General features: G+C 73.2%; 57 protein-coding genes and 1 tRNA gene (2 of these 58 cut by a window edge). 29 read left to right on the top strand and 29 right to left on the bottom strand.

The annotated features are described in order from the left end of the window. Window positions 1-722 carry the 3' portion of a beta-keto acid cleavage family enzyme gene (locus D5H75_RS21295; protein WP_119928266.1) on the top strand. Its footprint begins 100 nt before the window's first position, so 722 of the gene's 822 nt are visible here — the last part of the coding sequence; its start codon lies beyond the left edge, outside the window; it ends in the stop codon at window positions 720-722. Window positions 723-853: 131 nt separating this feature from the next. After that, the gene (locus D5H75_RS21290) at window positions 854-1,801 is read left to right on the top strand and encodes an asparaginase (protein WP_119928265.1); all 948 of its coding nucleotides are present in this window, start codon (window positions 854-856) and stop codon (window positions 1,799-1,801) included. Between the two features lie 134 nt (window positions 1,802-1,935). On the opposite strand, the gene D5H75_RS21285 is transcribed toward D5H75_RS21290, so the two are convergent. Together D5H75_RS21285 and D5H75_RS21280 are read right to left on the bottom strand one after the other, a co-directional pair. After that, window positions 1,936-3,726 carry a DUF2207 domain-containing protein gene (locus tag D5H75_RS21285; RefSeq protein WP_119928264.1) on the bottom strand — a complete coding sequence of 597 codons (1,791 nt, stop codon included), beginning with the start codon at window positions 3,724-3,726 and terminating at the stop codon, window positions 1,936-1,938. 39 nt (window positions 3,727-3,765) lie between these two features. Beyond that, window positions 3,766-4,509, bottom strand: a complete 744-nt coding sequence (locus D5H75_RS21280; protein ID WP_119928263.1) for an alanyl-tRNA editing protein — start codon at window positions 4,507-4,509, stop codon at window positions 3,766-3,768. Between the two features lie 41 nt (window positions 4,510-4,550). Here D5H75_RS21280 and D5H75_RS21275 point away from each other — a divergent pair, with 41 nt between their 5' ends. After that, the gene (locus D5H75_RS21275) at window positions 4,551-5,441 is read left to right on the top strand and encodes an SGNH/GDSL hydrolase family protein (protein ID WP_119928262.1); all 891 of its coding nucleotides are present in this window, start codon (window positions 4,551-4,553) and stop codon (window positions 5,439-5,441) included. On the opposite strand, the gene D5H75_RS21270 is transcribed toward D5H75_RS21275, so the two are convergent. The 11 genes from D5H75_RS21270 to D5H75_RS21220 form a co-directional block, all read right to left on the bottom strand. Next, entirely contained in the window at window positions 5,426-5,752 is a 327-nt protein-coding gene (locus tag D5H75_RS21270) for a DUF2516 family protein (protein ID WP_119928261.1), read from the bottom strand. The genes D5H75_RS21275 and D5H75_RS21270 overlap by 16 nt on opposite strands. Window positions 5,753-5,849: 97 nt before the next feature. Beyond that, window positions 5,850-6,254: a hypothetical protein gene (locus tag D5H75_RS21265; RefSeq protein WP_119928260.1), complete on the bottom strand. Its 405-nt coding sequence runs from the start codon at window positions 6,252-6,254 to the stop codon at window positions 5,850-5,852. Between the two features lie 5 nt (window positions 6,255-6,259). Continuing rightward, window positions 6,260-6,706, bottom strand: a complete 447-nt coding sequence (locus D5H75_RS21260; protein WP_119928259.1) for a helix-turn-helix domain-containing protein — start codon at window positions 6,704-6,706, stop codon at window positions 6,260-6,262. 120 nt (window positions 6,707-6,826) lie between these two features. Further along, window positions 6,827-7,744, bottom strand: a complete 918-nt coding sequence (locus tag D5H75_RS21255) for a M56 family metallopeptidase (RefSeq protein ID WP_119928258.1) — start codon at window positions 7,742-7,744, stop codon at window positions 6,827-6,829. Beyond that, a complete protein-coding gene (locus D5H75_RS21250) occupies window positions 7,741-8,097 on the bottom strand; it encodes a BlaI/MecI/CopY family transcriptional regulator (protein WP_119928257.1) in 357 nt (118 codons plus the stop codon). Before D5H75_RS21250 ends, D5H75_RS21255 begins: the two co-directional genes overlap by 4 nt. A gap of 76 nt (window positions 8,098-8,173) precedes the next feature. Next, window positions 8,174-12,283, bottom strand: a complete 4,110-nt coding sequence (locus D5H75_RS21245; RefSeq protein ID WP_202638363.1) for a non-ribosomal peptide synthetase — start codon at window positions 12,281-12,283, stop codon at window positions 8,174-8,176. 100 nt (window positions 12,284-12,383) lie between these two features. Continuing rightward, complete coding sequence (locus D5H75_RS21240) at window positions 12,384-12,593, bottom strand: phosphopantetheine-binding protein (RefSeq protein ID WP_242454406.1); 210 nt, start codon at window positions 12,591-12,593, stop codon at window positions 12,384-12,386. Beyond that, window positions 12,590-13,231 (bottom strand): isochorismatase family protein, encoded by a 642-nt coding sequence (locus D5H75_RS21235; RefSeq protein WP_119928438.1) that lies wholly within the window; start codon window positions 13,229-13,231, stop codon window positions 12,590-12,592. The genes D5H75_RS21240 and D5H75_RS21235 overlap by 4 nt, the downstream gene beginning before the upstream one ends. Window positions 13,232-13,239: 8 nt before the next feature. Continuing rightward, window positions 13,240-14,964, bottom strand: a complete 1,725-nt coding sequence (locus D5H75_RS21230) for a (2,3-dihydroxybenzoyl)adenylate synthase (protein ID WP_119928256.1) — start codon at window positions 14,962-14,964, stop codon at window positions 13,240-13,242. Further along, window positions 14,954-16,168 carry an isochorismate synthase gene (locus tag D5H75_RS21225; protein ID WP_119928255.1) on the bottom strand — a complete coding sequence of 405 codons (1,215 nt, stop codon included), beginning with the start codon at window positions 16,166-16,168 and terminating at the stop codon, window positions 14,954-14,956. The genes D5H75_RS21230 and D5H75_RS21225 overlap by 11 nt, the downstream gene beginning before the upstream one ends. Before the next feature lie 27 nt (window positions 16,169-16,195). Beyond that, window positions 16,196-16,966, bottom strand: a complete 771-nt coding sequence (locus D5H75_RS21220; protein WP_119928254.1) for a 2,3-dihydro-2,3-dihydroxybenzoate dehydrogenase — start codon at window positions 16,964-16,966, stop codon at window positions 16,196-16,198. 184 nt (window positions 16,967-17,150) lie between these two features. Between D5H75_RS21220 and D5H75_RS21215 the strand changes: the two genes are divergently transcribed. After that, window positions 17,151-17,663: an O-acetyl-ADP-ribose deacetylase gene (locus D5H75_RS21215; protein WP_119928437.1), complete on the top strand. Its 513-nt coding sequence runs from the start codon at window positions 17,151-17,153 to the stop codon at window positions 17,661-17,663. A gap of 231 nt (window positions 17,664-17,894) precedes the next feature. Here D5H75_RS21215 and D5H75_RS21210 read toward each other — a convergent pair whose 3' ends face one another. Continuing rightward, window positions 17,895-18,680 (bottom strand): class I SAM-dependent methyltransferase, encoded by a 786-nt coding sequence (locus D5H75_RS21210; RefSeq protein ID WP_119928253.1) that lies wholly within the window; start codon window positions 18,678-18,680, stop codon window positions 17,895-17,897. A 24-nt stretch (window positions 18,681-18,704) separates the two neighbouring features. Further along, window positions 18,705-19,448: an SDR family NAD(P)-dependent oxidoreductase gene (locus D5H75_RS21205; RefSeq protein ID WP_119928252.1), complete on the bottom strand. Its 744-nt coding sequence runs from the start codon at window positions 19,446-19,448 to the stop codon at window positions 18,705-18,707. Window positions 19,449-19,584: 136 nt separating this feature from the next. Between D5H75_RS21205 and mshA the strand changes: the two genes are divergently transcribed. From mshA to D5H75_RS21190, 3 genes are all read left to right on the top strand, one after another. Then, window positions 19,585-20,862: a D-inositol-3-phosphate glycosyltransferase gene (gene mshA / locus D5H75_RS21200; RefSeq protein ID WP_119928251.1), complete on the top strand. Its 1,278-nt coding sequence runs from the start codon at window positions 19,585-19,587 to the stop codon at window positions 20,860-20,862. Continuing rightward, window positions 20,859-21,350, top strand: a complete 492-nt coding sequence (locus D5H75_RS21195; RefSeq protein ID WP_119928250.1) for a type III secretion system chaperone family protein — start codon at window positions 20,859-20,861, stop codon at window positions 21,348-21,350. The genes mshA and D5H75_RS21195 overlap by 4 nt, the downstream gene beginning before the upstream one ends. Window positions 21,351-21,513: 163 nt before the next feature. Beyond that, entirely contained in the window at window positions 21,514-22,257 is a 744-nt protein-coding gene (locus D5H75_RS21190; protein WP_119928249.1) for a phosphoglyceromutase, read from the top strand. Between the two features lie 27 nt (window positions 22,258-22,284). On the opposite strand, the gene phoU is transcribed toward D5H75_RS21190, so the two are convergent. Next, window positions 22,285-22,941: a phosphate signaling complex protein PhoU gene (gene phoU, locus D5H75_RS21185; RefSeq protein ID WP_119928248.1), complete on the bottom strand. Its 657-nt coding sequence runs from the start codon at window positions 22,939-22,941 to the stop codon at window positions 22,285-22,287. Between the two features lie 147 nt (window positions 22,942-23,088). Between phoU and D5H75_RS21180 the strand changes: the two genes are divergently transcribed. Continuing rightward, a complete protein-coding gene (locus D5H75_RS21180) occupies window positions 23,089-24,231 on the top strand; it encodes a sensor histidine kinase (protein WP_119928436.1) in 1,143 nt (380 codons plus the stop codon). Between the two features lie 5 nt (window positions 24,232-24,236). Then, window positions 24,237-24,917 (top strand): response regulator, encoded by a 681-nt coding sequence (locus D5H75_RS21175; RefSeq protein WP_479688598.1) that lies wholly within the window; start codon window positions 24,237-24,239, stop codon window positions 24,915-24,917. A 115-nt stretch (window positions 24,918-25,032) separates the two neighbouring features. Here D5H75_RS21175 and D5H75_RS21170 read toward each other — a convergent pair whose 3' ends face one another. Further along, entirely contained in the window at window positions 25,033-25,623 is a 591-nt protein-coding gene (locus tag D5H75_RS21170) for a copper chaperone PCu(A)C domain-containing protein (protein WP_202638362.1), read from the bottom strand. Window positions 25,624-25,842: 219 nt separating this feature from the next. After that, window positions 25,843-26,487, bottom strand: a complete 645-nt coding sequence (locus D5H75_RS41780; RefSeq protein ID WP_202638361.1) for a hypothetical protein — start codon at window positions 26,485-26,487, stop codon at window positions 25,843-25,845. 235 nt (window positions 26,488-26,722) lie between these two features. On the opposite strand from D5H75_RS41780, the gene D5H75_RS21155 reads away from it, so the two are divergent. The 3 genes from D5H75_RS21155 (at window position 26,723) to D5H75_RS21145 (ending at window position 28,346) form a co-directional block, all read left to right on the top strand. After that, complete coding sequence (locus D5H75_RS21155; protein WP_119928245.1) at window positions 26,723-27,205, top strand: CarD family transcriptional regulator; 483 nt, start codon at window positions 26,723-26,725, stop codon at window positions 27,203-27,205. 17 nt (window positions 27,206-27,222) lie between these two features. Beyond that, window positions 27,223-27,684, top strand: a complete 462-nt coding sequence (gene ispF / locus D5H75_RS21150; RefSeq protein WP_119928244.1) for a 2-C-methyl-D-erythritol 2,4-cyclodiphosphate synthase — start codon at window positions 27,223-27,225, stop codon at window positions 27,682-27,684. Between the two features lie 389 nt (window positions 27,685-28,073). Next, window positions 28,074-28,346: a GlsB/YeaQ/YmgE family stress response membrane protein gene (locus D5H75_RS21145; protein WP_119928243.1), complete on the top strand. Its 273-nt coding sequence runs from the start codon at window positions 28,074-28,076 to the stop codon at window positions 28,344-28,346. Window positions 28,347-28,582: 236 nt separating this feature from the next. On the opposite strand, the gene D5H75_RS21140 is transcribed toward D5H75_RS21145, so the two are convergent. Beyond that, window positions 28,583-29,413: a hypothetical protein gene (locus D5H75_RS21140; RefSeq protein WP_147425234.1), complete on the bottom strand. Its 831-nt coding sequence runs from the start codon at window positions 29,411-29,413 to the stop codon at window positions 28,583-28,585. A 91-nt stretch (window positions 29,414-29,504) separates the two neighbouring features. Here D5H75_RS21140 and D5H75_RS21135 point away from each other — a divergent pair, with 91 nt between their 5' ends. From D5H75_RS21135 to D5H75_RS21095, 9 genes are all read left to right on the top strand, one after another. Beyond that, window positions 29,505-29,897 (top strand): PPOX class F420-dependent oxidoreductase, encoded by a 393-nt coding sequence (locus D5H75_RS21135; RefSeq protein ID WP_119928241.1) that lies wholly within the window; start codon window positions 29,505-29,507, stop codon window positions 29,895-29,897. Window positions 29,898-29,920: 23 nt separating this feature from the next. Further along, on the top strand, window positions 29,921-30,334 hold the full coding sequence (locus tag D5H75_RS21130; RefSeq protein WP_119928240.1) for a PPOX class F420-dependent oxidoreductase: 414 nt from the start codon (window positions 29,921-29,923) through the stop codon (window positions 30,332-30,334). A 25-nt stretch (window positions 30,335-30,359) separates the two neighbouring features. Next, window positions 30,360-31,763 (top strand): cysteine--tRNA ligase, encoded by a 1,404-nt coding sequence (cysS, locus tag D5H75_RS21125; protein ID WP_119928239.1) that lies wholly within the window; start codon window positions 30,360-30,362, stop codon window positions 31,761-31,763. Window positions 31,764-31,971: 208 nt separating this feature from the next. Further along, window positions 31,972-32,943 (top strand): 23S rRNA (guanosine(2251)-2'-O)-methyltransferase RlmB, encoded by a 972-nt coding sequence (rlmB, locus tag D5H75_RS21120; RefSeq protein WP_119928238.1) that lies wholly within the window; start codon window positions 31,972-31,974, stop codon window positions 32,941-32,943. 14 nt (window positions 32,944-32,957) lie between these two features. Beyond that, window positions 32,958-33,030: transfer RNA gene (locus D5H75_RS21115), tRNA-Thr, on the top strand. Window positions 33,031-33,115: 85 nt separating this feature from the next. Then, the gene (locus D5H75_RS21110; protein ID WP_119928237.1) at window positions 33,116-34,759 is read left to right on the top strand and encodes a glycosyltransferase family 2 protein; all 1,644 of its coding nucleotides are present in this window, start codon (window positions 33,116-33,118) and stop codon (window positions 34,757-34,759) included. 21 nt (window positions 34,760-34,780) lie between these two features. Continuing rightward, window positions 34,781-36,652 carry a glycosyltransferase gene (locus D5H75_RS21105; protein ID WP_119928236.1) on the top strand — a complete coding sequence of 624 codons (1,872 nt, stop codon included), beginning with the start codon at window positions 34,781-34,783 and terminating at the stop codon, window positions 36,650-36,652. Between the two features lie 78 nt (window positions 36,653-36,730). Beyond that, window positions 36,731-38,698, top strand: a complete 1,968-nt coding sequence (locus D5H75_RS21100) for a glycosyltransferase family 2 protein (RefSeq protein ID WP_119928235.1) — start codon at window positions 36,731-36,733, stop codon at window positions 38,696-38,698. 46 nt (window positions 38,699-38,744) lie between these two features. Further along, window positions 38,745-40,628: a glycosyltransferase family 2 protein gene (locus tag D5H75_RS21095; RefSeq protein WP_119928234.1), complete on the top strand. Its 1,884-nt coding sequence runs from the start codon at window positions 38,745-38,747 to the stop codon at window positions 40,626-40,628. Between the two features lie 85 nt (window positions 40,629-40,713). On the opposite strand, the gene D5H75_RS21090 is transcribed toward D5H75_RS21095, so the two are convergent. The 7 genes from D5H75_RS21090 to D5H75_RS21065 form a co-directional block, all read right to left on the bottom strand. Continuing rightward, window positions 40,714-41,373 (bottom strand): hypothetical protein, encoded by a 660-nt coding sequence (locus D5H75_RS21090; protein ID WP_119928233.1) that lies wholly within the window; start codon window positions 41,371-41,373, stop codon window positions 40,714-40,716. A 167-nt stretch (window positions 41,374-41,540) separates the two neighbouring features. Continuing rightward, window positions 41,541-42,278: an energy-coupling factor ABC transporter ATP-binding protein gene (locus D5H75_RS21085; RefSeq protein ID WP_119928232.1), complete on the bottom strand. Its 738-nt coding sequence runs from the start codon at window positions 42,276-42,278 to the stop codon at window positions 41,541-41,543. After that, window positions 42,275-43,072 carry a cobalt ECF transporter T component CbiQ gene (gene cbiQ, locus D5H75_RS21080; RefSeq protein ID WP_119928231.1) on the bottom strand — a complete coding sequence of 266 codons (798 nt, stop codon included), beginning with the start codon at window positions 43,070-43,072 and terminating at the stop codon, window positions 42,275-42,277. Before cbiQ ends, D5H75_RS21085 begins: the two co-directional genes overlap by 4 nt. A gap of 6 nt (window positions 43,073-43,078) precedes the next feature. Beyond that, window positions 43,079-43,366 carry a PDGLE domain-containing protein gene (locus D5H75_RS43300; protein ID WP_242454404.1) on the bottom strand — a complete coding sequence of 96 codons (288 nt, stop codon included), beginning with the start codon at window positions 43,364-43,366 and terminating at the stop codon, window positions 43,079-43,081. A 3-nt stretch (window positions 43,367-43,369) separates the two neighbouring features. Next, window positions 43,370-44,104: an energy-coupling factor ABC transporter permease gene (locus D5H75_RS21075; protein ID WP_242454403.1), complete on the bottom strand. Its 735-nt coding sequence runs from the start codon at window positions 44,102-44,104 to the stop codon at window positions 43,370-43,372. Window positions 44,105-44,237: 133 nt separating this feature from the next. After that, complete coding sequence (locus tag D5H75_RS21070; protein WP_119928230.1) at window positions 44,238-45,026, bottom strand: hypothetical protein; 789 nt, start codon at window positions 45,024-45,026, stop codon at window positions 44,238-44,240. Window positions 45,027-45,123: 97 nt separating this feature from the next. After that, window positions 45,124-45,993 carry an NAD(P)-dependent oxidoreductase gene (locus D5H75_RS21065; protein ID WP_119928229.1) on the bottom strand — a complete coding sequence of 290 codons (870 nt, stop codon included), beginning with the start codon at window positions 45,991-45,993 and terminating at the stop codon, window positions 45,124-45,126. A gap of 313 nt (window positions 45,994-46,306) precedes the next feature. Between D5H75_RS21065 and D5H75_RS21060 the strand changes: the two genes are divergently transcribed. The 4 genes from D5H75_RS21060 (at window position 46,307) to D5H75_RS21045 (ending at window position 49,021) form a co-directional block, all read left to right on the top strand. Further along, a complete protein-coding gene (locus D5H75_RS21060; protein WP_119928228.1) occupies window positions 46,307-46,651 on the top strand; it encodes an STAS domain-containing protein in 345 nt (114 codons plus the stop codon). A 63-nt stretch (window positions 46,652-46,714) separates the two neighbouring features. Then, complete coding sequence (locus D5H75_RS21055) at window positions 46,715-47,488, top strand: SDR family NAD(P)-dependent oxidoreductase (RefSeq protein WP_119928227.1); 774 nt, start codon at window positions 46,715-46,717, stop codon at window positions 47,486-47,488. Window positions 47,489-47,513: 25 nt separating this feature from the next. Then, window positions 47,514-48,278 carry a crotonase/enoyl-CoA hydratase family protein gene (locus D5H75_RS21050; protein WP_119928226.1) on the top strand — a complete coding sequence of 255 codons (765 nt, stop codon included), beginning with the start codon at window positions 47,514-47,516 and terminating at the stop codon, window positions 48,276-48,278. A 95-nt stretch (window positions 48,279-48,373) separates the two neighbouring features. Further along, window positions 48,374-49,021: a rhomboid family intramembrane serine protease gene (locus D5H75_RS21045; RefSeq protein WP_119928225.1), complete on the top strand. Its 648-nt coding sequence runs from the start codon at window positions 48,374-48,376 to the stop codon at window positions 49,019-49,021. Window positions 49,022-49,160: 139 nt separating this feature from the next. On the opposite strand, the gene D5H75_RS21040 is transcribed toward D5H75_RS21045, so the two are convergent. Continuing rightward, window positions 49,161-49,781 carry a TIGR00645 family protein gene (locus tag D5H75_RS21040; RefSeq protein WP_119928224.1) on the bottom strand — a complete coding sequence of 207 codons (621 nt, stop codon included), beginning with the start codon at window positions 49,779-49,781 and terminating at the stop codon, window positions 49,161-49,163. A gap of 138 nt (window positions 49,782-49,919) precedes the next feature. On the opposite strand from D5H75_RS21040, the gene D5H75_RS21035 reads away from it, so the two are divergent. The 4 genes from D5H75_RS21035 to D5H75_RS21020 all read left to right on the top strand — a co-directional run bounded on the left by D5H75_RS21035 (window position 49,920) and on the right by D5H75_RS21020 (window position 53,726). Then, window positions 49,920-51,329 carry a M1 family metallopeptidase gene (locus D5H75_RS21035; protein WP_119928223.1) on the top strand — a complete coding sequence of 470 codons (1,410 nt, stop codon included), beginning with the start codon at window positions 49,920-49,922 and terminating at the stop codon, window positions 51,327-51,329. 208 nt (window positions 51,330-51,537) lie between these two features. Next, entirely contained in the window at window positions 51,538-52,797 is a 1,260-nt protein-coding gene (locus D5H75_RS21030; protein ID WP_202638360.1) for a glycosyltransferase family 4 protein, read from the top strand. Between the two features lie 180 nt (window positions 52,798-52,977). Continuing rightward, window positions 52,978-53,424, top strand: a complete 447-nt coding sequence (locus D5H75_RS41775) for a hypothetical protein (RefSeq protein ID WP_202638359.1) — start codon at window positions 52,978-52,980, stop codon at window positions 53,422-53,424. Next, window positions 53,421-53,726, top strand: a complete 306-nt coding sequence (locus D5H75_RS21020) for a transcriptional regulator (protein ID WP_119928221.1) — start codon at window positions 53,421-53,423, stop codon at window positions 53,724-53,726. The genes D5H75_RS41775 and D5H75_RS21020 overlap by 4 nt, the downstream gene beginning before the upstream one ends. A 74-nt stretch (window positions 53,727-53,800) precedes the next feature. Here D5H75_RS21020 and D5H75_RS21015 read toward each other — a convergent pair whose 3' ends face one another. Then, complete coding sequence (locus D5H75_RS21015) at window positions 53,801-54,283, bottom strand: pyridoxamine 5'-phosphate oxidase family protein (protein WP_119928220.1); 483 nt, start codon at window positions 54,281-54,283, stop codon at window positions 53,801-53,803. Beyond that, window positions 54,280-55,617 carry the 3' portion of an MFS transporter gene (locus D5H75_RS21010; RefSeq protein ID WP_242454402.1) on the bottom strand. It continues 84 nt past the right edge of the window, so 1,338 of the gene's 1,422 nt are visible here — the last part of the coding sequence; the start codon falls outside the window, past its right edge; its stop codon occupies window positions 54,280-54,282. The genes D5H75_RS21015 and D5H75_RS21010 overlap by 4 nt, the downstream gene beginning before the upstream one ends.

Raw genomic sequence — 55,617 nt, 5'->3', positions numbered from 1 at the left:
CCGCGCGGCGGTGCGAGGCGGCCGGGGCGGCGGTGATCCACGTGCACATCCGGGACGCCGCGGCCAGGCCCACGCTGGACCTCGCCCGGCTCACCGACACCGTGGCCGCGCTCCGGGAGAGCACGGACCTGATCGTGCAGCTCTCGACCGGGGGCGCGGTCACCGACTCCTACGAGGACCGGCTGCGCGTGCTCGACGCGGCGCCGGACGCCTGCTCGCTCACCTGCGGCACGGTCAACTTCGGCGACGACGTGTTCATGAACCCCTGGCCGTTCATGGCCGAGCTCTACCGGGCGACCCAGGCCAAGGGCGTGGTGCCGGAGTTCGAGCTGTTCGACCTGGGCCACGTCGCCGCGCTGCACCGGCTGCTGGACGAGTACGGCGAGCCGTACGGCGGGCACGTGCACTGCGACCTGGTCATGGGCGTGCCCGGCGGCATGCCCGGCGACACGGCCACGCTCGCGGCGGCCGTGCGGGCGCTCCCGGCGGGGGCGACGTGGTCGGCCACCGGCATCGGGCGCACCACCCTGCCGGTGATGTTCGCGGCGCTGTCGGCGGGCGGGCACCTGCGCGTGGGCATGGAGGACACCCTCACGTACGCCAGGGGCCGGCCGGTCCGCGACAACGCGGAACTGGTCGCGCGGGCGGCGGAGGCGGCACGTCTCATCCAGCGCCCGCCGATGGACCCCGCACGCGCCCGCGAGTTCCTCTCGGTCAAGTAGACCTCTCGGTCAAGCAGGCCGCCGGACCGAGCGGGCCGCCGGGTCAAGTGGACCGCCTGGCCAGGTAGACCCCTACCACGGAGTATGGGGTTGGATGGGCGATTTGCGCTTTTCGGGGTACCGTTACCTGCATGATCATTGAGGTGGTGCGCTCGGGATTCGTGGAGTCCCGGCATCGGGTCCGGGCGATCGGGCTCGGCGCTTCGGGGGACCGGGTCATCGAGTACGGCGAGGCGGGCGCGCTCGTCTCGCCGCGCTCGGCGATGAAGCCGCTCCAGGCGCTCGGCATGCTGCGCGCCGGGCTCCAGCTCGACGGGGAGCTGCTGGCGCTGGCCGCGGCGAGCCATTCGGGCGAGGACTTCCACGTCGAGGGCGTCCTGAAGATCCTCGGCTCGGCGGGCCTGACCGAGGACGCGCTCCAGTGCCCGGTGGACCTCCCGCTCGACCCGGAGGTCGCCAACCGGCTGCTGGCGAGCGGCGGCCGGCCGAGCCGCCTGCGCATGAACTGCTCGGGCAAGCACGCCGCGATGCTGCTGACCTGCGTGGCCAACGACTGGCCGCTGGAGAGCTACCTCGACCCCGCCCACCCGCTCCAGCGTGTCATCCGCCAGACCGTGGAGGACCTGACCGGCCAGCGCATCGCCGCGACCGGCGTGGACGGCTGCGGCGCGCCGCTGTTCGTGGTGTCGCTGTCGGCGGTCGCCCACGCGTTCCGCGACCTGGTGCTCGCCGAGGAGGGGACGCCTGAGCGCCGCGTCGCCGACGCGATGCGGGCGCATCCGGAGTGGACCTCCGGCACCACCCGCCCCGAGGCCGCCCTGATGCGCGCCCTGCCCGGGCTCCTCCTGAAGTCCGGGGCCGAGGGCGTGGACGTGTTCGCCCACGCCGACGGCCGGGCCGGCGCGATCAAGGTCGAGGACGGCGCGGTCCGCGCCCGCGTCCCCGCCACCGTCGCCCTCCTGCGCGACCTGGACTTCGACGCCCCGGAGCTGGCCGAGCTGGCCGCCCCCGCGATCCTCGGCGGCGGCCGTCCCGTCGGCCACGTGAGCGCCCAGACCCTCACCCAGGGCCGCCCCTGACCACGACGCCGACACGGCCGCCGAAACGGCCCTGGGCGGGCGCTGAAACGCCCCTGAGCGGCCGCTGAGCCGTCTCCGGGGTCGCCCCTCGTGTCCTTTGCCCTGCTCCGTCCTCGCGGCCTCGCGGGGACGGGTCAGGAACGCAGGGCCCGCGCCGCGGAGATGGCGCCCGAGGTGGTCGTGGTGAAGGTGCGCATGCTGTCGGCGAACCTGGACAGGTCCCACTCGGCGGGCCCGTGGTACCAGTACAGGTGGTCCGCCTCGGCGCCGTTCCCGCTGAACTCGGCGACGCAGCGCGCCCAGTGGTCCACGTTGTCGAAGACGACGGCGTACGGCAGGTAGCGGGAGAAGAGCTCCACGCGCTTGTCCGCCGGCACGTCCTCGACCCGCCCGTGGAAGAGGTAGTCGCGGAAGCCGAGGGTGTGCGCCAGCGCCGCCGCGCCCTTGGCCGTCCGCGCGGGCATGTACTGGCCGCCCACCGCGAGCGCCGCCCCCGCGATGATCAGGGCGAGGCCCAGCAGGCCGTACGTCGTGAACCAGGCCAGGGCGACGGTCACCGCGATGCCCAGCACCGCGATGACCAGGCCGATCGTGGTCCAGCGCGTGCGGACCGCGTCGGGGCGGCGCGCGAACCAGCCCTGGCGCACGACGTCGTCGTACAGCTCGTCGCGTACCTTGCCCAGGCCGTTCGCGAACGAGCCGTGGAGCTGCGAGAGCAGCACGCTCCCGCGCCCGTCGAAGATCGCGTCGTACAGCGCCGCCTCGTACGGCAGCAGCGCGCCCACCGGCGCGTTCGGGTTCCGCACGAGCTTCCAGTCCGGCGCGTCGTACGCCCGCCGGGGCTGCTCCTCGATCATCAGGTAGCCGCGCACCGCCAGGTCCACGATGGTCGCGGTCACGTCCACCACGTCGGCCTGCTCGTCCAGGAGCGTGCCGATCTGCCCCGGCCGCACGCCGTCCGGGGGCGCGAACTCGGTGCGACCGCCGTCCCGCGAGATCGGCGCGTGGTCGCCCGCCCGGGTCTCGGCCCCGACCACGCGCTCGTCCCGGCCGCGGGTCCACACGAGCAGGCCGACGCCGCCGAGCAGGACCGCGACCAGCCCGAGCAGCGCCCCGCCGGTGACCCAGTTCAGCGTGAACGCGCTCTGGAAGGTCCAGCGCCGCTCCAGCAGCGGCCGGGCCCCCGTCGCGCCCGAGGGATAGCCGACGATCACCGTCATGACCTCGCCGGGCGCCAGCTTCCCCTGCTCGAAGTCCGCCGCCAGGCCGGTGTGCTCCATCGAGATCCCCGTGCACCCGACCGCCGAGTCGAGGTGCCCGGCGAAGCAGTTCACGCTCTGCACCGGGGCGGGCCCGGTGACCTTGACCTTGACCGCCTCGGCGGGGACGGCCCATCCGCCGCCGGCGTGCCAGCGCAGTTCCTCGCCCCCGGGCACCGGTGCGACGACCCCGCTGACGTCGTACTTCAGGGTGTACTCCTGGCGGCCCGACCCCGGCGCCCTGATCACCGTGCTGTCGCCGCGCACGTCCACCTCGGGCTTCACGGCGGCCTGGCCGCGCGTCAGCCGGATATTGGAGATCTTGTAGAGCCGGTCGTGCTCGTCGTTCAGCCGGGTCCGCGTGACCAGCGCCCGCTCGAACCCGGCGCCCTCCACGACGGCCTTCTCGGTGACCCGCACGAGCCCGCTCTTGTCCAGCTCCAGCGTGATCTCGTCCCTGACCACCTTCCCGGCGGCAGCGCCCTGGGCCTGCCCGGCCGGGACGGCTCCCGCCGCGCCCGCCGTACGGCTCGCGCCCACCGCGCCCGCCGTACGGCCCGCGCCCGCCTCCCCGGTCGCTGAGGCGAACGCCGACGCGGGGGCGGCGAGGGCCGCGCCCAGGGTCAGCAGCGCGCTGAACGTGCGAAGTGCTCGGGTTCCCGCCATGGCAGCGAAGCCTAGCGGGGCGGGAGAAATCGCTATAGATCAGTCGGAGATCTGGATGCGGAGGCGGCGGAACCCGCGCCCCTTGCTCTCGATCTTGGCGACCTTGATGCGCCCGATCTGCCTGGTCGAGGCGACGTGCGTGCCGCCGTCCGCCTGCGTGTCCAGGCCCACGATGTCCACGATCCGCACGTCCTCGACCTCCGGCGGCACCAGGTTGGTCGCGGTCCGGATGATGTCGGGGATCTCGAACGCCTCGGCGCGCGGCAGCACCTTGACGTCGATGCGCCGGTCGGCGACCACCTCGGCGTTGCAGGCCGCCTCGACCGCCTCCTTGAAGCCGGGCGGCACCTCGGGCAGGTTGAAGTCCATGCGCGCGGTGAACGGCTCCATGTTCCCGCCGGTCACGAGCGCGCCGTAGTCGCGGAACACGACCCCGCACAGCACGTGCAGCCCCGAGTGGGTGCGCATGAGCGCGCTGCGGCGCTCGTCGGCCACCGCCGCGCGCACGACCGTCCCCGGGGGCGGGATCGGGTCGCCCTCGGCGGGGATCAGATAGAGATCGTCCCCTTTGCGCACGCCCGCGATCCGGGTCTCGACACCCTGCCACAGGAGAACGCCGTGATCCGCCGGCTGACCGCCCCCACCTGGATAGAATGCCGATCTGCTCAGGACTATCCCCTCGGGCGACGAGTCGAGGGTGACCGCCTCCCAGTCCCGGAGCGACTGGTCGGCGAGTTCGAGGCGCTCGGTGCGCCCGTAGCGGTCGGCCCGGCGATCACTCATGTGATCCAGCCTAGCCAGTGTGATCCAGTCGGAGGGGACGCATGCGGAGGGTGGCATCGGCGGCGGTTCCGCTCGCCCTGATCACGCTGACGTCCTGCGCCCAGGAGGCTCCCCACCGGGAGTACGCCGACCGTCCAGCGCCGCCGCGCCGCGCGCCGGTGGTCATGGTGATCGGCGACAGCTTCACCGTGGGGCACCGGGGCGTGCCGGGGGAGCGGACCTACGCCGCGGCCGTCGCCCGCACCCTGGGCTGGCAGATCATCACGGCCGGGGCCTCCGGGACCGGGCTGGTGGAGCCGGGGCGGGCGGGCAAGGACTTCCGCGCGGCGTTCGAGCGGGAGCTGTCCTGGCGTCCCGCACCCGACCTGGTGATCGTCTCGGGCGGTCACAACGACCGCAGGCACCACCCGAGCGTGATCGCCGACGGGGTGGCCGACCTGCTGGGCCGGATCGAGTCGCACTGGCCGGGCGTGCCCGCCGCGCTGGTGGGGCCGCTGTGGGTGGGGGATCCGCCGAAGGCGGCGGTGGGGGTGCGCGACGCGATGGCGCGGGCCGCGGCCGAGATGGAGGTGCCGTTCATCGACCCGGTCGGCGAACGCTGGATCGGCGGCGACCCCGGGGACGGCCGCAGCGAGGCGGCGAGGTTCCTGCTGCCCGACGGCGTCCACCCGACCTACGCGGGGCACCGCCGCCTGGCCGAGCGCCTGACCGACGCCCTGCGCCGCCTGGGCCTGACCCTGACCGGCCCGATCCCCGACCTGCTACGCCCGGGCCCGACCGGCGTCGTGCTGCCCGGCACCGCCGTACGGCCTGAGCGCGCGGGGCGCCCGGCCGAGCCGGATCGCCACGGGGCGGACCGCCAGGGGCCGGACCGGCAGGGTCCGGATCGCCGCGAGCCGGATCGCCGGCCGCCGGATCACCAGGGGCCGTAGGGGCCCTGGCTGGAGCCGCCGCGGCTGCCGCTGACGGCGGGGCGGACGTCGGCCAGGTAGATCGCGGCGGCGATGAAGGCCACGATCGTGAAGATGTTCAGCGGTTCGAGGAACTGGACGGCGGCGGAGAAGCCGAACAGCGTGGCGAGGCCCAGGATGATCAGCCACAGGTTCTTGGTCTGCTTGCCCGCCGCCACGAAGGAGTTCGCGGGCGTGCGGATGGCGTGGACCAGCGCGAAGACCTCGAAGGCGAACGCCGCGATCGCCAGCGCCCAGAAGATGATGTGGAGGACACCATGCACGGCGATCATCCAGCCGCCTCCCGTCAGCTCGGTTTCCCATCCCAGCGTATAGCCCCGCGGACGCGGAAGGCCCGCCCCGAACCGGGACGGGCCTCGCGCTCGTGCGTCAGTCGCCGACCTTGCTCGCGCCGGCCTTGACGGCCTTGCCCGCGGTCTTGGCGGTCGTCTTGGCCTCCTCGGCCGTCGCGCCCGCCTTGCGCGCGGTGGACTTGGCCGAGGCCTCGAGCTGCTGGGTGGCGGCCTGGCGGTTCACCCGCTCCACGATGTCCTTGCCGCGAGCGGCCAGGTCCTCGTAGATCCTGCCCGCGCGGTCGGTGACCGTGGTGGTGTACCGGCGCGCGGTCTCGGGCAGGTCGCCGAACTCGGCGCGGATCTGCTCGCGGGTGCGCGGCAGCTTGGCCAGCCGGTCGGGCAGCTCGCGCAGCTTCTCGACGGCCAGGTCGCCGATGCCCGCGGCCGCGTAGAACGGCTTGGACTCAGTGATCTTCTTGACTTCGGAGGCGAGCGTCATACGGGTCACCCTTCCTGGATGTTCGTGTCTGCCTTGATCTCGCCGTTCTCCCGGGGATCGACGGCGACGGCGTCCTCGCCCTCGTCGTCGGCGGTCTCCCCGGCTTCCCCCGCGCGATTCTCCTTGCGGAACGACTCGTATATGTCGATCAACACCTGCCGCTGCCGCTCCGTGATCGCGGTGTCGGCCCGGATCGCCGCCAGCACGTTGCTGTCGGGCTCCCGTTCGTCCAGGAAGCCCGCCTGCACGTAAAGCGCCTCAGCGGAGATCCGCAGACCCTTGGCGATCTGCTGGAGGATCTCGGCGCTGGGACGGCGCAGTCCCCGCTCGATCTGGCTGAGGTAGGGGTTGGAGACACCCGCCTGCGCGGCGAGCTGGCGCAGCGAGATCTTCGCCTGCTGCCGCTGCTCGCGGATGTACTCGCCGATCGAGCCGACCTTCAGTGTCGCCATGACCCCAGTCTGCGTCATTCTGCTTGCTATTGCAAACTCCACGGCTAACACTTGCAAGCACCTTGAGTGTGAGCGGGTACGGCCCGAGCCGCATCCCCGGGCCGGGTCAGGGACGACCGGTCAGGCCGGGAGGAACCACAGCAGCGGCGGCGCCAGGAGCAGCAGCGTGGACACCGTGAACAGGCCGAGGCGCAGGCGCAGCGGGAGCGCCGGGCCCGGCGTGAGCAGGCGGTCCACCCGGGCCAGCATCTCGCCCTGGGCGGAGCCGACGGTGCCGAGCGCGCCGTGCGGGGCCGGCGTGTGCCCCGCCGCGCCGAAGCGCAGGAGCGCGGTGGCCAGCAGCCGGGGGCCGTGGCGCTTGCGGGCGTGGTCGTCGGCGCACATCTCCACCAGCAGCGCCACCGAGGACTGCGCCTCGCGCACCACCTCGGAGAACGGCAGGGCCTTGCGCAGCGCGGCGAACGGCAGCAGCACCAGGTCGTGGCGCTCCCGGACGTGCGCCTCCTCGTGGCTGAGGACGGCGGCCAGCTCGGCGTCCTTGAGCAGCCGCAGCGTGCCCTCGCTGATCACGACCTGGGGCCGCAGGCCCGGCACGCAGTACGCCGCGGCGGCCGGGTGGTCCAGCACGAGCACGCCGGGCACCTCGGGCGTGCCCCGCCCCACGAGGGACAGCATCGCCCGGTGGCGGCGGCGGGCGCGGAACACATGGACCGTGGCCACCGCGAGCACCCCGACCAGCAGTCCGAGCAGCCCGGTGCCCAGGAGGAGCGCGACGTAGTGGTCCACGCCGAGCGGGGGAGGCCCGGACACCACCGTCTCGGCGGTGAGCGCGACCAGCCCGCGGAACACGCCCAGGCCGAACGGCTCAACGCCGTACGCGAACAGCGCGCCCGTCGTGGCCAGTCCCCAGGTCAGGCCGAGCGCCTGCCACAGCACGACCACCGGCCGGGGGTCGCGCCAGGGCCACTTCGCGCCGCGCAGCCGTACCGCCCCGAGAACGCAGATCGCGGCGAGCACGGCGAACGCGAGGACGATCATTTCTCTTCCAGCTCCGCGAGGACGCGGCGCAGGGTCTCGGCCTCGGAGCCGGTGACGGACTGCGCGAACCTGGCCAGCGCGGCGTCCCGGTCCCCGGTCATGTCCAGCGCGCCCAGCATCAGCTCGGCGACGTAGGCGTCACGGCTCTCGGCCGGCCGGTAACGCCAGGCGCGACCGTCGCGCTCGCGCAGCAGGAAACCCTTGCGGGTGAGCCGGTCGAGCACGGTCATCACCGTCGTGGGCGCGAGATCCCGGTCGGCCATCGCCTTGCTGACGTCCCGCGCGGTCAGCGGTCCCGCGTGCGCCCACAACACGTCCATGACACTGCGTTCGAGATCACCGAGGCCCTTCACCCCTCCACTTTACATGCGGTAGTACTACGCGTTGTCGAAGAAGTGAGGGGTCTCACGCCCCGGCCGGGCGCGGAGCTCACCTCGCGCCGTCCCGGGACGTCTCCCCGGCGCCGGGGGACGGGTGGGGGAGGAGGCCGGTCTTGACGCAGTGGTCCAGGTAGGCGTGCACGGCGTCGCGGCCGATCTCGGGGAAGGCGGCGCCGGGCAGCTCGCGCGCCAGCCGGTCCGCCGGGATCGCGTCCGCCGGGATCACGTCCGCCGGGACCGGGTCCGCCGCCGGGGCCGCGTGCAGGTCGAAGAACGCCAGCGTGGCCGGGTCGATGCCGGACGACTCCAGGCGGCGGCGCCACGCCGGCAGCGGGAGGGGGTCCAGGCGGTAGCCGTACTCCCGGGTCCAGGCGGCGACGTCGGCGAAGCGGACCGGTTCGGCGGGCACCACGTTGAAGACGCCGGTGGCCCCGCCGAGCGCGAGCCGCACCAGGACCCGCGCCACGTGGTCCACCGGGGTCCACGGCTCGGCCACGGGCAGGTCGGGGATCGCCCCGGCCTCGACGGCCGTGCGCAGGATGCGCCACACGATGTCCTGCGGGTTGACGTACCCCGTGGCGGTCGGGCCCACGACGCGGCCCAGGCGGTAGGCGGCCACGGGGAGGCCGCGCTCGCCCGCCTGGCGGACCAGGTGCTCGGCGGCCCACTTGCTCTGCTGGTAACCGTCCCGCAGCCCGTCATGGGGTCCGACGAAGTCCTCGCGCCACGCGCCCACCGCGACCGTGGAGACGTGGTGGAACGGCACGCCCCCGGCCAGGGCGGCGCGCAGCAGCTCCCGGGTCGCGATCACGTTGGCGCGGCGCACGCTGCCGTACGGCCGGAGCAGGCTCACGGTGGCCGCCGCGTGGAAGACGGCGTCCACCTCTCCGGCCCGCCCGGGCAGCCCGGCCAGGTCGGACGGGTCGGCCAGGTCCGCCGGGACGGCCTCCACCAGGTCGGGAGGCACCCGCAGGCCGTACCCGCCGAGGGCCGCGCCGATCCGCTCCCGCGCGGCGCGCTCGTCGCCCGCCCGGACCGGGCACACGACGCGGGCGCCGGTGGCGGCTAGCTCGGCGAGCAGGTGCGCGCCCACGAAGCCGGTCGCGCCGGTGAGCAGCACCCGGCCGGCGGGGCGCGCCGCCCGGACCGCCGGCGGCACGAGGCCCCCGGGCAGTTCCGCGTCCTCGACGTACGGCTCCCGCGCCCGGCTCCCCCCGGCGTACGGCTCGGCCGGGCGCGGGCCGAGGGCGTGGGCGAGGGCGGCGGGGGTGGGGTGGCGGAAGACGGTCGCCGCCGGGACCTCGCGGCCCAGCTCGACCCCGAGGCGGTTGGCGACCTGGATGGTCTGCAGCGACTGGCCGCCGAGCTCGAAGAAGTCGTCTGACGGGCCGTAGGCGCCGGGGCCCAGCACCTCGGCCCAGATCCTCAGGATGAGCCGTTCGAGCCCGTTCGCCGCGACGCCCGCGTCCCCGGCGGCCGGGGTTCCGGCCGCCTCCGCCGCCGTCTCGCGCAGCGCCGACCGGTCGATCTTGCCGCTGGGCGTGCGGGGCAGCCGCTCCGCGAGCACGTACGCCGAGGGCACGACGGCGGCGGGCAGCCGCTCGCGGGCGTGCTCCCGCAGCGCGGCGACCTCCAGCCCGTCCTCGGCCACGACGTGCGCCACCAGGCGTTTCGCCCCGCCCAGGCCGGTGCGCCCGACCACCGCCGCCTCGCGGACGGACGGATGGCTCAGGAGCGCGTTCTCGACCTCGGCCGGGTCCACCCGGTGCCCGCTGATCTTGAACTCGTCGTCCATCCGGCCCAGGTACACCAGCCGGCCGTCGGGGCGCGGCCGTACCCGGTCGCCGGTCCGGTACGCGCGCTCCCCGCCCAGCGCGGCGACCGCCGGGAACCGCTCGGCCGTCAGCGCCGGGTTGCCCAGGTACCCCCGGGCGAGCCCGGCCCCGAGCAGCCACAGCTCCCCGCCCGCCACGGCCACGCGGACGCCGGGGAGCGGCGCGCCGATGGTGATCTCCGGATCGCCCGGCGTCAGCTCCGCCGCCGTCGCGACGACGGTGCCCTCGGTCGGCCCGTACGTGTTGAGCAGCGTCACCGCGCCGCCGACCGCCTCGTGCCACCGCGCCACCCGCTCGGGCAGCACGGCCTCGCCGCCGATGATCACCAGCCGCAGCCGCCCCGGCAGCCGCGCCGCGCCCGTGGACACCGCGTAGGCCAGCTCGTGCCAGTACGCCGTGGGCAGGTCCAGCACGGTCACGCCCGCCTCGTCGCACGCCGCCAGCAGCCGGGGGATCGACTCCAGCATCTCGCCGGTGCGGATGACCAGCGTGCCGCCGGAGCACAGCGTCACGAAGATCTCCTCGACGCTCGCGTCGAAGTGCAACGGCGCGAACTGCAGCACCATGTCGCGCTCGGTGATCGCGTACCGCTCGCGGGCCCCGGCCACGAAGTTCGCGAGCGCCCGCCGCCCGACCGCGACCCCCTTGGGCGTTCCGGTGGACCCCGAGGTGTAGATCACGTACGCGAGCCCGTCCCCGGCGTCCGGGGTCCCTCGGTCGGGATCGAGGGGATCGGCGGGATCGGGCAGGGGGCGGAGCCCGCCGGGGGTGGACAGGAGGGAGGGCCGGGCGTCGGCGAGGATGTCGCGTTCGCGGGACGCGGGCCCGTCCGGGTCGAGCGGGAGGTAGGCCGCGCCGGCGGCGAGGGTGCCGAGGATCGCGGTCACCGCCTCCACGCCGCGCGGGTGGCGCAGGGCCACGAGGTCCCCGGGCCGCACCCCGGCCCCGGCCAGGCGGCCGGCGAAGTCGCCCGCGGCGGCCCGCAGCTCGCCGTACGTCACGGCGCGGCCGGCGTGGACGAGGGCGGTCGCGCCGGCGGGGCGCGCGGCGATCAGGTCGAGGACGGGGCGGGCGGGCTCCCGGAGCGGGCCGCCGGACAGGACGACCGGGCGCGTCACGGGGCCGTCCGGGTCGGCGAGGAGGTCGAGCAGGCCGCGCTCGACGGCCGCCAGGTCCTCGTCGCGGTACGCCGCCGGGTTGGCCTCCAGGTCCAGCCGCAGGCCCCCCGCGCCGTCCGGCCGCACGCCGACCGACAGGTCCTCCACGGGCCCCGCGCTCAGGCGGTGGACGACGCCGCGCGCGTCGCCGAAGCGCAGCTCGTCGTCGAACGGCATGATGTTGACGACCGGCCCGAACAGGCGGCGGTCCCCGCCCACGAGCCCCAGGTCGCGGCGCAGGTCCTCGTACCGGTAGCGGTGGTGCGGCCGCGTCGCGCGCAGCTCGGCGGCCACGCGCAGGGCGAGCGCGCGCGGCGTCCCGGCGGGATCGACGGGGATCCGCAGCGGCACGATGTTCATGGCCATGCACGGCACGCGCAGCGCGGCCGAGCCCATCCGGCCCATCACCGGCAGCCCGAGCGTCACCTCGCCCGCCCCGGTCTCCCGGTGCAGGAGCGCGGCCACGGCGGCGATCACCAGGTCTCCCCAGCTCGCCCGGCCCCGCGTGGCCGCCAGATCGGCGGGCAGCGGAGCCGTGCGGCGGATCGCCGGGTGCGAGGCGGGCCCGGGCGGGGCCAGGGTCACCGGCTCGGCCCGGCCCGCGCAGCGCTCCACCCAGAAGTCGCGGTCCCGGGCGAACCGCTCGGAGTCCCGGTAGGCGGCGTCCTCCCGCACGACCGGTCCGAGCGGGCCGAAGCCCGGCCCCGGGTGCTCGTTGCGGAGCAGGGCGCTGTACGTCGCGGCGACCCGGCGGGCGATGAGCGAGAAGGAGTACCCGTCGGCGGCGATGTGGTGGATGCGCTGGTACCAGAAGACGCGATCGGGCGCGGTGAGCAGGGCCTGCGTGAACACCGGCCCCCGGGCGAGGTCGGCCGGGACCGCCAGGTCCGCCCGCATCCACTCCTCGGCCGCCTCCCGGTCCGGCACGTCCAGCCGGTGGAACGGCCAGTCCGCGCCGACGTCGAGCACCTGCGCCTCGCCGTCGAACCGCGCGTGCAGCGCCTCGGCCTCGGTCAGCGCCAGCCGTACGGCGCTCTCGAACAGCCACGGGTCCACGGCCCCGGGGATCTCGACGTACTCCGCCGCGTTGTAGGCCGGGCTCGCCGGATCGAGCCGCTGACCGGCCCAGATCCCCGCCTGCGCCGCCGTCATCGCCAGCCGCCTCACGCCCGGCCGCCTTCCCGCTCCGCCGCTCCGCCGTCCGCCGCTCCGCCGTACGGCGGCGTGGAGTGCCCGGCGGTGCCGTACGGCGCCGCGCCCGCCGCCATCACGGGGTGCGGAGGAGTTCGGCCCAGCCGGTGAGGGTCGGGTTCTCGGCCAGGTCCTCGAAGGCGACCTCGACCCCCTCCTCGCGCCAGCGCTCGACCAGCGTCATCAGCCGGATGGAGTCCAGCCCCCAGTCCACGAGGTTCTCGTCCGGCTCCGGGGCCTCGCCCATGAGCTCCTCGATCTGGGCCCGCAGGTCCTCGACGGTCACTTCATCACTCCCAGGAGGTCGTCGGCGAGCCGGTGGGTCGTGGTGAGCGCGGCGCAGCGCTGCGCGACGTACGCCAGGGCGTCCCGGTGGTGGGCGGCGGAGAAGTCGGCCACCGCGTCGGCCACCACGAACGTCTGGATGTCGCGCATGAACGCGTCGGTCGCCGTCGCCTGCACCCCGATGTGCGCGTAGACGCCGGTGATCACGAGCTGGTCGCGCCCGGCCATGCGCTCGGCCAGGTCGGTGCGCACGAACGCGCTGTACCGCCACTTGGTCAGCACGGCCGAGGGGTCTCCGGGGGCGAGGGCGTCCACGATCGCCGTCGCCTCGGGGTCGGCGGCCAGGCCCGGCCCCCAGAAGTCGGTGAGCAGGCCGCGGTCCTCCGGCGCCTGCCCGCCCGGCTGGGCCGAGTAGATCACCGGCACGCCCAGCTCGGCGCAGTGCCGGGTGAGCAGCGCGATGTTCTCGATCACCTCGCCCAGCGGGGGCGCGCCCCGCGTGAACGGGGCGAGGAAGTAGTTCTGCATGTCGTGCACGAGCAGCACGGCCCGCCGCGGGTCCGGCCGCCACGTGACCTTGTTCTCCGGCAGCTCGGCCTCGGTGGGCAGGGTGTAGGGGGCGATCGCCGGGATGGCCATCGGGGGGTTCACCTCTCTTCGTGAGTTCCGGGCGCGATGGGGGAAGACGCTTCGGCGGGCCGGTCGTCCGGCGGCCCGCCCGTACTCTCGCCGGGCCCGCCGGGGCTTTCGCCGGGTCCACCGGGTTCATCGAGGCGGGCTCGGAGGGCGGCGCGGAGCCGACGGCGGCTGATCTTGCCGACGCCGGTCACCGGGAACGCCTCGACGAACTCCACGCGGTCGGGCACCTTGAACGCCGCCAGCCCGCTCCGCCGCACGAACGCCCGGATCTCGGCGGCCCTCGGGGCCTCGCCCCGGGGGATGACATAGGCGCAGGTGCGTTCGCCCAGGTAGTCGTCCGGGATGCCGACCACGGCGACGTCCGCCACGGCCGGGTGGCCGAGCAGCACGTTCTCGACCTCCTCGGCGGCGATCTTCTCCCCGCCCCGGTTGATCTGGTCCTTCGCCCGCCCCTCGACCACCAGGTGGCCGGTGGGCGTGACCCGGACGATGTCGCCGGTCCGGTAGAACCCGTCGGCGGTGAACGCGGTCGCGTTGTGCGCCTCCGCCCGGTAGTAGCCCCGGATCGTGTACGGCCCGCGCGTGAGCAGGTGCCCCGGCGTCCCCGGCGGCACCTCGCGGTCCTCGTCGTCCACGACGCGGATCTCGTCGTCGGGGGAGATCGGGCGGCCCTGCGTGGTCGTCACGATCTCGTCGGGGTCGTCGTCGCGCGTGTAGTTGACCAGCCCCTCGGCCATCCCGAAGACCTGCTGGAGCCGGCACTTGAGCACCGGCTCCACCCGCCGCGCCGCCTCCTCGGCGAACTTCGCCCCGCCCACCTGGAGGATCTCCAGGCTGCTCAGGTCGTACGGCGTGCGCGGCGCGGCGTCGAGCCACACGAGCGCGAGCGGCGGCACGACCCCGGTGATCGTGACCCGCTCCCGCTCGATCAGCGCGAACGCCGTGCCCGGGTCCGGGCGCGGGCACAGGACCACCCGGCCCCCGGCGTAGAAGGTCCCCAGCGTGCCGGGGGAGCTGAGCGGGAAGTTGTGCGCGGCGGGCAGCGTGCACATGTAGACGCTGTCCTCGTCCAGCCCGCAGATCTCGGCGCTCGCGCGGACGCTGTAGATGTAGTCGTCGTGCGTCCGGGGGATCAGCTTGGGCAGGCCCGTGCTCCCGCCGGAGAGCTGGAGGAACGCCAGGTCCGACGGCTCCGGCCCGGGCAGGTCGCGCGGCTCGGCGTACAGGCCGGAGAGCGCGGTGAACTCCCCGGGCTCGCCCGCGATCACCGCGTGCCGGACGGTCCGCGCGGCCTCGCGGGCCAGCTCCCGGTGGTCGAACCCCTCGTGGACGGCGGTGGTCACGTACGCCACGGCCTCGGTGTGCTCGCAGAAGTACGAGATCTCGGCCGCCCGGTGCGCCGGAAGCGCGAACACCGGGAGCGCCCCGAGCCGGAACAGCGCGAAGACCACCTCGAAGAACTCGGGGACGTTCGGGAGCTGCACCACCACGCGGTCCCCGGCGCGCACCCCGAGCCCGTGGAACCCGGCCGCCAGCCGGTCCGCCCGGTCGTCCAGCTCCGCGTAGCCCAGGCCCGTCCCGTCGGCGGCGGTGATCGCCGTGCGGTCGCCGTACCGCCGCGCCCACTCGCGCAGCAGCCCGCCGAAGGTCTCGCCGCGCCAGTGGCCGCGCTCCCGGTAGCGGGCGGCGAACTCGGGCGGATAGGGCACGTGGTCGATCCGGTCAGCGGGCATCGGCGGTCTCCAGGCCGAGGGCGGTCAGCATCGTGCGGAACTTGGCGCCGGTCTCGGCCACCTCGGCCGCCGGGTCGGACGCGCCGACGATCCCCGCCCCGGCGTAGAGGTCCAGGCGGTCTCCCTCGGCGACGCCGCAGCGGATCGTGACCACCCACTCGCCGTCGCCGTCGGCGTCCTCCCAGCCGACCATCCCGGTGTAGAAGCCCCGGTCGTACGGCTCCAGCTCGGCGATCGCCGTGCGCGCCGCCTCGACCGGGGTGCCGCAGACGGCGGGGGTCGGGTGCAGGGCGGTGGCCAGGGCCAGCGAGGTCACGCCGGGCGCCGCCACGCCCTCGACCACCGTGGACAGGTGCCACATGGCGGCGGTGCGGATCAGCTCCGGCTCGGCGGGCACGTCCAGCGCGGTGCACAGGGGGCGCAGCGCGTCGGCGACCGCGTCCACGACCAGGGCGTGCTCGTGCCGGTCCTTGGCCGAGGCCAGCAGCGCCTCCGCCCGCCGCCGGTCCTCCTCCGGGTCCGCCGACCTCGGGGCCGAGCCGGCCAGCGGGTTGGCGACCACCTTCCCGCCGGTCCTGGTCACCAGCAGCTCGGGGCTGGCCCCCAGCAGCGTCCGCCCGCCGCCCAGGTCCGCCGCGAACGTGTACGCCCGTGGATCGCGCCCGGCCAGCGCCGCCACCAGCGGCCCGATCTCGTGCCCGCCGCGCGCCACGACCCGCAGCGCCCGCGACAGCACGACCTTCCGCAGCTCCCCGTCCTCGATCCGCGCGACGGCCCGCCGTACGGCCTCGGCGTACTCCCCCGGCCCCGGCACCTCCTCCACCCGGTACGCCCCCCGGTCCGCCGGGCCGTACGGCGGGGCGGGCGGCCGTGGATCGTCCGGCGGGGCGGCGTCCGGGCCGGCCAGGGGGGCGGCCCGCCGTACGCGCTCGGGGATGACCAGGGCGGCGTCGGCGGTCGGGGCGAACGGGATCGCGCCGACCGCGATCGGGGACTCGTGCCCGGCCGCCCGGGCGAGCCCGAGCGCGGCGGCGACGCGACCGGGGAGGTCGGCGTGGGCGTCGGGACGCAGGGACGGCGGGACGGTCAGGTAGGCGCCGTCGGTGCGGAAGGCGCCCCGGGGGGAGGCGAAGAAGAACGACGCGGGGCCCGGATAGCCGGCGAGCAGGTCCTCGGCGGTTGCCAGGTCGGGAGCGAGGATCACGGGGCTTCCTTCGGGAGTGGGGGATGATCAGGCGCGGAGGGTCGCGCCTCCGTCCACGTACAGGTCGTGCATGGTGATGTGGCGGGCCCGGTCGGAGGCGAGGAAGGCGACGGCGTCGGCGATGTCCCCGGGCTCGGCGATGCGGCCGAGCGGGATGCCCGTCCGGTACGCCTCGGGGACGCCCGCGATCACGCGCTCGGCGGCCCGGTCGTCCGTCCACAGGGCCCGCTGCATCGCGGTGTCGGTGGAGCCGGGCGCGACGACGTTGCAGCGGATGCCGTACCGCGCGACCTCCAGCCCCAGGCACTTGGTGAACATGGTCGCGGCGGCCTTCGACGCGGCGTAGGCGGCCATCTCGGCGCGCGGCACGCCGGCCGCGTTGGACGCCACGGTGACGATCACGCCGGCGGCGCGGGGGATCATGCGGCGGACGACGGCGCGGGACACGTGGAAGACGCCGCCGGTGTTCACGGCGAAGGTCCGCGCCCACTCCTCGTCGCCGAACTCCGCGACCGGGCCGGTGTGCAGCACCCCGGCGACGTTGACCAGGATCCCGATCGGGCCGAGCCGGTCCTCGGCCTCCGCGACCGCCTTCTCGACCGCCCGGGCGTCGGAGACGTCGGCGGCGTGGGCGCTCGGGGTGTCCAGCTCGCGGGCCAGGCGCGCCAGGGGGCCGGGGTCGCGGTCCAGGAGGCTGAGTCTCGCGCCGTACCCGGCGAGGGTGCGCGCCACGGCCTCCCCGATACCCCGCGCCGCCCCCGTGACGAACGCGTGTGCCCCCGAGATGCCCGGCTCCATGAACCCTCCGTCCGCTTATGACCCTTGTGCGAACGTTTAGGTTAGCCTTACCTAATTATGATCATCAAGAGGGAGATGGGGGCAAAATTTAGGAGAGCCTTACCTAAGAGATAGGGTCGGGAGCCCCCTGTCCGGGCGCGTCCGCGCGGACCTGGGCATAATCGGCGGGAGGAGGCGGATGACCATGACACGCATCACCCTCAAGCTCGGGGATATCACCGAGGAGGAGGCCGACGCGATCGTGAACGCGGCCAACTCCTCCCTGCTCGGCGGGGGCGGGGTGGACGGCGCGATCCACCGGCGGGGCGGCCCGGAGATCCTCGCCGAGTGCCGTGAGCTGCGCGCCTCCCGCTACCGGGACGGGCTGCCCACCGGCCAGGCCGTCGCCACCACGGCCGGGAGGCTGCGCGCCCGCTGGGTGATCCACACCGTGGGCCCGGTCCACTCCGCGTCGGAGGACCGCTCCGCCCTCCTCGCCTCCTGCTACCGCGAGTCCCTCCGCGTGGCCGACGAGCTGGGCGCGCGCACGGTGGCCTTCCCCGCCGTCTCCGCCGGCGTCTACCGCTGGCCCATCGACGACGCCGCCCGCATCGCGATCACCACCGTCCGGGACACCCCCACCTCGGTCACCGAAGCCCGCTTCGTCCTCTTCACCCCCGAAGCCCACCAAGCCTTCACCCGCGCCCTCAGCGCCTGACCCCCCGGGCGCCGTGCGGAAACGGCCCGGCGTACGCCCGGGGCCGCTCTCCTGCCGGGCCCTCAAGCCCAGGCACGGAAGTCCTTCGCCCACCCCTGCCCGGCCGTCCCCGCCCAGAGCGGGAAGATCCCGGTGCGCCCCTTCGCGGCGATCACGCGGTTTTGAGCACAGGGTGTCAGCGAACCGGTCATGCGGATGCCCTCGGCGCGGCGCGGTCGCGGCGGGGTGCGGTCAGGGGCGGGGGGCGACGGCGGGCCAGGGGACCGTGAGCTCGCCGAGGCGCCAGCGGGGGCGGCCGCCCAGCGGCGGGCGCACGGCCACGGGCCACGTGGCGGCCAGGGTCTCGGCGGCGGCGATCCAGCGGGCGCGCTTGCCGTACGCGCCGAAGGGGGCGGCGATGTCCCAGGCGCGGTCCCAGGCGGTGAGGAACGCGTGGACCGGCTCGCCGGGGACGTTGCGGTGGATCAGCGTCTTGGGGAGGCGCTCGGCCAGGTCGGAGGGGCGGGTGAACCCCGCGAGGCGGGCGGCGAAGGTGACGGTGCGCGGGCCTTCGGCGCCCAGGGCCACCCAGACGGCGCGGCGGCCGAGCTCGTCGCAGGTGCCCTCGACGATCACCCCGTCCGGGTGGACGCGCCGCCGCAGCGAGTCCCAGAACGTCCACGCCTCGGCCTCGCCGTACTGCCGGAGCACGTTGAACGCCCGCACCAGCATGGGCGGGCGCGGCACCGGCAGCTCGAACCCGCCCAGCCGGAACGACAGCCCCGGCCGCTGGTACGGCAGCGCCTGCGCGACCCGCTCCGGGTCGATCTCGACGCCGACGACGGAGACGTCCGGGGCCACCGCGCGCAGCCGCACGAACATCTCCAGGGTCGTCACCGGCGAGGCGCCGTACCCCAGGTCCACGACCAGGGACCCCGGCAGCCGGCGGCCGTACACGGCGGCGATCCACCGGTCCACGCGGCGCAGGCGGTTCGGGGCGGTGGTCCCCCGGGTGATCTCCCCGACCGGCCTGGGCACGGCCTCACCCCTCTCGCGGCCAGGTCAGCCGGTGACGCGGTGGACCTTGTGCGGGGCGGCCTGGGCGCGCGGCTTGACGACGAGCTTGTCGATGTTGACGTGCGCGGGACGCGTGACGCACCAGGCGATGCAGTCGGCGACGTCGTCGGCGGTCAGCGGGTCGGGCACGCCCTCGTAGACCTTGGCGGCGCGCTCGGCGTCGCCCCGGAACCGGTTGAGCGAGAAGCCCTCGGTGTGGACCATGCCGGGCGCGACCTCCACGATTCGGATCGGCCGCCCGACCAGCTCCAGCCGCAGCGTCTCGGTCATCGCGGCCTGGGCGTGCTTGGCGGCGGTGTAGCCGCCCCCGCCCTCGTAGGTCACCTCCCCGGCGATCGAGGTCAGCATCACGATCACGCCATCACCGGACGCCAGCAGCTTCGGCAGCAGCGCCTGGGTGACGCGCAGCGAGCCGATGACGTTCGAGTCGTACATGGCCCGCCAGTCGGCGGGGTCGCCCTCGGCCACCGGCTCCAGCCCGATCGCGCCGCCCGCGTTGTTCACGAGCACGTCGCACGAGGGCAAAAACTCCGCCAGCGCCGCCACCGACTCCGGGGACGTCACGTCGAGCGTCACGGGTGTGATCCCGGGCACCTCGGCCGCCAGCTTGTCGAGCCTCTCGCGGCGCCGCGCCGCCGCCACGACCTCGAAACCCTCGGCCGCGAGGCGCCTGGCGGTCGCCTCCCCGATGCCGCCGCTCGCGCCGGTCACCACTGCTGTCTTCGTCACGCTTACATCCTGGCAGACGCCTTCTCAGGAGCCCCTATGGTGCCTATCGCGACATATCAGGGGAATCCTCACAACCTTGGCTGGGTTGTGAGCAAGTTGGAGGTGGTGTCCCGTGCCGTTCGCACCGCGAGCAGGTGTGTCAAGACGTCGCGTCAACCGGGTGGCGACGATCAGCGTGCACACCTCTCCCCTCGACCAGCCGGGGACCGGGGACGCGGGCGGCATGAACGTCTACATCGTCGAGGTCGCCAAGCGCCTGGCCCACCTGGGCGTCGAGGTGGAGATCTTCACCCGGCACACCGCGCGCGACCAGCCGCCGGTGACCGAGCTGGCCCCCGGCGTGCTCGTGCGCCACGTCACCGCCGGGCCGTACGAGGAACTGGCCAAGGACGAACTGCCCGCCCAGCTCTGCGCGTTCCTGTCCGGCGTGCTGCGCACCGAGGCGATGTACGAGCCCGGGTACTACGACGTGATCCACTCGCACTACTGGTTGTCCGGGCAGGTCGGCTGGCTGGCCAAGGAACGCTGGGGCGTGCCGCTCGTGCACACGATGCACACCATGGCCAAGGTGAAGAACCTCGCCCTGGCCGAGGGCGACAAGCCCGAGCCCGCCGCGCGCGTCATCGGCGAGGAGCAGGTCGTGGACGTCGCCGACCGGCTGATCGCCAACACCGACGCCGAGGCCGCCGAGCTGATCTCGTTGTACGGCGCGGCGCCCGAGCGGGTCGCCGTCGTCAACCCCGGCGTGAACCTGGGCACCTTCCAGCCCGGCGAGCAGGGCGGGGCCCGTGACCGGCTCGGCCTGCCCAGGGACGCCGTGGTGCTGCTCTTCGTCGGCCGCATCCAGCCGCTCAAGGGCCCGGACGTGCTCCTGCAGGCCGCCGCCCGCATGCTCGAGGCCGACCCGTCGCTGCGCTCCCGCCTCGTCGTGACCTGCGTCGGCGGCCTGAGCGGCGCCGGCCTGTGCCAGCCCGACCGGCTGCGCGAGCTGGCCGCCTCCCTCGGCATCGAGGACGTCGTGCGGAACGAGCCGCCGATGCCGCAGGCCGACCTCGCCGACTGGTATCGCGCCGCGACCGTGACCGTCGTGCCGTCGTACAACGAGTCGTTCGGCCTGGTCGCGCTGGAGTCGCAGGCCTGCGGCACCCCCGTCGCCGCCGCCTCGGTCGGCGGGCTGCGCACGGCCGTGCGCGACGGCATCACCGGCGTGCTCGTGGACGGGCACGACCCGGGCGACTGGGCGCGGGCGCTGCTGCGCTTCACCCGCGAGCCCGCCTGGCGCGACGAGCTGGGCCGGGCGGCGATCGCGCACGCGTCGATGTTCGGCTGGTCCGCGACGGCGGGCAGGCTCGCGGAGGTATATACCGGAGCCATGGTCGAGAACAGCACCCTTCCCCTGGTGGCCAACCAATGAGCGCCGGCCCCGCCGAGGTGATCGAGGAGACGCTCAAGGCCGCCGAGATCTCCTATGAGCGGCCGCGCCCCGGCGCCTTCCTGGCCAAGCTGCCCGGGCAGCACAAGCTCGCCACCATGACCTGGCTCATCGTCGGCGACCAGGCGCTGCACGTCGAGGCGTTCTTCTGCCGCCAGCCGGACGAGAACCACGAGGAGTTCTACCGCTGGCTGCTCACCAAGAACGGCTCGATGTACGGCGTGAGCTTCACCCTCGACCCGGTGGGCGACGTCTACCTCGTCGGGCGGATCCCGCTCCCGGCCGTCACCCCCGAGGAGATCGACCGCCTCCTCGGCTGCGTCCTGACGTATTCGGACGAGAACTTCGACCGTGCCCTGGAGATCGGCTTCGCCTCCTCGATCAGGCGCGAGTGGGAATGGCGCCTCAAGCGCGGCGAGTCCACCGCCAACCTCCAGGCCTTCGCCCGCTTCGCCCAACCGGCCGACTGACATCCGCATGCCCCCGATGCTCGCCCCCCGCCCCGCCCCGCGAGGCGCCCGAGCCGCGTTCTGTGGACAAGCCCTCCCAACCCCGCGGGGGTACCCGGCGCGGGGGGCGCGCGGGGCACGGGCCGTGGAGGGCGTGGCGCGGCGGCGCCGATAGGCTTCGGCCATGGCGACATTGGTGCTGCTGCGACATGGCGAGAGCGTGTGGAACGCGGAAGGCCTGTTCACCGGGTGGGTGGACGTCGGCCTGTCCGAGAAGGGCATGGAGGAGGCCCGCAGGGGCGGGCGGCTCCTCGTGGACAACGACGTCATGCCGGACGTCGTGCACACCTCGGTCCTGACCCGGGCGATCCAGACCGCCAACGCCGCGCTGGGCGAGGCGGACCTGCTCTGGCTGCCCGTGCGCCGGTCCTGGCGGCTCAACGAGCGGCACTACGGCGCGCTCCAGGGCAAGAACAAGGCCCAGACCCGCGAGGAGTTCGGCGACGAGCAGTTCATGCTCTGGCGCCGCTCCTACGACACCCCGCCGCCGCCGCTGCCCGACGGCCACGAGATGTCGCAGGTCCAGGACGTGCGCTACGCGACCCTGCCGCAGGAGCTCATCCCGCGGACCGAGTGCCTCAAGGACGTCGTCGAGCGCCTGCTGCCGTACTGGTACGACTCGATCGTGCCGGACCTGGCCTCCGGCCGCACCGTCCTGGTGGTCGCCCACGGCAACTCGCTGCGGGCCCTGGTCAAGCACCTGGACAAGATCTCCGACGACGAGATCGCCGGCCTGAACATCCCGACCGGCATCCCGCTGCTCTACGACCTGGACGAGAACTACCTCCCGGTCAAGCAGGGCGGCACCTACCTCGACCCGGACGCCGCCCAGGCCGCCATCGAGGCCGTCAAGAACCAGGGCAAGTGAGAACAGGGCGGGCGGGCCTGCCGGGGATCACCCCTGGGCCTGCGGCGCCCGGTTCCCCGTGACCAGGTAGACGACGCTGCGGGCCACGCGCACCGCGTGGTCCGCGTAGCGTTCGAAGTACCGCCCGGCCAGCGTGACGTCCACCGCGGGCTCCACGCCGTGCTTCCACTCGGGGGCCATGAGCACGTGGAACAGCCGCCGGTGCAGCTTGTCCATCGCGTCGTCGTCGGTCTCCAGCTCCAGCGCCGTGGACACGTCGCGCGTGGCGATGCACGTCCCGGCCTTGGTGACCAGGCGCTCGGCGATGTGCCCCATCTCCAGGATGGTCGCGCGCAGCTCCGGCGGGATCGCCGAGTCCGGGTGCCGCATCCGGGCGATCTTGGCGACGTGCTCGGCCATGTCGCCCATGCGCTCCAGGTCGGCGCCCACCCGCAGCGCCACGATCATCATCCGCAGGTCGACGGCCACCGGCTGCTGGCGCGCCATCAGCTCGAATATCGTGGCCTCGATCTCCGCGAAGAGCTGGTCCACCTCCGCGTCCTTGGAGATCACCCCCTCGGCGAGCTGGAGGTCGGCGTCGAGCAGCGCCGTCGTCGCCCGTGCCATGGCCGACCGGACCACCCGCGTCATCTCGACGAGCCGGTCGGTGAGACCGTCGAGCTCTTCGTGGAAAGCGTCTCGCATGCGGACAAAGCTATTCCGCCACCCGTGAACGACATCCGTCACCAAGGTGAATTTTTCGGGAAACCCAAGCTCAGGGACCGACCAACCAGCAACAAAGCGCCGAATCCCACCTAGCATCGGAGCGTGTACGGAGAACTGGTGGCGGTGATGACCGCACTGGTCGGATTCGTCGTGGGGGTGGTCACGGTGCTCGCCATACGGCCGAATGAGCCGCGGTCCCGGGCGGACGCGGAGGCCGAACCGGGCGCCGCGGCGCTGCCGGCGGGCATCGCCTCGGTGCTGTCGGTGCTGCCCTCCTCCGCGGTCGTGCTCGACGCCGACGACCGGGTGCTGCGCGCCAGCTCGGCCGCCCGCGCCTTCGGCCTGGTGCGCGGGGACGAGCTGGTCGTCGCCGAACTGCTCGCGCTGGCCCGCCAGGTGCGCAGGGACGGCGAGATCCGCGAGTCCGAGATCGAGGTGCTCGGCAACAAGTTCGGCCAGGACTGGACGAGCTTCGCGGTCCGGGTGGCCCCGCTGGGCTCCCACGGGCTCGTGCTCGTGCTCGCCGAGGACCAGACCGAGCGTCACCGCGTCGAGGCGGTCCGGCGGGACTTCGTGGCCAACGTCAGCCACGAGCTGAAGACCCCCATCGGCGCGCTCTCGCTGCTCGCCGAGACGGTCGAGGGCGCCGCCGACGACCCCGAGGCGGTGCGCCGGTTCTCCGGGCGCATGCAGTACGAGGCCACCCGGCTGACCAGCCTCGTCCAGGACCTGATCACGCTGTCCCGGATCCAGGGCGGCGAGCCGATGCCCACGCCCCGCCTCGTCGATCTGGACACCGTCGTGCACGAGGCCGTGGACGGCTGCTCCACCCGCGCCTCGGCCAAGAACATCGCGCTGGTGATCGGCGGCCTGACCGGCGAGCAGGTCTGGGGCGACGAGGAACTGCTCGTCACCGCCCTGCGCAACCTGATCGACAACGCGATCGCCTACAGCCCCGACCGCACCCGCGTGGTCATCAACGTCCGCGAGGTCCAGGACCGCCTGGAGATCGCGGTGACCGACCAGGGCATCGGCATCCCCGAGGGCGCGCTCGAACGCATCTTCGAGCGCTTCTTCCGGGTCGACGCGGCCCGCTCCCGGGCCACCGGGGGCACCGGCCTGGGCCTGGCGATCGTCAAGCACGTCGCCGTCTCGCACGGCGGCGACGTGACGGTCTGGAGCAAGGAGGGCTCCGGATCCACCTTCACCCTGCGGCTGCCCGTGGTGGGCGCCGCGGACGTACCCACCCCACTGGAGGCGGCGAAGTGACCCGCGTGCTGGTCGTCGAGGACGAGGAGTCGTTCTCCGACGCCCTGTCGTACATGCTGCGCAAGGAAGGCTTCGAGGTCGCCGTGGCCGAGACCGGCCCGGACGCGCTGGAGACGTTCGACCGGTCGGGGGCGGACATCGTGCTGCTCGACCTGATGCTGCCCGGCCTGCCCGGCACCGAGGTGTGCCGCACGCTCCGGCAGAAGTCCAACGTCCCGGTGATCATGCTGACCGCGAAGGACAGCGAGATCGACAAGGTCGTGGGCCTGGAACTGGGCGCCGACGACTACGTCACCAAGCCCTTCTCCTCGCGCGAGCTGGTCGCGCGCATCCGCGCCGTCCTGCGCCGCCGGGGCGAGGCCGAGGAGCCCGTCTCGGCCGTCCTGGAGGCCGGTCCGGTGCGCATGGACGTGGACCGCCACATCGTCTCCGTGCGGGGCTCCCAGGTGCAGCTCCCGCTCAAGGAGTTCGAGCTGCTGGAGTTCCTCCTGCGGAACGCCGGCCGGGTCCTGACCCGCTCCCAGCTCATCGACCGCGTCTGGGGCGCCGACTACGTGGGCGACACCAAGACGCTCGACGTCCACGTCAAGCGCCTGCGCTCCAAGATCGAGACCGACCCGGGCAACCCCCGCTCGATCCTCACCGTCCGCGGCCTCGGCTACAAGTTCGAGCCCGCCGAGGACTGACCCGCGGTGCCCGCCCCGCCGTACGGTGGGCGGGGCCGGACACGGCGAAGGGCCCCGCGAACTCCTGGGACAGGAGTCCGCGGGGCCCTTGCGTGCGCCTGCGAGCCCTCGCGGGTCAGTGGCCCGCGCCGTGGCCGCCGGCGGTGGCGGCCGGGGTGGGCGACGGGGCCGGGGTGACGAAGGAGGCCGCCGGGGCGCCCGGCGCCGTCGGCAGGGTGGAGTAGTGGGCGCTGCGCGCGATCACCGGGACCGTGACGGTGGTGGTGCCCGCGTTCGCGAAGGAGAGGGTCACCTTGACGTTCTCGCCGCCGCGGACCGGGGTGGCGAGCTTGTCCAGGATCACCGTCGGGCTCGGCTTGGCCAGGTTGACCAGAGCCTTGGGGGGCAGCGGGACCGGGGTGACCTTGACCTGGCCCGCGAAGCCGGGGGCCGCCACCGCCGTGAGGGTGTCGGGGGCGCCGTTGCCGTTGGACAGCGTGATGTACAGCGGCGCCGGGGAGCCCGCCGGGAGGACCTGCCCCGACGCCGGGCCCAGCACGAACGCGTCGGCGATGGTGATGCCGCGGAACTTGGCGGTGAGGCCGTCCACGGGGGCGTAGAACGCGCTGGTCTGGGCGTCGAAACCGGCCGCGCAGCCCGCTGTCACCGGGGCCAGCGCGAGAGCCGCTGCGACGATGAGAGCCCTGCGTCGGCTGCTGCGGATCACGGTTCGCCTTCTCCTTACCGAGAGGATTACGGGGGTGCCGCGCCGGGGGCCTGGATCGACCCGCCCATTGCCTGTCCCAGGTGATCCCGGGCGAAGCCAGGGCACATCGCTACCTTGGGATGGAACGCGACAGACACAAGATAGCGACCCCTTACCACTGGTCCGCGCCCGCCCCCGCCCCAGGTCCCCCTCCGGCCCCCTGGGGCGGCCCGCCGTACGTCAGGAGGGGCGCAGGCGGGCGATGCGGTCGGCCAGGGCCTTGTCGGGGCGGGAGGACCGCACGACGGCGGAGACGACGCCGTCGTGGCGGACGAGGACCGCGGTGAACGAGCCCGCGTGGTAGGCCGCGCGCAGGGCCCCCTGCGGGTCGGCGATGTCGGCCCCGGAGCCGCGCACGGTGTAGGCGCGGACTCCGGCCCGCTCCGCCAGGCGGCGGATCTCGGCGACGGCGGCGGACGTCTCGGCGGCGTCCGTGTCGGGCAGCAGCAGGAGCACGGCGGGCCGCAGGGCCGCCAGCGCGGTGGGCCGGCCGTTCACGGTCAGGGTCATCGCGGGCAGCGGGGAGCCCGTGGTGCGGCTCAGGCCGGGCGAGGCGTAGGACGAGACGGCCGGCGCGGGACCGCCCGCCTGGGGCGCGAACGCGATCATCATCGTGGCCGAGGCGGTGACCATGACGACGGCGCCGACCAGGATCGGCCCGAGCGGGCCCAGCCGCCGCGAGAGCCGCCGCCACCACTCGGCCCGGCGCCGGTGCCGCTGCTCCCGGTGGTAGGCGCGCACCTCGCGGTCGAGCTCGCGCAGATCGTCGGGAATCACCACGTGAACAGGCGGGAGACCGGAGTCGTCCTTGTCATGGCCGTTCATGTGGTGCACCTCCCGGCCAGATCGCTTGCGGCGGGTCCCACAAGTATGCGACGTGATATCCGCGCGGCGACTGGCCGGTGGGGTCAGAGGCATGTGTCAGTCGTGGAGTTTCACGGAGTCGCCCACTTGTCAAGTCCCTAATTGCGGCTTTGACCTGCAGTTATATACTTTTCTCTGTTCCGAGCCCGGCAAATCACGTGGTACCCTTGAGTACAGCGGAAGGGGTACTTGTCACATGACTTTCCAGGTCGGCGACACCGTCGTCTACCCCCACCACGGGGCTGCTCGGATCGAAGCCATCGAGACTCGCACCATCAAGGGTGAGGAAAAGACCTACCTGGTCCTGAAGGTCGACAAGGGCGACCTTACCGTTCGCGTGCCCGCGGACAACGCGGAACTCGTCGGTGTCCGCGACGTCGTCGGCCAGGAAGGGCTGGAGCGCGTCTTCGAGGTGCTGCGCGCACCGCACACAGAAGAGCCGACCAACTGGTCGCGCCGCTACAAGGCCAACCTTGAGAAGCTCGCCTCCGGTGACGTGAACAAGGTCGCCGAGGTCGTCCGCGACCTGTGGCGCAGGGACAAGGAGCGGGGCCTGTCCGCCGGCGAGAAGCGCATGCTGGCCAAGGCCCGCCAGATACTGGTCAGCGAGCTGGCGCTGGCCGAGAAGACCAACGAGGACAAGGCCGAGGCTCTGCTCGACGAGGTGCTGACCAACTGAGCGCGAAGCTTCCCCGGGTGGGCGTCGGAGTCGACGTCCACCCGTTTTCATCTGGGCGTTCGCTGCATCTGGCCGGTCTGCACTGGCCCGGCGAGACGGGCCTGGCCGGCCACTCCGACGGCGACACCGCCTGCCACGCGGCCTGCGACGCGCTGCTCTCGGCCGCCGGTCTGGGCGACCTCGGCGCGGTCTTCGGCACCGACGACCCCCGCTGGGCCGGCGCCGCGGGCGTGGTCCTGCTCAAGGAGGCCGCCCGCCGGGTCCGCGAGGCCGGTTACGAGATCGGCAACATCGCGATCCAGGTCATCGGCAACCGCCCCAAGCTGGCGCCCCGCCGTACTGAGGCCGAGCGCGCGCTGACCGACGCGGCCGGCGCCCCGGTGACGATCTCCGGCACCACCACGGACGGGCTCGGGCTCACGGGCCGCGGCGAGGGAATCGCGGCGATCGCCACCGCCCTGGTGATCGAAATCGGCTGACATTCGCCGGACCTTTGGCGGGGAATCGCTACGGATTTCCGGTGAACCACCTCGACGCGACGTGCGTCAAATATTCGATGGAATGTCCGGCGTGTTCGGCAATCCGTCATCTGTGGAGCGGCGTCCCGCCGGCGCGGATCGGGGCGCCGCTCCGCTTTCCCCCGCGCGCCTCCGCGCCGCCTCCAGATGATCTTCCGGCGCCCTCGGCGATCATCTTCCGCCGCTTCTCCCGTACGGCGTCCCGCGGGCCTCTGAGAGCCCCGCGCGGGCCCGGGATCACGTAATCCATACCGATCTTTGCAGGACAGCGACTTTTTTGGATGGTTCGCCGGGAAACGGGTACCCCCGGGAGCGACGGTGACAGGGTCACTGGACAGGGAGGAACCGTCATGTCACCCGAGACCATCATCGGCGCGATCGTGATCGGCGCGATCGTCGGAGCCCTCGGCCGCCTGGTCCTTCCGGGCCGGCAGCCGGTCGGCATCATCCTGACGATCGTCGTGGGCATCGTGGCCGCGCTTCTCGGCACGTGGATAGCCCAGTACCTGGGGGTGGCCACCACCCCCGGCATCGACTGGATCGAGATACTCCTCCAGGTGGTGCTCGCGGCCGTCGGCGTGGCGATCGTCGCCGGCTTCAGCAGGCGCAGAACGAATCTCTAGCAAGAGGCACGAGGACGGCGGACCGGGGTTCCCGGTCCGCCGTCCCGCGTTGCGGCCCCCTCACCGTCCCGCGTTGCGGCCCCCTCACGGGGGCGCGTGAGCCGTACGGCGCCGGCGCGGGAGACCCGCGCCGGCGCTCGGCCGAGCCGGTCGAGCCGGCCGAGCCGGTCGAGCCGGTCGAGCCGGTCGAGCCGGTCGATTCAGCCGATCCGGTCGGCCCGGTCGATTCAGTCGATTCAGTCGATGAGGCCGAGGGCGCGCAGGTCGGTGATGGGGTCGGCCAGGCTGCACGAGCCGTAGCCGGCGAACAGCGCACGGGTCCTCGCCGCGGTCTCCCCGGGCACGGCTCGCGCCGCCTTCGCCAGCGCGTCCGCGTCTTCCGACGCCAGGATGTCGGCGGCGTCGCCGGACCCGGCCACCGCCGCGGCCGTGGCCAGGACGATGTTGAGGAAGCCGTGGTGGACGAACCCGGTCTCGGCCGCGCGGTGCCGTACGGCGTGGTGCAGCCCGGCCGTGCACTTGAACGGCACGCCCAGCGCGACGCACGCCTCGATGAACGCCGCGACCTCCGCGGGCGTGGGGAACAGGTCCGCCGACAGCCCGCCGGTGCGCAGCTTGGCCCCGCGGCCGGCCGCGGCGACGCGCTCCAGGGCCTCGTGCCAGCCCGGCAGGCGGGGCAGCTCGATGAAGACGTCCACGTCCTCGCCCAGGTCGGCGGGGAGCGAGGCGAGCGTCACGGTCGCGGCGCGGGCCTGGTCGGCCTCGCGGGGCAGCGCGATCTCCAGCCCGGTCATCCGCACGCGGGGCTCGGCGGCGATCGCCGAAAGCGCGGCGGGCAGTCCCGGCAGCCCGGTGTCCGCGATCAGCCCCAGCTCGATCAGGTCCTCGGGCACGAGCAGGTCGCGCATCTCGGCCAGACGGGACGAGGGGCACAGGAAACGGCCGACGAGCGGGGCGTGGGTCCCGGCCTTGGCCTCCCGGTGCCCGCGCAGGGCGGCGGGCATGGGGGCGTTCCCCGGGGGAAAGAGAGCGGCATCGTCGACGAGGCGGGTGTAGAGCGTGTGCACGCCCCGACCGTAACCGAACGGGGCGGGCGGGGGCGCGTCCCGCCCGGATGACAGAATCGGAACAGACGAATCACGCGTATCGGGGGAACGCATGGCTCAGCTCGGGGACAACGCGCGCAAACTGTTCGACGCGAAGAACTTCGCCACGGTCACGACGCTGCAACCGGACGGCACGCCCCACTCGTCGGTGGTGTGGGTCAAGACCGAGGACGACGAGGTCCACTTCTCGACCACCAAGGACCGCAGGAAGTACCAGAACCTGCAGTACGACCCGCGCGCCACGGTCCTGGTGTTCGACCCGGCCGACCCGTACCACTACGCCGAGGTGCGCGGCGAGGTCACGGTGGAGGACGACCCGCAGAGCGTCCTCATCAACGAGCTGTCGCGGAAGTACACCGGCGCGGACTACACGAACGACCCGCCCGGCGCGCAGCGGGTGATCATCCGCATCACGCCCCGCAAGGTGGTGGTCCGGGGCGACTGACGGGCGCTCGCTACACTCCGGGGATGGCACTCCCAGCAGAGGCGCGAGCGCTGCTCACCGCGCCCAACTTCGCATTCGTCGCGACCCTGCAGCCCGACGGCTCCCCCCAGACCAGCATCGTCTGGGTGAAGTCGGACGAGGAAGCGGTCTACTTCTCCACGCTCAAGGACCGCCGCAAGTACGCCAACCTGGCCCGCGACCCGCGCGTCAGCCTGATCGTGCAGGATCCGGAGGACCCGCAGCGGTACGTCGAGGTGCGGGGCAGGGCGGCGCTGAGCGACGACCCTGAGCGGACGCTGATCGAGGAGCTGGCCCTGGCGTACACCGGGAAGCCGTTCCGTCAGGAGGCGCCGGACAAGGTGCGGGTCATCGTGCGCGTCGTGCCGGAGAAAGTCGTCCATTACGCGGGTCCTGGGCAGGTTCGGCACCTGAGTTGAGCCGGCATCAAATAGCCTTGCCTGCGTGAGCCTGCGCGTATACGACACCAGCACCCGCACTGTCCGTGATTTCGTCCCGGTCGAGGCCGGCCGGGTGTCGATCTACCTGTGCGGGGCGACGCCGCAGGCCGCCCCGCACATCGGGCACGTGCGGTCCAGCGTCAACTACGACGTCCTGCGCCGCTGGCTGCTGCGCAGCGGCTACGACGTGACGTTCTGCCGCAATCTCACGGACATCGACGACAAGATCCTCTACGTCGCCTGGCGGGAGGGCGTGCCGTGGTGGGCCGTCTCCAGCCGCTACGCCCGCGCGTTCACCTGGGCGTACGACACCCTCGGCTGCCTCCCGCCGACCGTGGAGCCCCGGGCGACCGGCCACGTCACCGAGATGGTCGAGCTGATGCAGCGGCTGATCGAGCGCGGCCACGCGTACGCCTCGGGCGGCGACGTCTACTTCGACGTGAAGTCCTACGCCGGCTACGGCGCGCTCTCCAACCAGAGGCTGGAGAACATGCGCGAGGCGGGGGACACCGACACCGACTCGCTCAAGCGGGACCCGCGCGACTTCGCGCTGTGGAAGGGCGAGAAGCCGGGTGAGCCGAGCTGGCCCACCCCGTGGGGGCGCGGCCGGCCCGGCTGGCACCTGGAGTGCTCGGCCATGGCGACCAAGTACCTCGGCTCGACGTTCGACATCCACGGCGGCGGGATGGACCTGATCTTCCCGCACCACGAGAACGAGATCGCCCAGTCCAAGGCGGCCGGTGACGGGTTCGCCCGCTACTGGATGCACAACGGGCTGCTGGCCGTGGGCGGCGAGAAGATGAGCAAGTCGCTCGGCAACTCGCTGCTCATCCCGTCCCTGCTGGAGAAGGTCCGGCCGGTCGAGCTGCGGTACTACCTGGCCGCGCCGCACTACCGCTCGGTGATCGACTACTCCGACGAGGCGCTGGCCGAGGCCGCGGCGGCCTACCGGCGCATCGAGGGGTTCGTGACCCGCGCCTCGGAGATGATCCACGACGTGGACGCCGACGCCCCGCTGCCGGAGGCGTTCGTCAACGCCATGAACGACGACCTGGCCACGCCGCAGGCGCTCGCCGTCGTGCACGAGGTGGTGCGCGAGGGCAACAACGCGCTGGCCGTGGGCGACAAGGAGCAGCTCGCGCGGCACCTGGCCGAGACGCAGAACATGATGGACGTCCTGGGCCTCGACCCGCGCTCGCCGCAGTGGCGCAGCGGGGCCGGGCACGTGGACACCGACCTGCACGACACGATCGAGGCCCTGATCCGGGTGGCCCTGGAGCAGCGGCAGGCGGCGCGGGCCCGCAAGGACTACGCCGCGGCCGACGCCATCCGCGACAGCCTGGCCGCCGCCGGGATCACGGTCGAGGACACCGCCCAGGGCCCGCGCTGGGAGATCGCGCGGCGCTGACCGGCGCCCACCGCGAGATCACGGGGCGCCGACCCGCGCCTGACGCGACGCCCGCCCGGGATCGAACCAGCCCGGGCGGGCACAGACGACAAGAAAACGGTAATAACGCGCAACCAAATCGGCCCCGGCCGCGTCGGAAGAGACGCGGCCGCATCGAGCATCGCTCAGGTTCCGATAAGGTATGCCGCGTTCTAGCAAGGTGGGGGACATGGCTGGCGGAAAGAGCGGCGGGAGCCGCAAGAAGGGCCCGAGCAAGGGCACGGGCGGGCACGTCCGCCGCGCCCTGGAGGGCAAGGGGCCGACGCCCCCCGCGAGCATGCGCCCGTGGTTCTCGGACAAGAAGCGGCGCGAGGCCCGTGCGACGGGCAAGGCCGCCCCGGCCCCCGCCGCGCGCGGCGGCGGCCGCACCCCGTCCAGGACGCGGTCCGCCGACGCCCCCGAGGTGGTCAGCGGCCGCAACCCGGTGGTGGAGGCGCTGCGGGCGCGGGTGCCTGCGACGGCGCTCTACGTCGCCCAGCGCATCGACAACGACGACCGCGTGCGTGAGTCGATCAAGCTGGCGGCCGACCGGGGCATCGCGCTCATGGAGGCGGCCCGCTCCGAGCTGGACCGGCTCACCGACGGCGCCTCCCACCAGGGCCTGGTGCTCAAGGTCCCGGCCTACTCCTACGCCCACCCCGACGACCTGCTCGACCGGGCCAGGGAGGCCGCCGAGACGCCGCTGATCGTGGCGCTGGACGGCGTGACCGACCCCCGCAACCTGGGCGCGATCGTGCGCTCGGCGGCGGCGTTCGGCGCGCACGGCCTGCTCGTGCCGTCCCGCCGCTCGGCCGGGGTCACCGCCTCGGCTTGGAAGACCTCCGCAGGCACGCTGGCGAGCACCCCCGTGGCCCGCGCGGTCAACCTGACCCGGGCCCTTGAGGAGTACCGCGAGCGCGGCCTGTTCGTCATCGGCCTCGACGGCGAGGGCGACGTCGACATCGACGCGGTGGACCTCGCGGCGGACCCGCTCGTGATCGTGGTGGGCTCGGAGGGCAAGGGGTTGTCGCGGCTCGTCCGCGAGTCCTGCGACCAGGTCGTGCGGATCCCGATGGGGGCCGCCGCCGAGTCGCTCAACGCCGGGGTCGCCGCGGGCATCGCCCTGTACGAGGTTGCCCGTAAGCGGCGTGGAGGGCACTAGACTTCGTGGCACCCGCCGACGTAGCTCAATCGGCAGAGCAGCCGCCTTGTAAGCGGCAGGTTAGGGGTTCGATTCCCCTCGTCGGCTCTCGACTTCCCTCTCCGCGTCCTCCTGTACGGCGGGCGTGCGCGCGCAGTTCCCCCGCATCGTCGTCGTCTGAGGAGGTGCTCGGGTGGCCGGGCCCCTGGTCTCCGTGATCATCGCGGTGTACAACGCCGAGCCGTTCCTGCGCGAGTGCCTGGACTCGGTGCTCGCCCAGAGCATCGGGCACGACCGGATGGAGGTCATCGCGGTCGACGACGGCTCGCGCGACGCCGGCGGCGCGATCCTGGACGAGTACGCCGAGCGGCACCCGGGCGTGGTGCGCGTGGTGCACCAGGAGAACTCCGGCGGGCCGAGCAGGCCGCGCAACGTGGGCCTGGACATCGCCCGGGGCACCTACGTCTTCTTCCTGGACGCCGACGACTACCTGGGCACCGAGGCGCTGGAGCGCATGGTCGCGATGGCCGAGCGCAACGACTCCGACGTGGTGCTGGGCAAGATGGTCGGGGTGGGCGGCCGGTCGGTGCCCAAGAGCATGTTCACGGTCAACCGCGACCGGGCCGACCTCTTCAAGCACGGCGTCTACAACACCCTGTCGCCGACCAAGCTGTTCCGCCGCGAGCTGATCGAGCGCCTGGGCCTCCGCTTCCCGGAGAACGTGCGCTCGGGCGAGGACCAGCCGTTCACCGCGCGGGTCTACTTCAACGCCAAGGTGATCTCGGTGGTCGCCGACTACCCCTGCTACTACGCGACCCACCGCGAGGGGCACGTCAGCGCGACCCAGTCGCCCATCCACCCGCTGGAGCGCATGCCGCAGACGGCCGAGGTGATGGAGCTGGTCGCGGGGCACACCGACCCGGGCGAGAACCGCGACCGGCTGATGCTGCGGCACATCCGGCTGGAGGTGCTGAGCCGGTTCAACCTGCGCTGGGCCGAGTGGCCGCCGGAGGAGCGCGAGGCCGTCTTCAACGCCGCCAAGCCCCTGATCGACGCCTGGCACACCGACTGGATCCAGGAGCGGCTGGGCCCCTGGGACCGGCTGCGGGCGTACTGCCTGCGCCACGGGCTGCTGCCGGAGCTGACCGACATCGCCCTGTGCCCGGCGTACGAGGCCGAGGCGGACGTCACGGTGGAGGACGGGCGGGTCTTCGCCGGATACCCGCACTTCCGCGACGGGAGCGGCATCCCCGACGAGTGCTTCGAGCTGACCCACCAGGTCAAGGCGCGGCACTGGCTGGAGGAGGCCACGATCGACGGCCCGGTCCTCTACATGCGCGGCCACGCCTACCTGTCGGTGATCGGGGTGGACGGCGGCGAGGTCGAGATCGTGCTGCGCGACCCCAAGTCCGAGACCGAGCACCGGTTCCCGGTGGTCACCGTGGACACCCCCGACCTCAAGCCGAGCCGGCACGCCTACCCGCACGCCGGCTTCCGCGTCGCGATCGACCTGGCCACGGCCGGGGCGGGCCGCCCGCTGCCCCGGGGCACGTGGAACATCTCGGTGAGCATCGAGTCCCGCGGGCTGCGAAAGACGGTGCGGCTGGGCCCCAAGCGCGCGCCGGAGACGGCCTCCAACGTCACGCGGGGCCAGGTGCGCCGCGGCTTCCTGCGCGACTCGGCCCACTTGAGCTACGACGGCAAGGGCAACCTGCGGCTGACGATCGCCCAGTCGGCCACGACCCAGAAGGCCAAGCGGGTCGCCCGCAGGTATTTCTCCGGCATCCGTCGCCTTATGGCCCGTTCCGGAAGTACGGTGCGACAGAGGAGTAGTTAACCCGAGGACGCGGGGGCGCGTGTGGGGGAGACACCGGCTGTCACTGTCATCACTCCGGTTCACAACGCCGCGCGCTATCTGAAACAGTGCGTCGATTCCGTGCTCGACCAGACGATCGGGATCGGCGAGCTGGAGATCATCCTCGTGGACGACGGGTCCACGGACGGCAGCGGCGAGCTGATCGACGACTACGCCCGCCGGTACCCCGGGGTGGTGCGGGTCTTCCACCACGACGAGCCCTCGGGCGGCCCCGGCAGGCCCCGGAACACCGCGCTGGACCTGGGCCCGCGCGGGGAGTACGTCTTCTTCCTGGACGCCGACGACTGGCTGGGCGACGAGGCGCTGGAACGCCTGGTGGCCGCCGCCCGCAGGTGGGGCTCGGACGTGGTGCTGGCCAAGATGGTGGGGGTGGGCGGCTACCCGGTGCCGGTCACGATGTTCCGCCACGACCAGCCCAGGGCCGACCTGTTCACCTCGCGGGTCTACTGGTCGCTCAGCGCGTGCAAGCTGTGGCGGCGGGAGCTGATCGCCGGCCTGCGCTTCCCGCACCACTACGGGGAGGACCAGCTCTTCAGCACGCGGGCCTACCTGGCGGCCGAGACGATCTCGGTGCTGGCGAGCTACGACTGCCTCTACCTCCGGGGCCGCGAGGACGGCGGGAACATGACCGCCGGGCCCGTGGACCAGGTCGCCAGGGTCGGGCACTACGACGAGATCTGCGAGCTGATCACGTCGTCCGTCCCACCCGGCGAAGGACGAAATTTCATGATCTATCGGAATCTCGTCCACGGGCCGCTCGGCCGGTTCGGCGACCGCTACCTCGCCCAGTCGCGCGAGGAGAAGGAACGCCTGGTCGAGGCCGTCGCCGCGTCCCTCGGCCGGTGGCTGGACGACGGGATCCGCGCGCGCATGTCGCCGTACCACCGGTTGCGCGCCTACTGCGTCGAGCACCGCCTGCTCGGGCTGCTCGACGAGATCGTGGCCGCCCGCAACGTCCCCGTGCGCGCCGAGCACGACCGCCTCTTCCAGCTCTACCCCGGGTTCCGCGAGGCCGGCGTGCCCGACACCTGCTACGACGCCACGCGCGCCATCCCGCTCTGGCGCCGTCTCACGTCGCTGGACTGGACGGCGGACGGCCGCCTGGCCGTGGGCTGGGAGGCGGGGCTCACCGGCGTGGCCGCCGACGACGTGCGGCTGACGCTCACCGAGCGCGAGACGGGCGAGATCCTGGAGCCGGGCCCCGGCCCGCTGGACCCCGCCCGGCTGACCCCCGGGGTGTGGGACGTGTCCGTCGCGGTGCGCGTGGCGGCGGTCGAGCGCACCGGCAGGCTCGGCGCGGACCGCGACCACGAGCGCACCGAGGTCCCCCCGCCCCGCCTCGCCGCCGGGCACGTCGCGCAGCCGTACTACACCGACCCCTACGGCAACCTGTCCATCGACGTCGGCGAGCGCGTGTTCCCGCTGGCGCGGGCCGTACGGCTGACGCGGGTGACCCCGGACGCCGCCGGGAGGCTCGCCGTGGAGTGGGAGGTCACCTTCGGGCGGCGGCCGGCGCCGGCGGGAGCCGTACGCGCCCTGGTGTGGCGGCGCGAGGGGGACGGCGCGCGGGTGCGGGCGGAGGCGGCCGAACCGGGGTCGGCGGCGGTGGAGTTCCCCGGCCCTGGCGTGTGGCACGCGTACGCCGAGGTGGCCCTGGGGGAGGAGACCAGGCTGGTGCGCGCGGGCGAACGCCGCGCGGCGGGGAAGGCGACGCGGCCACCCGCGTACAAGACGCGGGCCGGGGCGCGCAGGTGCGTCGCGCGGACCGGGTACGACGACGGCGGGCTGAGCGTCAGCGTCGAGCCGCTGCTCCGCGCCCGCCTGCGCAAACTGGTGCGAACCATCCTCCGCTGACACGCCGGTCGCGGGGCGGCGGGAACCGAAACGTCGCGAGGGCTTTACCGGAGCCCTCCGGGATCTATCCTTGCTCGCGTGACCGAAGGGAAACGGGTGCGGGTAAGCGTCATCATTCCGGTGTACAACTGCCGGTCATACCTGCCCAAAAGCGTGGATTCCGTGCTCGGGCAGACGATCGGCACCGACGCGCTGGAGCTCATCCTCGTGGACGACGGGTCCACGGACGGCTCCGCCGAGCTGGTGGACGAGTACGCCGCCGCCCATCCGGAGATCGTGCGCGTCCACCACCACGACGCGCCCTCGGGCGGTCCCGGCCGCCCGCGGAACACCGCGCTGGACATGGGGCCGCGCGGCGACTACGTCTACTTCCTGGACGCCGACGACTGGCTGGGCGAGGACGCCCTCCGCCGCATGGTGAACAAGGCGGACAAGTGGGGCTCGGACATCCTGCTCGGCAAGATGATCAGCGTCTCCGGCTACCCCGCGCCGAAGTCCATGTTCGGCTACAACCAGCCCAAGGCCGACCTGTTCACGTCCAAGGTCTACTGGACGTGCTCGGCGACCAAGCTGTTCCGGCGTGAGCTGATCGACCGGCTGGAGCTGCGGTTCCCGCACCACTTCGGCGAGGACGAGCCCTTCACCACGCACGCCTACCTGCACGCCGAGACGATCTCGGTGCTGTCGGACTACGACTACGTCTTCATCCGCATGCGCGACGACGGCTCCAACATGGTCGCCGGGAGCGTGGACTACGTCGCCGGGGCGCAGCGCACCAAGTCCCTGATGGAGATGATCGTCGCGCACACCGAGCCGGGGCCCGGGCGCGACTTCATGGTCTACCGCAACGTCGTGCGCGGCTACCTGCGCTTCTTCGACGGGTACTGGCTGCGGCTGGACGAGTCCGAGCAGCGCAAGGTCGCCGAGGCCGTCCGCGCCGACCTGCCCGAATGGCTCACGCCGGGGGTGTGGGAGCGCCTGGACCCGGGCGCGCGCCTGCGGGCGCACCTCGTGCGGGAGGACCGGATCGAGGAGCTACGCCAGGTCGTGGCCGCCGAGGGCACCCCGCGCGTGCTCGTCGAGGGCGACCGGCTCTACCAGCTCCTGCCCGGCTTCCGTGAGTGGGGCGTGCCGGACGACCGCTACGACGCGACCAGGAAGCTCCCGCTCCAGCGCCGCCTCACCCGCCTGTCCTGGACCGCCGAGGGCGCCCTGGAGATCGCCGGCCACGCGTACATGGAGGGCCTGCCCGGCGAGGGCACCGAGATCGCCGTGCTGCTGACCGAGCGCGAGTCCAAGGCCGAGAAGCGGTTCGCCGTACGGCGTGAGCCCACCTCGGCCACGCCGGACGACGGGGTGGACTACGGCGACGCCGGGTTCGTCGCGGCCGTCGACCCGGGGGAGCTGGCCGACGGCGTGTGGGACGCCTTCCTGGTCTTCCGGGCCGGGGAGTTCGAGCGGACCGTGCGGTTCGGCTTCGAACGCGACGCGGACTCCACCGTGGGCACGCCGCGGCTGTCGCGCGAGCGCGTGGTCCAGCCGTACTACACCGAGCCCTACGGCAACCTGTCGATCGACGTGGGCGAGAACTCCTTCACCCTGGACAAGCACCTCAAGCTGACCAAGGCCGCCTGGGACGACCGGAACCGGCTCGTGGTCGGACTGGACGTCAAGTTCGGCCGCCAGCGGCCGCCCGCCTCGATCGTGCACTCCCTGGTGTGGCGGCGGCAGGACGGCGAGGGCGAGGTGCGGGTGCCCGCCACCGGCTTCAGCACGGCCGTCCCGATGCCCGAACGCCCCGGCACCTGGGCGTTGTACGCCGAGTTCGACCTGGGCGAGGGCAAGGCCGGGCTGCCGCTCGGGGCCGACAGGTCCGCCGGCAAGGCCACCGCGCCGGGTCCCCGCTCGTGGTGGCGCGGGCTGCGGGGCCGGGTCGCGCGGCCGGGCTACGAGGGCGCGTCACGGGACGGAAACCTCATCGTTGTGATCGAGTCGCTCATTCAGGCCAAGCTGTCCCGGATACTTAACTCTCGTACCAAGAGTTAGCCGCGGCACCAGGCGTCGCGGTGACCCCAGGGGGAGGGGAGTCGCGGTGCCGGACGTCAGCGTGATCGTGCCCGTCTACAACTGCCGGGAGTACCTCCCGCGCTGCATAGATTCGCTGGTCGGCCAGTCCATCGGGACCGGCCGGCTGGAGGTCGTGGCGGTGGACGACGGCTCGACGGACGGCAGCGCCGGCGTCCTGGACGAGTACGCCGCCCGGCACCCGGGCGTGGTCCGGGTGCTGCGCGAGCCGAACTCCGGCGGCCCGTCCCGGCCCCGGAACCTGGGGATCGAGCACGCCCGGGGCCGCTACGTCTTCTTCTGCGACGCGGACGACTGGCTGGGCCCGGAGGCGCTGGAGCGCATGGTCGCGATGGCCGACCGCAACGACTCCGACATCGTCCTGGGCAAGATCGTCGGGGTCGGGCGCTCGACGCCGGTCTCCATGTTCAAGATCGACCGGGAGCGCACGACCCTGCTCGACAGCACGGTCTACAACAGCCTGGCGATCTTCAAGCTGTTCCGCCGCGACTTCCTGGACCGGCACAAGCTGCGCTTCGACGAGGACCGCCGCCTGGGCGAGGACCTGCTGTTCGCCGCGCACGCCTACCTGCACGCCGAGGTCATCTCGGTCGTCGCCTCCCACGACTGCTACCACCTGGTCGGCCGCCCCGACGGCACCAGCATCACCCAGGAGGACTCCAGCCGGGATCCGCTGGCGCTCCTGCCGCTGATCCGCGAGCCCATCGATCTGATGGCCGCCCACGTCCCGCCCGGCGAGCTGCGCGACCACCTCCTGACCCGCCACTTCCGCTGGGACATCCTGGCCAAGCTCGACGACCGCTACGTCGCGTCGGACTCCGCTCGCCGTACGGCCCTGGCGGAGTCGGTCGCGGCGCTGTGCGGGGAGTGGCTCACGCCGGGCGTGCTGGACCGCCTGCCGCCGCTGGACCGCCTGCGCGTCCATTGTGCGCGCGAGGGCCTGCTCGACGAGCTGGCGGAGATCCTGACCGCGACCGCGGGGACGGCCTCGGTGCGCGACGGGCGGGCCTACGCGGGCCTGCCGTACCACGGAGACCCGCGCTTCCCCGACGAGCTGTTCGAGCTGCGGCGGCTGTACCTCTGGCGCCGCCTGGACGAGCTCGACTGGTCCGGCGACCGGCTGCGCCTGCGCGGCCACGCCTACATCGAGCACCTGGACCCGGACGGGAGCGAGATCGAGCTCGTCCTGCGGGACCGCGAGACCGACGAGACGCACGTCTACCCGGCCGAGTCCACCGGCCGCGACTTCACCTGCGAGATCGACCTCCCCGCCGCCCCCGGCCTGTGGGACGTCTCGGTCACCTCCCGCGTCTCCGGCATCGAGCGCACCGGCCGCCTGGGCGCCGACCGCGACGAGTCCCGCACCGGCCCGCCCGCCCGCGTCCTGCCCCAGGGCTTCACCGCGCACTACTACACGACCCCCTACGGCAACCTCACGATCGACATCGGCGGGCGCAAGGTCAGCCCCCGTCCCTCGGTACGGCTGACGCGGGCCGCGCGGATCGGCCGCCGCCTCCAGATCGAGGCGGCCCTGTCGATCTCCGGCCAGGCCCCGGGCGAGGGGACGCCGCTCGCCCTGCTCCTGGTCGAGCGGGCGACGGACGAGACGGTCAGGATCCCGGTCACCTCCGGCCCGTCCGGGCTCGCCGCGGTGCTGGACCCGATCCCCCTGGCGTCCGGCACGTGGGACGCCTACCTCTGGGCCGACCTGGGCGGCAACGGGCACCGCTGGCGCCTGCCCGTCTCAGGCGTCCCGCTCCCGGCCCCCGCGACCTGGCGGCAGGGCCTGCGGCTGCGCACGGCCCGGCCGTACGCCACGAACCCCCACGGCAACCTCTCCCTCAAGATCACCTCGCGGAGCCCGCTGAGCCTCCTGCGCCGCGCCCGCTGACACCCCCGCCCGGGCGGAGCGCGCCCGGGCGAGGGTGCGTCCGGGGCGGGGCGCGTCCCCGCCCCGGACGTCCGGACCGGCCGGGCTAGGCGGTGAAGCGGAAACCGCCGCGCTCGATGGGGTAGCGCCTGATGTCGGGGTTGAAGGCGGGGTCCGCGCAGTAGCTGGGAGGGCGGACGGGGCCGTTGTTCGTCTGGAGGGTCTCGATCCGGTCCGGGCGGCCCTCGATGATCTTGAGGTAGAAGGCGTGGTTGCGCACCGTGCCCTGCCCCTCGGGCACGACGGCGGTCACCAGCGCCGTGTCACCCGTGACGTTGACGCAGGTCACGTCGGCCCGGCCACGGCCGAGGAGCTTCCCGTCCGGCAGCAGGTGACGGTAGGTGAGCGCCCCGCGCGCGGTGCCGTCCGCGGCGACCCGGGCGTGGACGGCGAACCGGATCCGGTGCCCCTCGACGCCGGGCTCGTCGTAGGTGAAGTGCCCGACGCCGCCGATCCGGGCGCCGGGGGTGGCGGGCACGGGCGGCGGCATCCCCGGATCGCCCGCCCCCTTCCCCTGCGAGACGGTGACCGGCGCGACGGCGGCGGGCGGCCGGGCGGCGGCGGGCGAACCGGCGGCGGGCGATCCGGTGGCGCTCGCCGGTACGGCGGTGGCGACGGCGAGCGGCCCGGCCACGGCCAGGGCGGCGATGACGGCGACACTCGCGGGCCCGGCCGCGCGGGCCTGGCGGCGGACGAGACTTCGCATGCTGACTCCCTCGAGGTGAACGCCGGTGATCCGGCTCCTGACTCCACCCTCCGGGCGCGCCCGCGCCTCGCCCATGTGCCGATCGGCCCCTTTCCGGCGCGCCGGGACGGCCGGGACGTGCCGATCGGCACCCCCGCCCCGTACGGCCGGAGCCGGGCGCGCCCCGGCTAGCTCGCGGGCACGGCGAAGCCGTACGGCAGCTCCAGGCGGTGCGCGGCCAGCAGGGCGCTGTCGGCGAGCAGCTCGCGGGTGGGGCCGTCGGCCACGATCACCCCGCCGGACAGGATCAGGGACCGCTCGCAGAGCTCCAGGGCGTACGGCAGGTCGTGGGTGACCATCAGCACGGTCACGTCCAGGCTCCGCAGGATCTCGGCGAGCTCGCGGCGGGCCGCGGGGTCCAGGTTGGACGACGGCTCGTCGAGCACGAGGATCTCCGGCTCCATCGCCAGCACCGTCGCGACGGCCACCCGCCGCCGCTGCCCGAAGGACAGGTGGTGCGGCGCCCGGTCGATCTCGCCGAGCATGCCGACGCGGTCGAGGGCCCAGGTCACCCGCCGCTCCAGCTCCTCGCCGCGCAGTCCCAGGTTGGCCGGGCCGAAGGCGACGTCCTCGCGCACCGTCGGCATGAAGAGCTGGTCGTCCGGGTCCTGGAAGACCAGGCCCACCCGGCGGCGGATCTCCTTGAGGTTGGCCTTGGTCACCGGGAGGCCGCCCACGCTCACGCCGCCCAGGCCCGGCGTGAGGATGCCGTTGAGGTGCAGGACGAGCGTGGTCTTGCCGGCGCCGTTCGGGCCGAGCAGGGCCACCCGCTCGCCCCTGGCGACGGTCAGGTCCACGCCGAACAGGGCCTGCGTGCCGTCCGGGTACGCGTAGGCCAGGCCGCGCACCGCCAGCGATTCGGTCATCCCGCTCCCATCCCCGAGACTCCCATCCCCGGGACCCCGATCCCCGAGACCTCGATCCAGGCGGCGAGGGCCACGGCGCAGGCGGCTCCGGGGAGCGCCGCCGCCACGGCCCACTGCCGCGCGCTCGCCGGGGGATCGTAGAGCGCCGGCATGACCCCGTCGTAGCCCCGGCTCAGCATCGCCAGGTGCACCCGCTCGCCCCGCTCGTACGACCGGATGAACAGGGCCCCCGCGGACTTGGCCACGACGGGCAGGTGCCGCACGTCCCGCGCGGCGAAGCCCCGCGACTCCCGGGCGATCCGCATCCGGCGCATCTCGCCCAGGACCACGTCGGCGTACCGGAGCATGAACGTCGCGATCTGCACGAGCAGGGCGGGCAGCCGCAGCCGCCGCGCGCCCAGCAGCAGGGCGCGCGGCTCGGTGGTGGCCGCCAGCAGGATCGAGGCGGCCACGCCCAGGCTGGCCTTGGCCAGGATGTTCCAGCCCGCCCAGAGCCCTTCCACGCTCAGCTCCACGCCCCACAGCTCGGTGTACGGCCCCCGGCCGACGACCGGCAGCAGGACGGCGAACAGCACGAACGGCGTCTCGACGGCCATCCGCCGGACGACGAACGGCGGCGGCACCCGGGCGGCCGCCGCGACCAGCCCCAGCAGGACGGCGTGGCCCGCGAACGCCCAGAACGCCTCGCGCGGCGTGGAGACGACGGCCAGCGCGAACCCCAGCACCGCGAGCAGCTTGCACTGCGGGGGGAGCCGGTGGACGGGGGTGTCACCCGGCCGGTGGAGCCGACGCACCCGCGGTCACTGCCCGCGGCGCCGCACGACCCAGAACAGGCCCCCGGCCAGCACCAGCGTGACCGCGACGCCCGCCACGCCGGCCAGGCCGCCGGAGACCCGCTCGTTCTCGACCCCCCGCACGCCGTAGTCGGCCACGGGCGAGTCCGCCAGCGGATGGTCCTGCGCGCGCTCCAGGAAGCCGTGCTTCTCGGCGACGTATTCGAGGCCGTCCGGGCTGGAACTGGCGTAGAAGCTGACGATCCCGGCCAGGACGAGGGTGACCAGCACCCCTGCGATCATGAAACGCCTCATGGGTCAGGCTCCCTCGGTGCTCGTGGCGGTGCCCGGCGCGGGGCTCGGCGTGGGGCCCGGCGCGCCCGGCGTGGCGCGCAGGCGGAGCGGCGCGGTCAGCCCGCGCGCGCCGTACACCAGGTCGGGCCGGGCGGCCAGCACGGCGCCCACGGTCAGCGCGGTGATCAGCCCCTCGCCGACGCCGATGAGCAGGTGGATCCCGCCCATCGCGAGCGCGACCGTGCCGACGTCCAGCGCGGTGGTCCCGCCGATCGCGAACAGCCCGACGAACGCCAGCGCCGACGCCGGCACCGAGATCATCGCCGCGGCGAACGAGGCGGCGAGGAGGCCGGCACGGCCGCGTGGCAGCACCCTCGTGATCCCCCGGAGCACCCCCCAGGCGACGACCACGGTGACCAGGGCCATCAGCGTCACGTTGACCCCGATCGCGGTGAGCCCGCCGTCCGCGAACAGCAGTTGCACGAGGAGCACCGCGGTGACGCACAGGACCCCGGTGTACGGCCCCGCGAGTATCGCGGCCAGGGCCCCGCCGAGCAGGTGGCCGCTGGTCCCGGCGCCCACGGGGAAGTTGAGCATCTGCGCGGCGAAGATGAAGGCCGCGACCAGGCCGGCCAGGGGCGCGGTGCGGTCGTCCAGTTCCCGGCGGGCGCCGCGCAGGCAGACGGCCACGCCGGCCGCCGCGACGACGCCCGCTCCGATCGACACGGGGGTGGTGAAGAACCCATCGGGTACGTGCACGGTCCCCTCCGAGGTGTCCGCTCTACCCGGTCATGACCGGTGACGCACCGGTCATGAAACCGAGTACCAGTTGCGAGTCATTCGCAACAGTGACACTTCCGGATGAGGATCCGCCAGACCCGGTTCGGGGAGATCAGGGATAGTAGGCGGCCAGCCTTTCCTTGATCTTGGCCACCGAGGCGGCGAAGGACGGCGGCGACTGCTCGCCGTCGCGGTAGTCGAGCAGGTCCATGGCGTACACCGCGCGTCCCTGGCGCACGACCACCGTCCAGAAGTGCTGGGTGATCGTGTGGTAGGGGTTGACGGCGGTGGTGAAGTGCCAGACGTCCACGCCGTCCGCGACGCCCACCTTGGCCATGTCGCGGATGTGCGTCCCGTGCTCGCCCGGCGGGTGCCGCTCCACGCACGTCGTCAGGTACTCCCGCCACCGGTTCTCGAAGGCCGCGGCCGCGGCGGCGTCAGGGAAGACCCACACGTCGTTGTAGTTGTAGAACCAGAGCGACGTGTCGAACCTCGCGCTCAGGCCGCCGGTCGCGCCGGTCGGCGCGCCGTACTCCCAGCAGATCGGCCCGGTGATCGCCGGTTCGAAGTAGGGGTTGATCCACGGGGCCTTCCAGGTGTCGCCGACCGGCGGCTGCTCCTCCTTCGTCAGGAGCACCCGCCGGTCCACGCTCTCCCCGGCCGGCGCGCTCGCCGTACGGCCCGCGGACGGCCCCGGGGCGTACGGCGAGGGCGCCTGCGGCGAGGGGGCGTGCGGCGAGGAGACGCGCGGTGAGGCGCTGGAGGGCGGGGACGGGGGCGGGGCGGCCGCCGCCGCGGGGGTGACATTGGCGAGGGTGACGGCGGCGACGGCCACGCCGGTCAGGGCGGCCCGGGCCGGGGAGAGGGGCATGCGGTTCTCCTCCGAGGACGACTCGATCACGTCGTCCCGATCATGCCCAAGGTCGTACAAATTTTAACGACCGTGATCGAAGCGAGACCGGGATCGCGCGGCCCCGGGCCGGGCCCGTCCGGGGCGGCTACTTCTTCTTCATCAGCTCCACGATGCTGGAGAAGCTATCCCCGGCGTGGCCGGCGTCCATCGCCCGGCGGAACAGGTCCACCACGGCGGCGGGGAGGGCGGTGTCCACGCCCGCGTCGGCGTTGGTGTGCAGGACGTGCTCCACGCTGGCCAGGCCCATGGCCAGGCGGTCCACGTCGCCCGTGTGGTCGCCGGCGTCGATCCGCGCGGCGTAGAACTCCTGGAACCCGGGCATGTCGGCCATGGTCTGGGTGGCGTGGGGCAGGATGTCGGCCGCCTTGAGGCCGTTCGCGTCGGCCAGCGCGATCGCCTGCCAGTAGCTCAGCATCGAGGTCCAGAACATGACCATGCCGATCTGGTAGTACAGCGCCGCCAGTCCCGGGTCCTCGCCGCGGTAGTCCGCCGAGGTCAGCACCTCCAGCGTCGCGCGATGGGCCTCGAACGCCCCGCCGGGGCCGCTGTAGAAGGTGGACGACTCCGGCCGGCCGATCCCCGAGGGCGGGACCGTGACGCCGCCGGTGAGGTGCACGCCGCCGTGGCCGGTGATCCAGCGCGCCCCCGCCCGGGTCTTCTCGGGGGTGTCCGAGCTGAGGTTGACCACGACCCGTCCGCGCAGGGCGTGCGCGGCGGGCTCCAGCACGGCGTACATCGCCTCGTAGTCGGTGAGGCTCAGGATCACCAGCTCGTTCGCCCGCAGCGCCTCCTCGGCGGTCCCCGCGCGGACGGCGCCGCGCTCGACCAGGGCGTCGGCGCGGGAGGGGGTGCGGTTCCAGACGGTCACCTCGTGCCCGGCGTCCAGGTAGGCGCCGGCCATCGCCTGCCCCATGGGGCCGAGTCCGATGACGGTGACGGGTCGCTTGTCACTCATGGGAAGTCCTCCGGATTGGATAGAGCGTTCTATCTAGTGAGGAGAGCGTAGCACGACTAAAACGCTCGTTCTAGTCGGGCGGGATCCAGGGGGCGGATACGGGAAATCCGGAGCCGTTGGGTTGAATCGGGCCGTCCGGGGTCCGGAGGCGAGCACAATGGAGCAGTACGACGGGGTGACGGCCCGATTTCGGACGGGGCGTGGCGTGGGCCTATGGTGAAGGTCGGCGCAACGGATGGTAAGGACCGTACGGCGTGGGTAAAAGTGCGGAACGCAGGGTGAGCATGCCTGATCACCGCGGAGGAGGCACCGGATGAAGCTGCGGCTGAAGCGTCACTCGGTCGGTGACGCGGTGGTCGTCACGGCCTTCGGGGAACTGGATCTGTTCACCGCCCCGTTGCTCCGCGAGGAGGCCACCGAGGCCATCGAGAACGACGGGTCGCGGCTGGTGCTCGACCTGAGCGGCGTGGACTTCATGGACTCCAGCGGCCTGTCCGCCCTCATCGAGGCGTGGCGGGTCGCCTCGGCGGCCGGGGGCGCGGTCACGCTCGCCGGCCCCCAGGAGCCCGTGGCCCGGGTGCTCAGCACCACCGGCCTCGACCGCCGCCTGCCGGTCTACCCCGACGTCGAGACGGCCATCGCGGCAAACACCAAGTAAGTGACGCGCCTCACTCTCCCCCCGATGTAGAACTTCATTCGGTTGACGCAGTAATCTCCGCTCATGGACGTGAACGGAGCAGCAGCAATCATCTCGGGTGGCGCGAGCGGGCTCGGTGAGGCCACGGCGCGCGCGCTGGCGGCGGCCGGGGCGACCGTCGTGATCGCCGACGTCAACGAGGAGCGGGGCAAGGCCCTGGCCGACGAGCTGGGCGGCGTCTTCGCCAAGACCGACGTGCGCGACGAGGCGCAGGTCCAGGCCGCCGTGGACGCGGCGGTGGCGACCGGCAAGCCCCTGCGCGTCGTGGTCAACAGCGCCGGCATCGGCTGGGCGACCCGCACCGTCGCCCGCGACGGCAGCCCGCACCCGCTGGAGCCGTACAAGACCGTCATCGACATCAACCTCATCGGCACCTTCAACCTCATGCGCATCGGCGCGGCGGCGATCGCCAAGACCGAGCCGGTGGACGAGGACGGCCAGCGCGGCGTCGTGATCAACACGGCGTCCGTGGCCGCGCTGGAGGGCCAGACCGGGCAGATCGCCTACTCCGCCTCCAAGGGCGGCATCGTCGGCATGACCATCCCGGCCGCCCGCGACCTCGCCGCGATCGGCGTCCGCGTCAACACCATCTGCCCCGGCATCATCGACACCCCGATCTACGGTCAGGGCGAGATGGCCGAGGAGTTCAAGAAGAAGCTGGTCGCGCCGGTCGTCTTCCCCAAGCGCATGGGCCAGGCGGCCGAGTTCGCCCACCTGGTGAAGGCGCTCATCGAGAACGACTACATGAACGCCGAGACCATCCGGTTCGACGGCGGCATCCGCTTCCAGCCCAAGTGACCGCCTCCTCCTGACCGGAGCAGCCATGTCTGACGAGGTACTCGTAGAAGTCGAGGGCGGCGTCGCCGTACTCACGATCAACCGTCCGCAGGCGCGCAACGCGATCAACGGCGCGGTGGCGCGCGGGATCGCGGCGGCGCTGGACGAGCTGGACGAGCGCAAGGACGTGTCGGTGTACGTGCTCACCGGCGCGGGCGGCACGTTCAGCTCGGGGATGGACCTGAAGGGCTTCCTCACCGGGGACGTGCCGATCCACGAGACGCGCGGGTTCGCGGGCATCACCAACCAGCCGCCAAAGAAGCCGATCATCGCGGCGGTCGAGGGGTACGCCCTGGCGGGCGGGTGCGAGCTGGTCCTCGCGTGCGACCTGGTCGTGGCGGCCGAGGACGCCAAGTTCGGCGTGCCCGAGCCCAAGCGCGGCCTGGTCTGCGGCGCCGGCGGGCTGCTCCGCCTGCCCCGGCGCGTGCCGTACCACGTCGCGATGGAGATCATCCTGACCGGCGACCACTACCCGGCCTCGCGGATGTACGAGCTGGGCCTGGTCAACCGCGTCACCCCGTCCGGCGGCGCGCTGGAGGGCGCGCGGGAGCTGGCGGCCAAGATCGCGGCGAACGCCCCGCTCGCGCTGCTGGCCAGCAAGCGGGTCGTGGTCGAGTCGGCCGACTGGTCCCAGGACGAGATGTGGGACAGGCAGGGCGCGATCATCAACCCGGTGTTCGGCTCCAAGGACGCCATGGAGGGCGCGGCGGCGTTCGCCGAGAAGCGCGCCCCGGACTGGAAGGGCGAGTAGCCCCGGGCGCCCCGCCGGGATCGGCCGATCCCGGCGGGGGCCCAGTTCGTGATCGATCGTGCGCTCTTCGCTGAACCGCGAAGTACCTTGGGCGCATGGGCTACGTCACTCCTCCCGCCGGGCGCCGCCCCTCCTCCCCGGTCACGCGCGGCGCGGCGAGCGCCCTCCGGGTGGGCGTGCTCCTGGTCTCACTGGTCGCGGCGCTCTGGGCGATCGAGATCGTCGACTTCGTGCTCGGCAACCCGCTGGACGCCTACGGCATCCGCCCGTACACCACGGACGGCCTGATCGGCATCTTCCTGGCCCCGTTCCTGCACCTGGGCTTCGAGCACCTGATCGCCAACTCCTGGCCGCTGCTCGTGCTCGGCTTCATGGCGGCGCTGCGCGGCGTCGGCCGCTTCCTCGGCGCCTCCCTGGTGATCATCATGGTCAGCGGGATCGGCGTCTGGTTCACGAGCCCGCCGAACAGCGTCACCATCGGCGCGAGCGGCCTCGTCTTCGGCTACTTCGGATTCCTCCTCGCGCGCGGCGTCTTCGACCGCCGCACGCTCGACATCGCGCTCGCCATCGTCGTCGTCCTGCTCTACGGCGGCATCATCTGGGGCGTCCTGCCCACGCAGGAGGGCGTGTCCTGGCAGGGCCACCTGTTCGGCCTGCTGGGCGGCGTCCTCGCCGGCTGGGTCTTCCGCCGCCCCCGCGCGCGCCCCGCCCCCTACCCCACCGGCCCGTCGCCCTACAGCTAGCCCCTGACGCCCCTGCCCGTGCCGTACGGCTCGCTCCCGCCGCACGGCACGGGGGCGGTACGGCTCGCGCCCGCCGTACGGCGTGGGGCGGTACGGCGGGCGCCAGCCGCACGGGACGGGTGGCGCGGGGCGGGGCGGGTCAGTGGGAGGCGAGTTCGGGCTCCGCGCCGGAGGAACGCGGGCGCTCGGCCGGGGCGCGGTGCGGCTGCGCGTGGCCGTGGCCGCCGGGGGGCGTCATGATGCGGTCGATGAGCGCCAGGGCGATCGCGGAGGCGACGAACGCCAGGTGGATGATCGTCTGCCACATCATGGTCTGCGGCGGGACCTTGGCCGCGTTGATGAACGTCTGGAGCAGGTGGACCGACGAGATCCCGATGATCGCGGTGGCCAGCTTGACCTTCAGCACGTTGGCGTTGACGTGCGACAGCCACTCGGGCTCGTCCGGGTGCCCGTCGATCCGCACGCGCGAGACGAACGTCTCGTATCCGCCCACGATCACCATGATGAGCAGGTTGGCGATCATCACGACGTCCACCAGGCCCAGCACCGTGAGCATGATGACCTTCTCGCGCTCCCCGGCCGGCAGCCCGCCGCTGAACGTCACGTCCAGCAGGTGCCACAGTTCGAGCATGAAGTTGCAGACGTAGGCCCCCTGGGCCACGATCAGCCCCACGTACAGCGGCGCCTGGAGCCATCGGCTGGCGAAGAGCAACTGGCCGAGGGTGCGGCCGCGCAGAGAGCTCCGGTTGTCGGTCGTCACAGGTGTTACCTCTGGTGCTTTTCGGGGCAGTCGGTGATCAAGCCTATTGCGAAGATTGTCAACCTTTGCCGATGCCGGGGCGGCGGGCGGCGGTCAGCCTCCTAGATGCCCGGACGATCCCGTGCGAAGGGAACCTCGATGGCGGCACCCACACGTCTCCTCGCCGCGCTCGGCACGGCGGCGGCCTGCCTGATCGCGATCGCGCCACCCGCGGCGGCAGCGCCGTACACCCCCGGCGCGCCGGGGCTCGGGGACTCCTACTTCCCCGAACTCGGCAACGGAGGCTACGACGTCAAGCACTACGACCTGGACCTGGCGTACGACCCGGCCACCGACCGGCTGGAGGGCAGCGCCAAGATCGCGGCCGCGGCCACCCAGCGCCTGTCCCGCTTCAACCTCGACCTGCACGGCATGACCGTCTCCGAGGTGCGCGTCAACGGCGCCCCCGCGAGGTTCACCCGTGAGGCCGACGAACTGGTCATCACCCCGCGGACCGGGCTGAAGAAGAACCGGCCCTTCACGGTCTCGGTGAAGTACGGCGGCGTGCCGCAGACCCGCGGCGGCCCGATCATCTTCGGCCTGCCGTACGGCTGGGTCCACACCGACGACGGGGCGGTCGTGGTCTGCGAGCCGAACGGCGCGAACACGTGGTACCCGGCCAACGACCACCCCAAGGACAAGGCCACGTTCACGGTCACGATGACCGTGCCCAAGGGCCTGGCGGCCATCGGCAACGGCCGGCTGCTGGCCCAGCGCGACCGGGGCGACAAGACCAGCTTCACCTGGTTCGAGGACCGCCCGATGGCGACCTACCTGGCCACGGCCACGATCGGCAAGTTCAACGTGAGCACCACGCGGACGCGCAAGGGGATCTGGCAGCTCGACGCTGTGGACCCCGACGCCGCCGCGCACCCCGACGCGATCGCGACCCCGGCCGCGACCAGCCAGTCCACCGACGAGCTGGCCGACGTCTACGGGCCGTACCCGTTCACGACGACGGGCTCGATCACCGACGACAACGAGGCCGGCCGCCTGGGGTACGCCCTGGAGACCCAGAGCCGCCCCGTCTACACCCGGCCGCGCAACTTCACCACGGTCGTCCACGAGATCGCGCACCAGTGGTTCGGCAACAGCGTGTCCGTCCGGGACTGGAAGCACATCTGGCTGAACGAGGGCTTCGCGCGCTTCGTCCAGTGGTACTGGGACGAGACCCACGGCGGCATCCCCGCCCAGCAGGCCTTCCTCAACGCCTACAACTCCACCCCGGCCGACAACGTGTTCTGGACCTACCGGATCGGCGACCCGACCCGCGACCACATGTTCCAGAGCGCGGTCTACACCCGCGGTGGCATGACGCTCCAGCAGCTCCGCGTCAAGATCGGCGACGAGAAGTTCTTCACCGTCATGCGCCGCTGGACCGCCGAGCACAAGTACGGCACGGCGACCACCGACGAGTTCATCGACCTGGCCGAGAAGGTCTCGGGGCAGCAGCTCGACTCCTTCTTCCACACCTGGCTCTTCACCACGACCAAGCCCACCACCTGGTGATTTCGGCCGGCGTGTCCGGCCGGTGACCCCGGCCGCACGGCGGGCGTCCGGCGCGGGCGCCCGCCGTGCCCTTGACGTGGCCGTTCCGAGAGAGGATCACGAAACGGTCACGAACGGCCAATCGGGGCCGGTAGCATGTGCGCAGGTTTCAGCCGCCCGGAACCCCCCGAACGCCCGACCGGGGTCTTCTCGTCGAGGTCAGTGATCTGTGCGCGAATATCTTCTGATGGCGGTGGTCGCCGCCGCGGTCACCTTCGTCCTCGTCCCCCCGGTGCGCCGCCTGGCCGTACGGCTCGGCGCGGTGCCGGCCATCCGCGACCGCGACGTCCACACCGACCCGACCCCCCGGCTGGGCGGGCTCGCGATGTACGGCGGGCTCGTCGCGGGGCTCGTCGTCGCGAGCCTGGTGCCCCACGCGGGCAGGGCGCTGGCGGACCCGGAGACCGCCGGCGGCAACACCGTCGTCGCCCTCATCGCGGGCGGCGGCCTGATCACCCTCCTCGGCTTCCTGGACGACTGGCGGGGCATGGACCCGTTCGTCAAGCTCGCCGGGCAGCTCGGGGCCGGGCTCGTGCTCGCGACCTGCGGGCTCGCGCTGCCGTGGATCCCGCTGCCCGACTCGCTCGGCGGCAGCTACTCCCTGGACAGCCTGCTGTCCCCGGCGGTCACCGTGCTCGTCGTGGTCGTGGTGATCAACGCCATCAACTTCGTGGACGGGCTGGACGGCCTGGCGGCGGGCATCGTCGGCATCTCCGCGCTGGTCACCTGGGCCTACTCGCTGGTGCTGTCCTGGGACCAGCAGGACAGCCGGATCAACGTCACCGCGGCGGTCACGTCCGTCCTCATCGGGGTCTGCGCCGGCTTCATCCCGCACAACTTCCACCCCGCGCGCATCTTCATGGGCGACACCGGCGCGATGCTGATCGGGCTGGTCCTGGCCTCCTCGATGATCACGATCATCCCGCAGATCCCCTCGGCGGACTCCACCGCGCTGAACCGTTTCCCGGTCCTGCTCCCGCTGCTGCTGCCGCTCGCGGTGATGGTGCTGCCGCTGATGGACCTGCTGTTCGCGGTGGTGCGGCGGCTGTCGCGGGGCATGTCGCCGTTCGCGCCCGACCGCGGGCACCTGCACCACCGGCTGCTGGACATCGGGCACTCGCACCGGCGCACGGTCCTGATCATGTACGCGTGGACGTTCCTGTTCGGCGCGGCGGTCGTGGGCCTGTCGGTCACCCGGGTGCCGTTCGTCTTCTTCCCGGTCACGGTCGCGCTGGCGCTCGGCCTGCTGTGGCACATGGCCTCCCCCCGCTGGAGGGCCCGCCGCCGCCTCCGCACGGCGGCGCCGCCTGCCCTGGCCTCCGAGCCCGCTCCCGTGCCGGCGCCGCCGGTCCCGCCCGCTCATGCCGTACGCCAGGGTGGCGGACCGTCCCGGGACGAGGTCGTACGGCAGGGCGGCGTCGCGCGGTAGGGGCGGCGTCCGCGCGGTAGGAGCCGCGGCGCCGTGCCCCCGCCGTACGGGTAGGAACGGGGGCGGGCCCGGAGCCCCGCCCGGGTCCGGCGGCCGGTCGCCTGCCGGGCGGCGCCCTCGGTTTCCGTGTTGGAAAGTCTAGTCTTGACGAGTTGGAAAGTCTGGGCGACAGTTTCCAGTATGGAAACCAACGAGGGCATCGGGCGCCCCACGCCCGAGGAGGCCGCCGCCGCGCTCGCGGCCGCCGACGAGGCGGGCGCCGCGGGGGACACCCCGTTCCCCGGATGGGCCTTTCCCGCCACCGCGGTCCTGCTGGCCGCGGTCATGCTGCTCCAGGCCGACTGGTGGCATCCGGCCGTCGGCGCGGTCGCCGCGCTGGCCGTGCTCGCCGGTCTGCTGTTCGCGGTGAGCGCCGGAGAGCGGCGCGACCGCCGCCTCGGCGTCAAGCCGCGCGTCTCTCCCGCCGACCAGGTGGCGCTGGCCCTGCCGGTGGCGCTCCTCTGGGTCGCCGGGCAGTTCCTCGACGAGGGGCGGCCCTGGCTGTGGGCCGTCCTCGCCGCCATCACCGCGGTCTGGGTCCTCGGCTACGGAGCCTTCTGGACGCGGCGGGCGCGGCGCGCTCGATGAAGACCGAGGAAGGCCCGGCGGACGGCTTCGACGCCACCATCCACGCGCCGAACCGGCTGCGCATCTGCGCCCTGCTGGACCGGGTCCAGGAGGCCGAGTTCGCGGTGGTGCAGGAGCGGCTCGGGGTCAGCGCCTCCGTGCTGAGCAAGCACGTGAGCGTGCTGATGGACGCCGGATACGTCAAGCAGAACAAGGCGGTGCGGGACACCCGGCAGCGGGTGTGGCTCTCCCTCACCAGGTCCGGCCGCGCCGCCTACCGCGACCACATCGCCGCCCTCCGCGCGATCGTCGGGGAGGGGTGACGCGCCCGGTCCGCCCGGCCCGCCGCGGCGGGCGCGGCGGACCGGGCCGCCGCCCCGACGGGTCACGCCGCCGGTCACGCCTCCGGCGCAGTCCAGATGCGGCTGCGCAGGTCCATGCCGCGGATCACCTGGACGCGCCAGGGTTCGAGGCGCAGGACGTGGAGCTTGGGGTCGGCGGGGGACCGCCAGAAGCCGCCCAGGTCGTACCCCGCGCCGCGCGGGCTGCCGGCCCGGTAGAGGTCCCAGACCCGCCGCTTCACCTCCAGGTCCTCGACCCAGGAGGCCACCGCCTCGATGGCGACCGAGTTGTTGCCCGGCCGCCAGTACGAGAAGGAGGTGTTCGGGTTGCCGGCCAGGTGGGCGGCCTTGACCGGGGTCTTGTAGGTGGCCAGCCAGCCGCGCGGCCGCCCGCCGGCGTTCTCCCAGATGGGGATGAGGACGCGGGTGCGCGGGCGGTTCCGCGAGTCGATCGTGACCATGGTGGCGTACACGATGGCGCCGACGTAGGCGTTGAACTCGCTCTCGATCTCGGCGAAGGACCTGACGGCCAGGCTCATCGGACCGGCTCCTTCCGCAGGCCGGAGGCGCTGACGACGGCGGCCAGGACCGCGGCGGCGATGGGGACGGCCAGCGCGGCGCGGTACCCGCCGAGCAGGCCGGCGGGATCGGACCCGTCCGTGACGGCCACGATGACCGCGGTGCTGGCGGCGAGGCCGAGCGCGGCGCCGAACTGGAAGGAGGTGTAGAGCAGCCCCCCGGCCAGCCCCTGCTCGCTCTCCTCGACGCCCTCGGTGGCCACGATGGTGAGCGGCCCGTAGGCGAGGGCGAAGGCGACGCCCAGGATGATCATGGTGGGGAACATCGCCGGGTAGACGGTATCCGTCCCGATCGGCAGGAACAGCGCGTAGGACAGCACGGCCAGGACCAGCCCGCCCACGATGACCTTCGCGTTGCCGAAGCGGTCGACCAGCCGGGGCGTGAGGGTCGGGGCGAGGACGGCGTCAGCCCCGATCGCCAGCATGGCCAGGCTCGTCTCCAGCGAGCTCCAGCCGCGCAGTTCCTGCAGGTAGAGCACCGCGATGAACTGGAAGCCGAAGAACGCTCCGGCGAACAGCAGGCCCGCCAGGTTGGCCCGCACGAGCGGCCCCGAGCGCAGGATGCCCAGCCGGAGCAGCGGCGCGGGGGAGCGGCGCTCGATCACGACGAACAGGGCGATGAGGGCGAGCCCCGCGGCGACGATGGCGGCGGTCCAGCCGATCTCCACGTGGGCGGCCCGCTCGACGCCGAGCACCAGCAGCATGATCGCGGCGGTGATGGTGAGCGCGCCCCACACGTCCACGCGCCGGTCGGCGGGGCGCTCCGCCGGGGTCTTCGGGATCAGCGGCACCGCCAGCGCGAGGATGACCAGCGCCAGAACGGCCGGCGCGAACAGCACCAGCCGCCAGTTCACGGCGGCCAGCAGCCCGCCGAGGACCAGCCCGAGCGAGAAGCCCCCGGCCGCGGTGCCGGAGTAGACCAGCAGCGCCCGGTTGCGCTGCGGCCCCTCGGGGAAGCTCGTGGTGATGATCGACAGTCCGGCCGGGGTCATGACGGCGGCGGCGACGCCCGCCACGAAACGGGCCGCGATGAGCGTCCAGCCCTCGCCGGCCATCCCGCCCAGCGCGGACACGACGAGGAAGACCGCGAGCCAGGCCAGGAACATGCGGCGGCGCCCGAACAGGTCGGCCGCCCTGCCGCCGACCAGCATGAACCCGCCGTAGCCCAGGACGTAGGCGCTGATCACCCACTGCAGCTCACCGGTGGTCAGGCCGAGGTCGGCGCGGATCGCGGGCAGCGCCACGTTGAGCATGGCGACGTTGATGCCCTCCAGGAAGATCGCCCCGCACAGGAC

This window comes from Bailinhaonella thermotolerans, from assembly GCF_003594875.1.
Taxonomy (GTDB): domain Bacteria; phylum Actinomycetota; class Actinomycetes; order Streptosporangiales; family Streptosporangiaceae; genus Bailinhaonella; species Bailinhaonella thermotolerans.
Note: the sequence above shows the minus strand (reverse complement) of the source record. Positions and strands in the feature narration are given on the sequence as shown.

What these genes read in the sequence shown, in the direction of transcription:
- D5H75_RS21265 (WP_119928260.1), bottom strand. Translation starts at nt 6,254, where the DNA reads ATGACGCTCGCCTCCGAAGTCAAGAAGATCACTGAGTCCAAGCCGTTC.
- D5H75_RS21090 (WP_119928233.1), bottom strand. Translation starts at nt 41,373, where the DNA reads ATGCGAAGTCTCGTCCGCCGCCAGGCCCGCGCGGCCGGGCCCGCGAGT.
- D5H75_RS21130 (WP_119928240.1), top strand. Translation starts at nt 29,921, where the DNA reads ATGGCACTCCCAGCAGAGGCGCGAGCGCTGCTCACCGCGCCCAACTTC.
- D5H75_RS21065 (WP_119928229.1), bottom strand. Translation starts at nt 45,993, where the DNA reads ATGAGTGACAAGCGACCCGTCACCGTCATCGGACTCGGCCCCATGGGG.
- D5H75_RS43300 (WP_242454404.1), bottom strand. Translation starts at nt 43,366, where the DNA reads ATGAGGCGTTTCATGATCGCAGGGGTGCTGGTCACCCTCGTCCTGGCC.
- D5H75_RS21270 (WP_119928261.1), bottom strand. Translation starts at nt 5,752, where the DNA reads ATGATCGCCGTGCATGGTGTCCTCCACATCATCTTCTGGGCGCTGGCG.
- D5H75_RS21145 (WP_119928243.1), top strand. Translation starts at nt 28,074, where the DNA reads ATGTCACCCGAGACCATCATCGGCGCGATCGTGATCGGCGCGATCGTC.
- D5H75_RS21215 (WP_119928437.1), top strand. Translation starts at nt 17,151, where the DNA reads ATGACACGCATCACCCTCAAGCTCGGGGATATCACCGAGGAGGAGGCC.
- D5H75_RS21260 (WP_119928259.1), bottom strand. Translation starts at nt 6,706, where the DNA reads ATGGCGACACTGAAGGTCGGCTCGATCGGCGAGTACATCCGCGAGCAG.
- D5H75_RS21060 (WP_119928228.1), top strand. Translation starts at nt 46,307, where the DNA reads ATGAAGCTGCGGCTGAAGCGTCACTCGGTCGGTGACGCGGTGGTCGTC.
- rlmB (WP_119928238.1), top strand. Translation starts at nt 31,972, where the DNA reads ATGGCTGGCGGAAAGAGCGGCGGGAGCCGCAAGAAGGGCCCGAGCAAG.
- D5H75_RS21275 (WP_119928262.1), top strand. Translation starts at nt 4,551, where the DNA reads ATGCGGAGGGTGGCATCGGCGGCGGTTCCGCTCGCCCTGATCACGCTG.
- D5H75_RS21180 (WP_119928436.1), top strand. Translation starts at nt 23,089, where the DNA reads ATGACCGCACTGGTCGGATTCGTCGTGGGGGTGGTCACGGTGCTCGCC.
- D5H75_RS21195 (WP_119928250.1), top strand. Translation starts at nt 20,859, where the DNA reads ATGAGCGCCGGCCCCGCCGAGGTGATCGAGGAGACGCTCAAGGCCGCC.
- D5H75_RS21255 (WP_119928258.1), bottom strand. Translation starts at nt 7,744, where the DNA reads ATGATCGTCCTCGCGTTCGCCGTGCTCGCCGCGATCTGCGTTCTCGGG.
- D5H75_RS21085 (WP_119928232.1), bottom strand. Translation starts at nt 42,278, where the DNA reads ATGACCGAATCGCTGGCGGTGCGCGGCCTGGCCTACGCGTACCCGGAC.
- D5H75_RS41780 (WP_202638361.1), bottom strand. Translation starts at nt 26,487, where the DNA reads ATGAACGGCCATGACAAGGACGACTCCGGTCTCCCGCCTGTTCACGTG.
- D5H75_RS21050 (WP_119928226.1), top strand. Translation starts at nt 47,514, where the DNA reads ATGTCTGACGAGGTACTCGTAGAAGTCGAGGGCGGCGTCGCCGTACTC.
- D5H75_RS21135 (WP_119928241.1), top strand. Translation starts at nt 29,505, where the DNA reads ATGGCTCAGCTCGGGGACAACGCGCGCAAACTGTTCGACGCGAAGAAC.
- D5H75_RS21045 (WP_119928225.1), top strand. Translation starts at nt 48,374, where the DNA reads ATGGGCTACGTCACTCCTCCCGCCGGGCGCCGCCCCTCCTCCCCGGTC.
- phoU (WP_119928248.1), bottom strand. Translation starts at nt 22,941, where the DNA reads ATGCGAGACGCTTTCCACGAAGAGCTCGACGGTCTCACCGACCGGCTC.
- D5H75_RS21015 (WP_119928220.1), bottom strand. Translation starts at nt 54,283, where the DNA reads ATGAGCCTGGCCGTCAGGTCCTTCGCCGAGATCGAGAGCGAGTTCAAC.
- D5H75_RS21280 (WP_119928263.1), bottom strand. Translation starts at nt 4,509, where the DNA reads ATGAGTGATCGCCGGGCCGACCGCTACGGGCGCACCGAGCGCCTCGAA.
- D5H75_RS41775 (WP_202638359.1), top strand. Translation starts at nt 52,978, where the DNA reads ATGGAAACCAACGAGGGCATCGGGCGCCCCACGCCCGAGGAGGCCGCC.
- D5H75_RS21190 (WP_119928249.1), top strand. Translation starts at nt 21,514, where the DNA reads ATGGCGACATTGGTGCTGCTGCGACATGGCGAGAGCGTGTGGAACGCG.
- D5H75_RS21230 (WP_119928256.1), bottom strand. Translation starts at nt 14,964, where the DNA reads ATGCCCGCTGACCGGATCGACCACGTGCCCTATCCGCCCGAGTTCGCC.
- D5H75_RS21235 (WP_119928438.1), bottom strand. Translation starts at nt 13,231, where the DNA reads ATGGCCATCCCGGCGATCGCCCCCTACACCCTGCCCACCGAGGCCGAG.
- D5H75_RS21285 (WP_119928264.1), bottom strand. Translation starts at nt 3,726, where the DNA reads ATGGCGGGAACCCGAGCACTTCGCACGTTCAGCGCGCTGCTGACCCTG.
- D5H75_RS21155 (WP_119928245.1), top strand. Translation starts at nt 26,723, where the DNA reads ATGACTTTCCAGGTCGGCGACACCGTCGTCTACCCCCACCACGGGGCT.
- D5H75_RS21020 (WP_119928221.1), top strand. Translation starts at nt 53,421, where the DNA reads ATGAAGACCGAGGAAGGCCCGGCGGACGGCTTCGACGCCACCATCCAC.
- D5H75_RS21220 (WP_119928254.1), bottom strand. Translation starts at nt 16,966, where the DNA reads ATGGAGCCGGGCATCTCGGGGGCACACGCGTTCGTCACGGGGGCGGCG.
- D5H75_RS21055 (WP_119928227.1), top strand. Translation starts at nt 46,715, where the DNA reads ATGGACGTGAACGGAGCAGCAGCAATCATCTCGGGTGGCGCGAGCGGG.
- D5H75_RS21035 (WP_119928223.1), top strand. Translation starts at nt 49,920, where the DNA reads ATGGCGGCACCCACACGTCTCCTCGCCGCGCTCGGCACGGCGGCGGCC.
- D5H75_RS21290 (WP_119928265.1), top strand. Translation starts at nt 854, where the DNA reads ATGATCATTGAGGTGGTGCGCTCGGGATTCGTGGAGTCCCGGCATCGG.